The organism is Vibrio sp. 779(2023) (assembly GCF_033344285.1).
Lineage (GTDB): Bacteria > Pseudomonadota > Gammaproteobacteria > Enterobacterales > Vibrionaceae > Vibrio > Vibrio alginolyticus.
The window spans coordinates 57,672-99,888 of record NZ_JAWPOM010000016.1 but is presented as its reverse complement, the minus strand read 5'-3'; the positions used below and the strand labels follow the sequence as shown (position 1 = coordinate 99,888).

Annotated in this window: 45 protein-coding genes and 1 tRNA gene (1 of these 46 running past the window's edge); 25 read left to right on the top strand and 21 right to left on the bottom strand. The window is 44.5% G+C overall.

What is annotated here, in order from left to right:
- Positions 1 to 390: 390 nt before the first annotated feature.
- From R8O70_RS18345 to R8O70_RS18315, 7 genes are all read right to left on the bottom strand, one after another.
- Entirely contained in the window at positions 391 to 1,644 is a 1,254-nt protein-coding gene (locus R8O70_RS18345; protein WP_258625513.1) for an HD-GYP domain-containing protein, read from the bottom strand.
- A 130-nt stretch (positions 1,645 to 1,774) separates the two neighbouring features.
- Positions 1,775 to 2,773: a LacI family DNA-binding transcriptional regulator gene (locus R8O70_RS18340; protein WP_005381031.1), complete on the bottom strand. Its 999-nt coding sequence runs from the start codon at positions 2,771 to 2,773 to the stop codon at positions 1,775 to 1,777.
- 105 nt (positions 2,774 to 2,878) lie between these two features.
- Positions 2,879 to 3,634, bottom strand: a complete 756-nt coding sequence (gene chbG / locus R8O70_RS18335; protein ID WP_258625511.1) for a chitin disaccharide deacetylase — start codon at positions 3,632 to 3,634, stop codon at positions 2,879 to 2,881.
- A gap of 18 nt (positions 3,635 to 3,652) precedes the next feature.
- On the bottom strand, positions 3,653 to 4,975 hold the full coding sequence (locus tag R8O70_RS18330) for a 6-phospho-beta-glucosidase (protein WP_033906216.1): 1,323 nt from the start codon (positions 4,973 to 4,975) through the stop codon (positions 3,653 to 3,655).
- Between the two features lie 12 nt (positions 4,976 to 4,987).
- Positions 4,988 to 5,299, bottom strand: a complete 312-nt coding sequence (locus tag R8O70_RS18325; protein WP_031777269.1) for a PTS lactose/cellobiose transporter subunit IIA — start codon at positions 5,297 to 5,299, stop codon at positions 4,988 to 4,990.
- Positions 5,300 to 5,350: 51 nt separating this feature from the next.
- The gene (locus tag R8O70_RS18320; protein WP_005381064.1) at positions 5,351 to 6,685 is read right to left on the bottom strand and encodes a PTS sugar transporter subunit IIC; all 1,335 of its coding nucleotides are present in this window, start codon (positions 6,683 to 6,685) and stop codon (positions 5,351 to 5,353) included.
- Between the two features lie 87 nt (positions 6,686 to 6,772).
- Positions 6,773 to 7,078, bottom strand: a complete 306-nt coding sequence (locus tag R8O70_RS18315) for a PTS sugar transporter subunit IIB (protein WP_025767645.1) — start codon at positions 7,076 to 7,078, stop codon at positions 6,773 to 6,775.
- Positions 7,079 to 7,325: 247 nt separating this feature from the next.
- Here R8O70_RS18315 and R8O70_RS18310 point away from each other — a divergent pair, with 247 nt between their 5' ends.
- Positions 7,326 to 8,609: a carbohydrate-binding protein gene (locus tag R8O70_RS18310; RefSeq protein WP_226084033.1), complete on the top strand. Its 1,284-nt coding sequence runs from the start codon at positions 7,326 to 7,328 to the stop codon at positions 8,607 to 8,609.
- Between the two features lie 246 nt (positions 8,610 to 8,855).
- Here R8O70_RS18310 and R8O70_RS18305 read toward each other — a convergent pair.
- A tRNA-Leu gene (locus R8O70_RS18305) sits at positions 8,856 to 8,940 on the bottom strand.
- A 190-nt stretch (positions 8,941 to 9,130) separates the two neighbouring features.
- Entirely contained in the window at positions 9,131 to 9,796 is a 666-nt protein-coding gene (locus tag R8O70_RS18300) for an SDR family NAD(P)-dependent oxidoreductase (protein WP_318184295.1), read from the bottom strand.
- A 227-nt stretch (positions 9,797 to 10,023) separates the two neighbouring features.
- Here R8O70_RS18300 and R8O70_RS18295 point away from each other — a divergent pair, with 227 nt between their 5' ends.
- Together R8O70_RS18295 and R8O70_RS18290 are read left to right on the top strand one after the other, a co-directional pair.
- Positions 10,024 to 11,292: a DUF2254 domain-containing protein gene (locus R8O70_RS18295; RefSeq protein ID WP_318184294.1), complete on the top strand. Its 1,269-nt coding sequence runs from the start codon at positions 10,024 to 10,026 to the stop codon at positions 11,290 to 11,292.
- Between the two features lie 184 nt (positions 11,293 to 11,476).
- On the top strand, positions 11,477 to 11,956 hold the full coding sequence (locus tag R8O70_RS18290) for an RDD family protein (RefSeq protein ID WP_005381070.1): 480 nt from the start codon (positions 11,477 to 11,479) through the stop codon (positions 11,954 to 11,956).
- Positions 11,957 to 12,043: 87 nt separating this feature from the next.
- On the opposite strand, the gene lptG is transcribed toward R8O70_RS18290, so the two are convergent.
- Positions 12,044 to 13,114 (bottom strand): LPS export ABC transporter permease LptG, encoded by a 1,071-nt coding sequence (gene lptG / locus R8O70_RS18285; protein ID WP_005381071.1) that lies wholly within the window; start codon positions 13,112 to 13,114, stop codon positions 12,044 to 12,046.
- A 3-nt stretch (positions 13,115 to 13,117) separates the two neighbouring features.
- Positions 13,118 to 14,218, bottom strand: a complete 1,101-nt coding sequence (lptF, locus tag R8O70_RS18280) for an LPS export ABC transporter permease LptF (protein ID WP_005381072.1) — start codon at positions 14,216 to 14,218, stop codon at positions 13,118 to 13,120.
- 200 nt (positions 14,219 to 14,418) lie between these two features.
- Between lptF and pepA the strand changes: the two genes are divergently transcribed.
- The 5 genes from pepA to R8O70_RS18255 all read left to right on the top strand — a co-directional run bounded on the left by pepA (position 14,419) and on the right by R8O70_RS18255 (position 21,075).
- The gene (pepA, locus tag R8O70_RS18275) at positions 14,419 to 15,927 is read left to right on the top strand and encodes a leucyl aminopeptidase (RefSeq protein WP_005381073.1); all 1,509 of its coding nucleotides are present in this window, start codon (positions 14,419 to 14,421) and stop codon (positions 15,925 to 15,927) included.
- Between the two features lie 115 nt (positions 15,928 to 16,042).
- Complete coding sequence (locus tag R8O70_RS18270; protein WP_031777270.1) at positions 16,043 to 16,492, top strand: DNA polymerase III subunit chi; 450 nt, start codon at positions 16,043 to 16,045, stop codon at positions 16,490 to 16,492.
- Positions 16,493 to 16,588: 96 nt separating this feature from the next.
- On the top strand, positions 16,589 to 19,447 hold the full coding sequence (locus R8O70_RS18265) for a valine--tRNA ligase (protein WP_258625507.1): 2,859 nt from the start codon (positions 16,589 to 16,591) through the stop codon (positions 19,445 to 19,447).
- Positions 19,448 to 19,649: 202 nt separating this feature from the next.
- Complete coding sequence (locus R8O70_RS18260) at positions 19,650 to 20,054, top strand: DUF2061 domain-containing protein (protein WP_137282381.1); 405 nt, start codon at positions 19,650 to 19,652, stop codon at positions 20,052 to 20,054.
- Positions 20,055 to 20,169: 115 nt separating this feature from the next.
- Entirely contained in the window at positions 20,170 to 21,075 is a 906-nt protein-coding gene (locus R8O70_RS18255) for a bifunctional helix-turn-helix transcriptional regulator/GNAT family N-acetyltransferase (RefSeq protein ID WP_258625504.1), read from the top strand.
- 19 nt (positions 21,076 to 21,094) lie between these two features.
- Here the strand turns inward: R8O70_RS18255 and R8O70_RS18250 are convergent, their stop codons facing one another.
- Together R8O70_RS18250 and rraB are read right to left on the bottom strand one after the other, a co-directional pair.
- Positions 21,095 to 21,895 (bottom strand): glycosyl hydrolase 2 galactose-binding domain-containing protein, encoded by an 801-nt coding sequence (locus R8O70_RS18250; RefSeq protein WP_258625501.1) that lies wholly within the window; start codon positions 21,893 to 21,895, stop codon positions 21,095 to 21,097.
- Between the two features lie 154 nt (positions 21,896 to 22,049).
- Entirely contained in the window at positions 22,050 to 22,463 is a 414-nt protein-coding gene (gene rraB / locus R8O70_RS18245) for a ribonuclease E inhibitor RraB (RefSeq protein ID WP_005381081.1), read from the bottom strand.
- A 583-nt stretch (positions 22,464 to 23,046) separates the two neighbouring features.
- Here rraB and arcA point away from each other — a divergent pair.
- The 6 genes from arcA (at position 23,047) to R8O70_RS18215 (ending at position 27,636) form a co-directional block, all read left to right on the top strand.
- The gene (gene arcA / locus R8O70_RS18240; protein ID WP_005381082.1) at positions 23,047 to 24,267 is read left to right on the top strand and encodes an arginine deiminase; all 1,221 of its coding nucleotides are present in this window, start codon (positions 23,047 to 23,049) and stop codon (positions 24,265 to 24,267) included.
- 156 nt (positions 24,268 to 24,423) lie between these two features.
- Entirely contained in the window at positions 24,424 to 25,428 is a 1,005-nt protein-coding gene (locus tag R8O70_RS18235; protein ID WP_053303448.1) for an ornithine carbamoyltransferase, read from the top strand.
- 99 nt (positions 25,429 to 25,527) lie between these two features.
- On the top strand, positions 25,528 to 25,623 hold the full coding sequence (locus R8O70_RS18230) for a hypothetical protein (protein ID WP_005381084.1): 96 nt from the start codon (positions 25,528 to 25,530) through the stop codon (positions 25,621 to 25,623).
- An 86-nt stretch (positions 25,624 to 25,709) separates the two neighbouring features.
- Positions 25,710 to 26,639 (top strand): aspartate carbamoyltransferase, encoded by a 930-nt coding sequence (gene pyrB / locus R8O70_RS18225; RefSeq protein ID WP_005381085.1) that lies wholly within the window; start codon positions 25,710 to 25,712, stop codon positions 26,637 to 26,639.
- 15 nt (positions 26,640 to 26,654) lie between these two features.
- Positions 26,655 to 27,116 carry an aspartate carbamoyltransferase regulatory subunit gene (gene pyrI / locus R8O70_RS18220; RefSeq protein ID WP_005381086.1) on the top strand — a complete coding sequence of 154 codons (462 nt, stop codon included), beginning with the start codon at positions 26,655 to 26,657 and terminating at the stop codon, positions 27,114 to 27,116.
- Positions 27,117 to 27,246: 130 nt separating this feature from the next.
- The gene (locus R8O70_RS18215; protein WP_258625498.1) at positions 27,247 to 27,636 is read left to right on the top strand and encodes a RidA family protein; all 390 of its coding nucleotides are present in this window, start codon (positions 27,247 to 27,249) and stop codon (positions 27,634 to 27,636) included.
- A gap of 85 nt (positions 27,637 to 27,721) precedes the next feature.
- Here the strand turns inward: R8O70_RS18215 and R8O70_RS18210 are convergent, their stop codons facing one another.
- From R8O70_RS18210 to mlaF, 8 genes are all read right to left on the bottom strand, one after another.
- Positions 27,722 to 28,447 carry a 1-acylglycerol-3-phosphate O-acyltransferase gene (locus tag R8O70_RS18210; RefSeq protein ID WP_005381088.1) on the bottom strand — a complete coding sequence of 242 codons (726 nt, stop codon included), beginning with the start codon at positions 28,445 to 28,447 and terminating at the stop codon, positions 27,722 to 27,724.
- A gap of 155 nt (positions 28,448 to 28,602) precedes the next feature.
- Complete coding sequence (murA, locus tag R8O70_RS18205) at positions 28,603 to 29,859, bottom strand: UDP-N-acetylglucosamine 1-carboxyvinyltransferase (protein ID WP_005388419.1); 1,257 nt, start codon at positions 29,857 to 29,859, stop codon at positions 28,603 to 28,605.
- A gap of 9 nt (positions 29,860 to 29,868) precedes the next feature.
- Positions 29,869 to 30,123, bottom strand: coding sequence for a BolA family iron metabolism protein IbaG (gene ibaG, locus R8O70_RS18200; RefSeq protein ID WP_005381092.1), 255 nt, complete (start codon positions 30,121 to 30,123; stop codon positions 29,869 to 29,871).
- A gap of 3 nt (positions 30,124 to 30,126) precedes the next feature.
- Complete coding sequence (locus tag R8O70_RS18195; RefSeq protein ID WP_258625497.1) at positions 30,127 to 30,447, bottom strand: lipid asymmetry maintenance protein MlaB; 321 nt, start codon at positions 30,445 to 30,447, stop codon at positions 30,127 to 30,129.
- Positions 30,447 to 31,085 (bottom strand): phospholipid-binding protein MlaC, encoded by a 639-nt coding sequence (gene mlaC, locus R8O70_RS18190; RefSeq protein ID WP_005381098.1) that lies wholly within the window; start codon positions 31,083 to 31,085, stop codon positions 30,447 to 30,449. The genes R8O70_RS18195 and mlaC overlap by 1 nt, the downstream gene beginning before the upstream one ends.
- A gap of 2 nt (positions 31,086 to 31,087) precedes the next feature.
- The gene (gene mlaD / locus R8O70_RS18185) at positions 31,088 to 31,576 is read right to left on the bottom strand and encodes an outer membrane lipid asymmetry maintenance protein MlaD (RefSeq protein WP_258625495.1); all 489 of its coding nucleotides are present in this window, start codon (positions 31,574 to 31,576) and stop codon (positions 31,088 to 31,090) included.
- Between the two features lie 2 nt (positions 31,577 to 31,578).
- Positions 31,579 to 32,370, bottom strand: a complete 792-nt coding sequence (gene mlaE, locus R8O70_RS18180; RefSeq protein ID WP_005381100.1) for a lipid asymmetry maintenance ABC transporter permease subunit MlaE — start codon at positions 32,368 to 32,370, stop codon at positions 31,579 to 31,581.
- Complete coding sequence (gene mlaF, locus R8O70_RS18175; RefSeq protein WP_005388422.1) at positions 32,360 to 33,163, bottom strand: phospholipid ABC transporter ATP-binding protein MlaF; 804 nt, start codon at positions 33,161 to 33,163, stop codon at positions 32,360 to 32,362. Before mlaF ends, mlaE begins: the two co-directional genes overlap by 11 nt.
- Before the next feature lie 374 nt (positions 33,164 to 33,537).
- Here mlaF and R8O70_RS18170 point away from each other — a divergent pair, with 374 nt between their 5' ends.
- The 11 genes from R8O70_RS18170 to mgtE form a co-directional block, all read left to right on the top strand.
- A complete protein-coding gene (locus R8O70_RS18170) occupies positions 33,538 to 34,503 on the top strand; it encodes a calcium/sodium antiporter (protein ID WP_005381102.1) in 966 nt (321 codons plus the stop codon).
- Between the two features lie 29 nt (positions 34,504 to 34,532).
- Positions 34,533 to 35,504: an arabinose-5-phosphate isomerase KdsD gene (gene kdsD, locus R8O70_RS18165; protein ID WP_005381104.1), complete on the top strand. Its 972-nt coding sequence runs from the start codon at positions 34,533 to 34,535 to the stop codon at positions 35,502 to 35,504.
- 86 nt (positions 35,505 to 35,590) lie between these two features.
- Positions 35,591 to 36,154 carry an LPS export ABC transporter periplasmic protein LptC gene (lptC, locus tag R8O70_RS18160; RefSeq protein WP_005381106.1) on the top strand — a complete coding sequence of 188 codons (564 nt, stop codon included), beginning with the start codon at positions 35,591 to 35,593 and terminating at the stop codon, positions 36,152 to 36,154.
- A complete protein-coding gene (gene lptA, locus R8O70_RS18155) occupies positions 36,135 to 36,629 on the top strand; it encodes a lipopolysaccharide transport periplasmic protein LptA (protein WP_258625493.1) in 495 nt (164 codons plus the stop codon). Before lptC ends, lptA begins: the two co-directional genes overlap by 20 nt.
- Before the next feature lies 1 nt (position 36,630).
- Positions 36,631 to 37,356 carry an LPS export ABC transporter ATP-binding protein gene (lptB, locus tag R8O70_RS18150; RefSeq protein WP_005381111.1) on the top strand — a complete coding sequence of 242 codons (726 nt, stop codon included), beginning with the start codon at positions 36,631 to 36,633 and terminating at the stop codon, positions 37,354 to 37,356.
- A 50-nt stretch (positions 37,357 to 37,406) separates the two neighbouring features.
- A complete protein-coding gene (locus R8O70_RS18145) occupies positions 37,407 to 38,876 on the top strand; it encodes an RNA polymerase factor sigma-54 (RefSeq protein WP_005381112.1) in 1,470 nt (489 codons plus the stop codon).
- A 24-nt stretch (positions 38,877 to 38,900) separates the two neighbouring features.
- Positions 38,901 to 39,188: a ribosome hibernation promoting factor gene (gene hpf / locus R8O70_RS18140; protein ID WP_005381114.1), complete on the top strand. Its 288-nt coding sequence runs from the start codon at positions 38,901 to 38,903 to the stop codon at positions 39,186 to 39,188.
- 2 nt (positions 39,189 to 39,190) lie between these two features.
- The gene (gene ptsN / locus R8O70_RS18135) at positions 39,191 to 39,637 is read left to right on the top strand and encodes a PTS IIA-like nitrogen regulatory protein PtsN (protein ID WP_005381116.1); all 447 of its coding nucleotides are present in this window, start codon (positions 39,191 to 39,193) and stop codon (positions 39,635 to 39,637) included.
- Between the two features lie 14 nt (positions 39,638 to 39,651).
- On the top strand, positions 39,652 to 40,515 hold the full coding sequence (gene rapZ, locus R8O70_RS18130; protein WP_054577138.1) for an RNase adapter RapZ: 864 nt from the start codon (positions 39,652 to 39,654) through the stop codon (positions 40,513 to 40,515).
- A gap of 2 nt (positions 40,516 to 40,517) precedes the next feature.
- Entirely contained in the window at positions 40,518 to 40,793 is a 276-nt protein-coding gene (locus tag R8O70_RS18125) for an HPr family phosphocarrier protein (protein WP_005381120.1), read from the top strand.
- Positions 40,794 to 40,941: 148 nt separating this feature from the next.
- Positions 40,942 to 42,217, top strand: the 5' portion of a protein-coding gene (gene mgtE / locus R8O70_RS18120; RefSeq protein ID WP_005381121.1) for a magnesium transporter. The gene runs 83 nt beyond the window's last position; the window shows 1,276 of its 1,359 coding nt (coding positions 1–1,276); its start codon is at positions 40,942 to 40,944; its stop codon lies beyond the right edge, outside the window.

The window sequence follows — 42,217 nt, the reverse complement described above, 5'->3', positions numbered from 1 at the left end:
TGAAACCTAATTTGATACCGAGGTATCTAATTGGATTATCATCAACGAGTGCCCACACAGATTGATAGGTCTATATTGTTAAAGAGCTTGCTTTGCGAGAAGTTTTTCTCTCAAAGCGGAGGTGAATTCTAGCGATTTAGTTGTTAGTGTCAAACACTTTTTTAAACTAATTTTTTGTAGAAGCTTTTTACCTCTTCGACCCTGCTAAAGCCTTGTGGCGTCTGCCGTGTCGATGGATGCGCATTATAGGGAGAAGATTTTCTTTGGCAATACTAAAAGTGCATTTTTTCTAAAAAAACATGCCAAATGGATACTTTCCATCCAACCCTAAAATTACCCATAAATAACACTCAGGATTTATACAATTTACCCACAAAAAGCTGTGGATAACTACTCATCACTATCAAAGAAATAAGAAATACGCGAACGCGGATTTAGATACTCTTTTACTTTATCCGGTAATTTTGACGGATGAATCGCGTTAACTATCTTTATATCTTTTGAGGCAAGATCAATGATTGGCGCTTGCGTCCTTGGTACTGATGGATCGTAAACCAAGACATTCGGGAATAATAAATGCGATGCATTCACTGAGATAACCAGGCCGACCATATTATTGGAAAGCTGAACTACGGTACCCGGAGGAAACACGCCCATAAACTTAATTAGGATGTTCAGGTTCTCTTCTTTATATAGGTGTTTACAGTTCTTATATAAATGAGAGAGTGCGGTATAAGGAATCTTTTGGTCTGAGACTATCGGTGTATGACACAAGTTATCAAACGCATTGGCTACAGCAATAATTTGAGCAAACTCGTTGATCTCATCTCCTTTCAGGCCTTTAGGATAACCAGACCCATCTCTTAGCTCATGGTGCTGCGCGATCACAATTCTCGCGACTTCGGGAAAAGCCTCGATTTGACTCGCAAGATCGACGCCATATTTAGTGTGCAACTTTAAGTAGTTGGTTTCTGGCTCTGTTAGAGGTAGTTGCTTTCTTAATATTGCAGTCGGGATTTTTATTTTCCCGATATCATGGAATAGTGCGGAGAAGGAAAGCTCTTTCAACTGTGCTGCTGAGTACCCTTTAGCACGGCCAATCATCATAGAGATAACAGCCACGTTCAATGAGTGGAAATAAATATCTTCAAACTCATTTTTTCCGTTCATCAGATGTAACGTAACATTATCATCGCACATTAACTTCTCGACGATATCTTCAATAAGAAGCTTTGCTTCATCAACTGCTGCTGTCGGACGGTTACGGATTTTAGTCATGACTGAACGCATACGTGCCAGAGAGCGCTCAAACTCTTTTTCACACTGAATCACGCGTCGACGGTATGCACTTAACTTTTCTATGCGGTTCTGTTTTTCTTGCCACATTTTTTGAGTTTCATGATCTAACGACGCTTCATTTGTTACTCTGTCAGCTTGTCTTTGATAAACAGGGAGTGGAACGGCATCGCTTTGCTCTGGATTAAAGTAAACGAACTTTACGCCGAGGTGGCGGATCATCTCGACTTGCTCTTGGTCTTTAACCTTAAAGCTATTGAGTAGAAAGGGGTGATCGTTCCACTTTAGCGGAAGACGGATATGTAGTCCGGGTTGAATACGATCGACCGTTAGTTTAATGGCTGCCACTTATTCACTACTGATTTATATTTCTTAAGAGAGTTAGAATACTAGTAAATTTTGTGAATAAATTCATCAGTAACTATCAAAACATCAAACCGTTATTTCTAAGCGACTCACTTAATTAGATAGAAGTAAGCTACTTTAAGGAGCGATCTGCTTTGCGTATTTTAAGCTTAGCCTCGAACACTGGCTTGTCTATTACTTCTTGATCTTTGACTAGTCCCATTAACGTTTGTACCGCTACACGGGCCATGTCACTGATAGGAAAGTGCACTGCTGATACTGTAGGGTAAAGACTTTCACAAAGATCAACACTGTCAAAGCTAGTTAATGAGATTTGCTCTGGTACAGAAATACTGTGCTCGTGTAAGTACTGCATTGCGCCAACCGTCATTTCTTCACTGCACGAAAAGACAGCCGTCACATCAGGGTGTCGTTGTAAAATTGCAGCCATTGCATCATAACCACTTTGCCGACCATAATTCCCTTCTTCACACCAGCTTTCATCAATATCTATACCAGCATCCTTCATTGCATCAATATACCCAAGCTTTCTCAATACACTGTTATGACGTTGGGATGGACCGGCAATACAAGCAATCTTTCGATGACCACCAGCTAAAAGGTGCTCAACGGCAATACGGCTTGCATGATGATGGTTAAAGGTAACACAACGCTCTTCTATTCCTTCCACGTAGCGATCCAGGAGAACGAAAGGTGTTGGTTGTTTAGCTAATTCACGTAAGTCATCATCTGACAAATAACGACTATGAAGTACATAGCCGTCACAACGTAAATCATTAAAACGCTGAATTGCCTCTTTTTCACCTTGTGCAGAATGATGGCCTTGAGCTGTAATCAAAAACTTCTTATGAATATCCAGCTCGGTTTGAACCTGCTCCATCATCTCGCCAAAGAAGCCCCCCGTATAGTAAGTCACCAATAACCCAACCATATTACTGGATGAGGTTGCGAGTGAACGAGCAATTGCACTAGGACGATAATTCAATTGCGCCATAGCTTGCTCTACTTTTTTTCGAGTTTCTTCGCGAAACTTCCCCTCCCCATTAATGATTCGAGAAACGGTAGAGCGATTTACACCGGCGAGTTCGGCGACATCTTTAATCCTTGCCATAATGCTATTGGGTCCAACTGCAATTGTTATTAAATATCCGTTTGTGTAGAACGGCTGCCAGCAATTCGTAAGGTGCTTATAGGGGGCGAAGCTGGCAGCCTTTAATCATACACCGACCATTTGATTGGTAGAAACGAGCTCAGAGTAATCCGTGACAGCTATACCATGATGAGCTAACTGTTCTTTTAAAATGGGAGAGGTAAGAACTTGTAACTCTAGCTCTCGCTGAAGCGCATAGCCACTCTTTAAGATAAGCGCCTGATCGGCCTCTGCCGGGTGGCACATCACCTCAACCAAGTCATAGTCAGCTTTTAAGCTCAATAAATGTGTCATTAAACCATCCAAGCTCACTTTTTGGTCATAAAACTCATCAGTAAAGATATACCTGATTGTCATCGATTCTTGACACAAGCCAGTGCCCCGCAGTGGCACTCGGTATTCATTCGCTACTTCTTTAATAACGGGCAAAATTTGAGGGTGAGTATGCGCGTGATGATGGCTATCTAAGTGGCTTAGCTCTAACCCAAGCGATAAAAAATGTTCCACCTGAGCTTTTGCTTCATCATAAACGACCTGAGTTTCGAAGTCCTGCTTACTCCAAAGTTCGTCATAGTTGATAAAGTGCGATCGGCCGTTGGTCAAGTTAGGATGCTTCGTTATAGGCACACCTGCTGTAAACCTAAGATGAACGCCAATTTTCAAGTCTGGATTATGGCGAGCTAGTTCTAAGGCATGTTGCTCAGCATCCATACCCACCATCATGGTGGTTGAATGAACCACACCTTGCTGATGAGCTTTAACGATGCCGCTATTTACACCTCTCGTTAAACCAAAATCATCAGCATTAAAAATGACTTTCATCGGCGCCCTTCCTTAGTTTTACAACGTCGTTAGTTTAAATTGAGGTAAATACGGAGCGTTCACCGCCAGAATATCATCCAGGATTGACTTGGCGCGGCCAATGTCAGGCACCAATGGGTTATTGGTTAATGCCATAAGCGCCTTGTTATAATTACCTTCGACAGCAGCTTCTATTGTTAGCTGCTCATACGCTTTAACTTGATGGAGTAATCCTTTGATATTGTTTGACAACTCGCCAACCGCAAGAGGTTTCGCCCCCCAGCTACCAATCACGGCACTACATTCAATCACAGCATCGTCAGGTAGGCCGTTGATCGCTCCATTATTTAAAACGTTAACAACATGAATACTATTACGATTGTTATAAATTGAATCAACTAGGTTCAGTGATGCATCAGAATAATAAGCACCACCCCGCTCCTCTAACTCTTTCGGCTTATGATCGAGGGTAGGATCTTGATAGAGCTTAAATAGCGCATTTTCTGTTTCCATTACCTGCTCAGCACGAGTGCCTTTTTCATCGGCACTTTGTTTCTCTTCAGCAAGCATGGCATCAGTTTGGTAGAAGTAGCGATGATAAGGACATGGTATCGCCCCCAGTGCTTTTAGAAATGCAGGATCCCACGGCTCTTCCCAGATATTCTTCATACTGAAGTTGGCACCATCACCGACTTTCTCTAATACCGTTTGAGTAATATCTTCCCCATTGAGCCATGCTTTGTGTACCCACACGAGATGGTTTAACCCAGCAAACTCAAGTTGTAGCTCTTTTGGCTCACACTCCATCATTTCTGCAATCATCATTTCCATTGAAACGGGCACATTGCATAAACCAATACTCTTTACTTTGGTGTACTTACTGACCGCTTCGGAAACTAAACCCGCTGGGTTGGTGAAATTGAGCATCCATGCGTTTGGAGCCAACTCTTCAATGTCTTTACAGATATCAAGAATGACCGGAATGGTTCGCAGTGCTTTAGCAAAACCACCAGGGCCCGTTGTTTCTTGGCCGATGACGTCGTACTTGATTGGGATTCGCTCATCGTTAGCGCGTGCAGCAAGGCCACCAACACGAAACTGCGTCATCACAAAATCCGCATCTTTTATCGCAGCACGGCGATCGAAACCGGCTTTTATCTCAATTTTTGCTCCGGCTTTATCGACCATTCGCTGAGCCAATCCTTTGATGATCTCAAGCTTCTCAGCTCCTGACTCAATGTCCACAAAATGGATTTTCTTAACGGGTAAATATTCTAAGCGCTTAATAACCCCTTCAACCAATTCCGGGGTATAGCTACTACCACCGCCAATAATGGCAAGTTTGATCGCCTCTCTAGACATTTTCATCCCCCTTTACTTGTTCGAGATTTTTTTGTTCAGTGCGACGATTTCTACAGCCATCTCTTGAGCCAAAATCGTAGTCATCAGGTGATCTTGAGCATGCACCATCACTAACGTCATCGGGACTTTCCCTTCTCCCTGATCTTCTTCAATAAGCTGAGTCTGTATTAAGTGGGCTTTATTAATGCACTCTCTTGCTTGAGAGAGCTTCTCGTCAGCCGCTTCAAAATCTTGTTCTCGAGATAAACGCAATGCCTCGTAGCTTAAACTTCTGGCTTCACCAGCATTGCAAATGATCTCCATCACAACCAATTCTTGTTCCATCATTTTCTCTCCGAAAATCGGGCCGCGGTAATTGCGGCCCATTAAGCACAGTTAAGCAGTAACGCCTTCGCCTGACGGCTGCGTGTCACCTTTAGTTTCCTTCGTCGTTGGTAGTTCTTGCTCCAACATTTGCTTCTCAAACATTTTGAAGAATGGGAAGTAGATGATTAGATCAAGAATCAATAAACCAATGACGAGCAATACTGGCGCAAAGGTCCAACCGCTACCCCACGAAGCACCTATCAGTGCCGGTGTTGTCCAAGGTGTTGTAGCGACACCCATACCCACAAAGCCGACATGCACAGCAAAATACGCAATCGTAGCGTTGATGACTGGAGCGAAGACGAACGGGATAAACAAGGTCGGGTTCATCACAACTGGGCTACCGAAGATCACTGGTTCGTTGATTTGGAAAAAGCCAGGCACCGCACTCATTCGACCAATGCTCTTAAGGTGAACAGAACGGCTAAACGACATCAGCATAACAAGAGCAAGTGTTGCACCAGAGCCGCCAATAAAGATGTAAAAATCCCAGAACGGTTGAGTAAATACGTTTGGAATCGGTTCACCTGCAACAAAGGCTTCAATGTTGGCACCAATGTTGGTCAAAAAGATTGGAGAAAGCAGTCCAACAACAATTGCAGCACCATGAATACCCGCAAACCAAAGTAGCTGGCAAAGCAATAAAGCGCCAATAATGGCAGGCAATGAGTTAGACGCACTAATTAGCGGTTTAAAGATAGCCATAACAGCGTCTGGAATCAGCATGTCGTACTGGGTTTGTACGAAAAGGCTAAGTGGATATAAGGTAATGAATATCGCTAAGACTGGTAGCAATACTTCAAATGATCGCGCAATCGCCGGTGGCACCTGCTCTGGCATGCGAATCGTAATATTGTGCTTTTTCATAAAACGGTAGAGCTCCACCGAGAAAAATGCACACATCACTGCGGTGAAGATCCCGGTTCCGCCCATGTGAGACATAGACAACGCGCCATCTTTAGCTGGGGCCGCAATGAGTAAAAAAGACATTAGTGACAATACAGCACTCGTGATCCCATCCATCTTGTAAGCCTTCGCTAAACTATAAGCAACGCCCAGCGAAACAAAAATGGTCATGATCCCCATCGACATGTTGTAGGGCATCATTATGGTATCAAAATGTGTAGTGGCGAAATCGAGCCAAATTCGACCAAAAGTAAAGGTTGTATCTTCGGCAAATGGGGGGAATGCAAAAATCAAAATGAAACTACCGACAATAATAAACGGCATTGCGACAATAAAACCGTCTCTCATTGCGCGAACATGGGGCTGATTCCCCACTTTAGCTGCTATAGGGGCTATATGCTTTTCGACTGCGCCTATAATTGCGTCATAAAGCTTCATAGAGTCCATCCTTATTTTAGGCAAAAGAATCCCGCATCAAATATTTATATTTGATGTACAGTTATCTTTTTAATTTAAAACTATATTTTAGTTAATTAATTCTAATGCTTGCTCTAGTACTTCTTCTCCCTTCATCATTCCATAATGCTGAGGAGAAATCGCGTCAATGTTTTTACCATGCTCTTGCGCCGTTTTTCTTAGCTCTTCTAGCTGAAAACGTACTTGAGGCCCGAGAAGACAAACATCGTACTCTTTAATTGCATCTTCAAATGCATTCACTGACATCGCATCAATTTTGCATTCAATTCCTTTATTTTCAGCAGCTTGCTCCATTTTCTTAACAAGCATACTGGTTGACATCCCTGCGCTACAGCATAAAAGGATCTTTTTCATAGCCTTACTCCCGTTGTGTAAATTTCAACCTGCAAAAACTGTAGCAAAAATAACCAATACAAAAAAGCGCAACCGGTTGCATTATTCGTGGACACAATCCCAATTTAGAAAATACCACCTATTTTTTTGTAATTATTTAGGTCTAGGATAAAAGTCATAAAATAATTTAAGACATCACATTAAGTTTCAAATTATCAATATTTTACTACTGACAACGTCGTTATTAATTTCTTAAAAGGAATAGAGAATGAAATTTAATAAATTGGCTATTGCAACGCTTGTAAGTGCCGCACTATCACAACACTCATTTGCTCAAACCGACTCTAAAGGCACAATTTATCTAACGTTTGATGATGGACCAATCAATGCATCTATTGACGTTATTCAAGTACTTAACCAGGAAGATATCAAAGCGACGTTTTACTTTAATGCTTGGCATTTAGATGGAATTGGTGATGAGAATGAAGACCGTTCCCTAGAAGCCTTAAAGCTCGCATTAGACACTGGTCATATTGTTGCGAACCACAGTTACGATCACATGGTGCACAACTGCGTGGATGAGTTTGGACCGAACAGTGCTGCGGAGTGTAATGCGACCGGGGACCACCAGCTTAACTCGTATCAAGACCCTGTTTACGATGCCTCAATGTTTACGGAAAACTTATCTGTGTTAGCAAAGTATTTGCCGAACATTACAAGCTACCCGAACTACAAGGCAACAGAGTTTGCTAGACTGCCCTACACCAACGGTTGGCGCGTGACGAAAGACTTCAAAGCAGATGGGTTATGTGCCACGTCTGATGACCTGAAACCTTGGGAACCAGGATATGTATGCGATACATCCAACCCATCCAACAGTGTAAAAGCAGCTATCGAGGTTCAAAATATCCTAGCGAATAACGGCTATCAAACTCACGGTTGGGATGTGGACTGGGCACCCGAAAATTGGGGCATTGAAATGCCAGCAAACAGCCTTACAGAAGCAGAAGCATTTCTTGGATATGTGGATTCCGCGTTAAACACTTGTGCACCAACAACGATTAACCCGATCAACTCCAAAGCTCAAGAGTTCCCATGTGGTACACCTTTACACGCCGATAAAGTTATCGTATTAACTCACGAGTTCCTATTTGAAGATGGTAAGCGTGGCATGGGTGCAACGCAAAACCTACCTAAGCTCGCTAAGTTTATACAGTTAGCAAAACAAGCGGGTTATGACTTCGACACAATGGATAACTACACACCGAACTGGCAAGTTGGTCATAACTACGACGCTGGCGATTACATCTTACACCTAGGTACTGTATACCAGGCTGTAACAAACCATACTGCGCAACAAGATTGGGCACCGTCTCCAACCTCTAGCCTTTGGACAAATGCAGACCCAGCCACTAACTGGACTCAGAATGTTTCCTATAAACAAGGTGATGTGGTGACTTATCAAGGTTTGCGTTATCTAGTTGATGTACCGCACGTGTCCCAAGCTGACTGGACTCCGAACACTCAGAATACCTTGTTCACAGCTCTATAGGCTGTTCTTACTATCACCATGTAGTAGTTTGCGCGAGGCATACCCCTCGCGCTTTTTTGTTTTGAAGATCCAGATACAACAAAGCCCCGACTTTCATCGAGGCTCTGTCTTAAAATATGGTACCGGTGGATGGAGTTGATTGGACTGGCATTCCTGCCGCCACCGCGAAGGCAACGCTAACTTTCTTTTGATATTTACGAACACCTAAAACGACGAAAGGCCGCTATAAAAGCGACCTTTCTAATATGGTACCGGTGGGCGGACTTGAACCGCCACGCCCGAAGGCAACGGATTTTGAATCCGTCGTGTATACCAATTTCACCACACCGGCATCTTTGGGCTATTGCCCTTTGATGGTTGGCATTATACGTAAGCTTTTGACCTGCGCAAGCAGAAATACCTTAAATAACTATCGTTTGCTGATAATTTCGCCACAAAGTGTGACAAAGCTGTACTCATAAGAAACGTACGCTCCATTTTCTACTACTCTTCCAGATGAAAATGAGTATACGAAACTCTTTTTAAGTTCTATTCACTGTAATATCAGAAACATAACCATTCCCAATGCTCGACAACGCATTATGGAGCATCTCTGCGGCATCTTCTGCTTGCATGAAGTGACTCGTGTCCATCTTATTGCCGCTTGTTTTCCAGAATTCCGTATCCATTCCACCAGGATAAACCGCGATAATTTTCATAGGTTTTCCTTTTAGCTCCAAACGAACCGACTCAATTAATCCTTTGACAGCCCATTTCACTGCACAATACGTAGACTCTTGCGCTTTAGGTTGTTGCGCGGCTGTGGACATGATCATGACCACTTTTATTGGATGATCTTTGTAACGCTTTACTAACTCTCTTAACACATGAATCGCAGAATTCAGGTTGTTATCAATCAACTTTTGAATCTCTTCCGGCTCCTGCTCTTCCAGTAAGCCAAAATAACCACTTCCTGCACTATGAATGACCATTTCAGGCGGCTGTTTCATCCCATCAAAGAGCTGTTTCACACCTTGATGTAATGAGAGGTTGCAAGCTTGATAGCCGACGTTATGAGAGAGTTGTTTTGCTAGTGCGGATAGTTTTTCTGTGTTTCTTCCTATGATATACGTCTCTTTGTCTTCCGCATCATAACGCTTTGCCAACTCTGCCCCTAAACCGCTACTTGCACCTGTAATTACAATCATGCGCTACCTCTTTTCAATCACATACTTTTAATTCATCTATCAATTAAGGTAACAGAATCGTGGTAATTCACACCTCAAGAGCACCATTCTTTGAAGCAAGCGGCTTTCTTACTTTCGTGATGCATGAAATATCAAGCAGAACGACGGGCATTTAACCTATGCTTAAGCAAGAATAACTTTCTGAATTTTCTATCGACTTTCTAGTGAGAACTGAATAGGAGCAAAGAATGACTGGGTCAAAATGGCAGTGGTTACTGAAACAGATGACACGAAAACTGTGGGTCCGGACGTCACTCTACGCATTACTAGCTGTTGCTACCGCCTTAATGTCGATTGTTTTAAACCAGTTCATTACTCTGCCCCCTGCCATCAACGTCAGCAAGGATTTGTTGAACAACATATTAAATATCCTCGCAACCTCCATGCTTGCAGTGACTACATTCTCTCTCAATATTATGGTCTCAGCGTACAGTGCCGCTAGTGCAGGGGTAACGCCGCGAGCGACAAAACTGTTGATGGAAGACAGCACAACACAAAATGCCTTAGCAACCTTTCTTGGCTCTTTTCTATTTAGTTTGGTAGGAATTATCGCGCTAGGTATTGGGGCCTATCATCAACAAGCACAAATTTATCTGTTCATCGTGACTATCGCCGTAATCGTGATGATCATACTCACTCTGCTACGTTGGATTCAGCACCTTTCCGTACTAGGAAGGGTCAGTGAAACCACTTCATACGTGGAGCAAGCCTTGTTAGATGCGATAAGAAAACGGGGCAAAGAGCGTTGGCTAGGTGCTCACCCGTGGAGCCACCCAGAACATAAACCCAAAGGAAGTAAACCTATTTTGAGCCAAGAAATTGGCTACTTACAGCATGTTGATATGCATCATCTCGATAGTATTGCTGAAGCAAACCAATGCACCATCTACCTTGAGCGACAACCGGGAAGTTTTGTGTACGTAGGTCAACCATTGGCTTGGGTTTGTGGAGAATTGCCAGACGAAAGCGAAGTAACGGCAGCCTTCACGATTCGAACGGAGCGTTCATATGATCAGGACCCTCGCTTTGGTTTAGTCGTTATGGCGGAAATCGCCTCACGAGCACTATCTCCGGCTGTAAATGATAATGGCACCGCGATTGACGTTCTTGGGCGTTCTGTACGAGCACTTTCATTATGGGGAGACCTACTCAGTGAGCCACCTACCAAAACTCGATATCCTAGACTATTTGTGCCCGCATTGAGCTGCCAGGATTTGTTTGATGATGTCTTTTTGCCGATAGCACACGATGGTGCAGCGCAACTCCAAATACAGATTCGCCTACAAAAGGCCTTGCTAGCTCTCTCTAGTATGCACCCTAAGTTATTTTTGTCACCAGCAATCAAGCTGTCAGAAAAAGCTTTAGAGCTTTCATTAAGCCAACATTATACCGAAGATGAGAAACACCAACTCTCTCAGCTATCTAATCTGGTCACAGACCAAAAAGCCAATGGTTAAGAGAGTCGAATTCAGTTGAAACATATTGCTGCACGGCCTCGTGTATCATGACATGTGCTGATAACGTAGGGCAGAAAAGTCTCTTCGTTTATACACAATTAAAGACTCTGTGCGTTAGGTCTCTTTTCTCTTGGTGAGGGAATCTATATTCTGACGCACAATTTTTAAGGTAAGTGATGGAATAATGACAACGTCTACAACTCTTCCACCTGCTGGTCTCTTTCGTCGACTTGCAGCGTTGATTTACGACACATTGATTATTATCGCAATTGAAATGATGGCCGCAGGTATTGTTATGGCCGTTGTGTTTGCACTAAATGCAGCAGGATTGTTGAGCTATGGCGAGTACGCTGATGCCGCAGATATGCTCGGAAAACACCCTGTATTGAGCCCTCTATTTACACTTTATCTTGCGGGTGTGTGGATATATTTCTTTGTGTTCTTCTGGACGCGAGCAGGACAAACTCTTGGGATGCGCGCTTGGAAGCTTCGAGTTCGCAATGCCAAAGACGGTGCACCAATTACGGTAACTCAAGCTCTGATTCGTATTTCGACATCTGGCTTTGGCTTGGCAAATCTGACTGTACCGATTGATCCGAAGAAACGTGGTTTCCACGACATTTGGGCCAAAACAGAGGTAGTTGTATTACCCAAGGCAAACTAACTTGTCTAGGAACACAAAAAAGGAAGGCGTAATGCCTTCCTTTTACATTTGGTTCGGTAAAATTTGGTTTATTCGATGATGCTTCAGTTATAGCTTTCTTCGTAGCAATGCAATCGCAATAGCTAAGAACACCAAACTCGGGGCCAAAGCACCAAACACTGGGGATATGCCATACACCAAGCTTAATGGGCCAAAGAACTCACTGGATATGTAAAAAGTAAACCCGGCAACCACGCCCGACAATACCCTTGCCCCCATGGTCACGCTTCTGAGTGGGCCGAAAACAAAAGATAGCGCCATTAACATCATCACAGCAATTGAAAGCGGCTGAGTCAACTTACGCCAAAACGCCAACTCATAGCGAGATGCATCTTGTTCCGATGCTTTTAGGTAAGTCACATAATCATACAAACCGCTCAGTGACAGTTCTTCTGGCTTCACGGTCACCACAGCTAGCTTATCTGGTGCCAAAGAGGTGTGCCACTCCATCTGTTCGATGTCTTGCTTTGAAATTACGTTTTCATTTTCCATGTCCGTAATTTGTACGTAACGCATCAGCCAGTTGTTATCTTGTTGGTAGTCGACTTCTTCGGCGAAAATAACTTTTTGTAGATTCTTATCATCATCAAAACGCCACATATTTAAAGCATAAAGTTTGTCGTCTTCGACTTTACCGATAAAGATAAAGTCGTTTGCATCACGAGCCCACACACCTGAGCGCACAGACACAATGCTACCACCTGATATCGCAAACGCACGTAAGTCACGGGCCATCTTCTGGGCCTCAGGAGCGCCCCATTGACCTAACGCCATAACAACAATCATGAGCGGGACGGCCGTTTTGAGTACCGATAACCCGATATCCAGCTTAGAGAAACCAGCAGCTTGCATCACCACCAGCTCAGAGCTTGAAGCCAACATACCTAAGCCGATCAGGGCACCGAGTAATGCCGCCATTGGAAAGAACATTTCGATATCACGCGGCACACTGAGTAACACAAAGTACAACGCATGAGTGAGGTCGTACACACCTCGCCCTACTTTACGTAGCTGTTCTACATATTTGATGATGCCCGATAAGCCAACAAACGTCGCTAAAACCAAGGCAGTGGTAGAGATGATGGTTCTACCGATGTAAAGGTCTAAGATTTTGAACACAGCTTACGCGAGCCTCTTCTTGCGGAATTTGTCTTTTATTCGTCTAGCAGCAACGCTGTCCATCATATTCGCCATGATAGCAACAATCAGCAACATCGCATTGATTGGCCACATACCAATAGCAGCCGGGATGTCACCATCTTCTAATGCAGATTTGGTTGCACTGATCGCCAAGAAATACGCTAGATAGATCAGAATCGCAGGCCCCATTTTGGCAAACCGTCCCTGACGCGGATTCACCGCAGACAAAGGAATAACGAGCATTGTTAAGAGTGGAATACACACAAATAACGAAATTCGCCATTGTAGCTCCGCTTGCGCCTCTGGATCTGGGTGACCTATCAAGTCAACCGTTGGGTATGCTTCCCAGTCTCGCCCTTTCTTTTTGACCTCACGTTGGCCGATAACACCTTCGTATTCATCGAATTTCGTGATCATATATTCAACGCGAGTAGGCACACCTTCATAACGCGTACCTTCTTTCATAGTGATGATCTGACGACCGTCCGAAAGCTCTTTTACTTCACCAGAAGATGAGAACATCACACTCGGTAACACCGAATCTCGAGGGCGCATCTGCGCAACAAAAACGTTGCTCAAGGTATTGTCTTTAATGTCATCGATGAACACAACCGATGAACCGTCTGGTGTACCTTGGAACTGACCTTTTTTAAGTAGGTCAACGCTGTTTTCTGACGCTACCTGCTCATAAAGCTGCTCAACGCGGTCTTGAGACCACGGCGATAGCCACAACGCATTGAAAGCCGCCACCGCTGAAGTAATCAACGCTAGGTATAAGGCCGCTTGAACCAAGAATTTATTACCAATACCTGTCGCGTTCATTACGACAATTTCGCTCTCTGCATACAGACGACCAAATGTGATCAATATGCCGATATACAGACTTAAAGGCAGCATTAACAGACCCATTGCTGGCATATTCAAACCAACAATCGAGAAAATCAATCCAGCAGGAATATCCCCATCAGAAGCATCAGCAAGAACACTTATGAATTTCTGGCTTACAAACACCAAAAAAAGTACGAAAAAAATCGCAAATTGGCTCTTGAGTGTTTCGCGGATCAAATATCTAACAATAATCACGCTGAAATTACCTATACAAAACTTGTTTTTTTGGTCGAATCACTATAGTTTCCCGTTGAACCATTTATTTTTTTAAAAATTATAAACTAGATGTTAGTCGCTTAATCAGCTCTGCATGTAAGCCTGGAGCTAAAATTCAACAAGTAAGCGATCATTATCTAACATTTAGAGCAATTTGTCTTCAGGATGTAGGAGTACGCATGGAGTTCAGTGTAAAAAGTGGCAGTCCAGAGAAACAACGTAGCGCATGTATCGTTGTTGGTGTGTTTGAACCACGTCGCCTTTCTCCAGTAGCCGAACAACTTGATAAAATCAGTGACGGTTACATCAGTTCACTACTTCGCCGTGGTGATCTAGAGGGTAAACCTGGTCAGATGCTGCTACTGCATCAAGTACCAGGTGTTTTGTCAGAGCGCGTTTTACTTGTCGGTTGCGGCAAAGAGCGTGAACTTGGCGAGCGCCAGTACAAGGAAATCATTCAAAAGACGATCAGCACACTTAACGAGACAGGCTCAATGGAAGCGGTATGTTTCCTAACTGAACTGCATGTTAAGGGTCGTGATACATACTGGAAAGTGCGCCAGGCTGTAGAAGCGACTAAAGATGGTCTATACACATTTAATCAATTCAAGAGCGTGAAACCTGAGACTCGCCGCCCACTGCGCAAGCTTGTTTTCAACGTACCAACGCGTCGTGAATTGAACTTGGGTGAAAAAGCAATCACTCATGGTCTTGCTATCGCATCAGGTGTCAAAGCCTCAAAAGACCTTGGCAACATGCCACCAAACGTAGCAAACCCAGCTTACTTAGCCTCTCAAGCTCGTCGTCTTGCTGACGATTACGAAACCGTAACCACCAAGATCATTGGTGAGCAAGAGATGGAAAAACTGGGTATGACCTCTTACCTAGCAGTAGGCCGTGGTTCTAAAAACGAATCTATGATGTCTATCATCGAGTACAAAGGTAACCCTGACTCAGATGCAAAACCGATTGTGCTCGTAGGTAAAGGTCTAACCTTCGACTCAGGCGGTATCTCTCTAAAGCCGGGCGAAGGTATGGATGAGATGAAGTACGACATGTGTGGTGCGGCATCGGTATTCGGTACAATGAAAGCGCTAGCGAAGCTAAACCTACCAATCAACGTTATTGGTGTTCTAGCGGGCTGTGAAAACATGCCTGGCAGCAACGCTTACCGTCCAGGTGACATCCTAACGACCATGTCTGGTCAAACTGTAGAAGTTCTGAACACGGATGCGGAAGGTCGTCTTGTTCTTTGTGACGCACTGACTTACGTAGAGCGTTTCGAACCAGACTGCGTGGTTGACGTTGCAACGCTAACTGGGGCTTGTGTTATCGCACTAGGCCACCATATCAGCGGCGTAATCTCTAACCACAACCCTCTTTCTCATGAGCTAGTAAACGCTTCTGAGCAAGCGAGTGACCGTGCATGGCGTCTACCAATGGCAGACGAGTACCACGAACAGTTGAAAAGCCCGTTTGCGGATATGGCAAACATTGGTGGTCGCCCTGGTGGCACAATTACTGCGGGTTGCTTCTTATCTAAGTTCGCGAAGAAGTACAACTGGGCACACGTCGATATCGCAGGTACCGCGTGGAAATCAGGCGCAGCGAAAGGCTCAACGGGCCGTCCTGTCTCAATGCTTGTCCAATTCCTTTTGAACCGCAGCGGCCAAGAGACAGAAGAGTAATTTCTGAACAGAATCTAAAAGGGCCGCAAGGCCCTTTTTTATTATCCTAATTTTCTAAAATGAAAGTGGGACTTAAGATGGTCTTAGGAAGAGACCCAAGGCAAATGAGAGAATGATGCAAACTGCAACCTTCTACATCATTAACGAAGAGAGCCCGCAAGCAACGGTGGCTGGCTTTGAAGAATACATCGTGTTTTTGGCTCAGCACTTTGCTCGCCAAGGCGCTAAAGTGTATTTAAACTGCCAAGACAAACCACACGCCGAGCAGCTCGCTGAAGCCTTTTGGCAAGTTGATGCAGACAAGTTCATGGCACATAACCTCGTAGGCGAGGGACCGAAATACGCCACCAATATTGAAATCGGCCATGAAGGTGTAAAACCTAATTGGAACCGTCAGCTGGTAATTAATTTGGCGGAAAATGAGACAACCTTTGCGAACAAGTTTGCTCAAGTGGTAGACTTCGTGCCCTGCGAAGAAAAAGCTAAACAACTCGCAAGAGAAAGATATAAAATTTACCGTCAAGCAGGTTACCAGCTGCAAACGATCGAAATTCAATATCCTTAACGGTCAATCCTTATAGTTAAGGCGATCTTGTTAAGATCCCTCACTTATAAAGATTGACTAAGATTCAACCATCAACGTATCCATTAAAAGAGCGCTATGGAAAAGACATACAACCCAACTTCAATCGAACAAGCTCTGTATCAGACTTGGGAAGAGAAAGGCTACTTTAAGCCACACGGTGACACTACTAAAGAATCATACAGCATCATGATCCCGCCACCGAACGTCACTGGTAGCCTACACATGGGCCACGCGTTCCAAGATACGATCATGGATACGCTTATCCGTTGTGAACGTATGAAGGGTAAAAACACCCTTTGGCAAGTAGGTACTGACCACGCTGGTATCGCAACTCAGATGGTTGTTGAGCGTAAGATCGCTGCAGAAGAAGGCAAAACAAAACACGATTACGGTCGTGAAGCTTTCATCGACAAAATCTGGGAATGGAAAGGCGAATCTGGCGGCACTATCACTAAGCAGCTTCGTCGTCTTGGCGCATCTGTAGACTGGGATCGTGAACGCTTTACGATGGACGATGGTCTATCTAACGCCGTTCAAGAAGTCTTCGTACGTCTATACGAAGACGATCTAATCTACCGCGGTAAGCGTCTAGTTAACTGGGATCCAAAGCTACACACAGCGATTTCAGATCTAGAAGTAGAGAACAAAGACACTAAAGGCCACATGTGGCACTTCCGCTACCCACTAGCAGATGGCGCTAAAACAGCGGATGGCAAAGACTACATCGTTGTTGCAACGACTCGTCCAGAGACCGTGCTAGGCGATACGGGTGTTGCAGTTAACCCAGAAGATCCACGTTACAAAGATCTTATCGGTAAAGAAATCATCCTTCCTATCGTTGATCGTCGCATCCCAATCGTGGGCGATGAGCACGCAGATATGGAAAAAGGTACTGGCTGTGTGAAAATCACACCTGCGCACGACTTCAACGACTACGAAGTAGGTAAGCGCCACCAGCTACCAATGATCAACATTCTGACTTTCGACGCAAACATCCGTGATGCTTCTGAAGTATTCAACACCAACGGCGAAGCAAGCGACGCTTACAGCACTGAGCTACCAGCTAAATACCACGGTATGGAGCGTTTTGCCGCTCGTAAAGCTATCGTTGCTGAATTCGACGAGCTAGGCCTACTTGAAGAAGTGAAAGATCACGATCTACAAGTTCCTTACGGCGACCGTGGTGGCGTGGTTATCGAACCAATGCTAACTGACCAATGGTACGTACGTACTGCGCCTCTAGCGAAAACTGCAGTTGAAGCAGTAGAAAACGGCGACATCCAATTCGTTCCTAAGCAGTACGAAAACATGTACTTCTCTTGGATGCGTGACGTTCAAGACTGGTGTATCTCTCGTCAGCTATGGTGGGGTCACCGCATCCCAGCTTGGTACGACAACCAAGGTAATGTTTACGTAGGTCGCACTGAAGAAGAAGTTCGTAAGAACAACAACCTAGAGTCAGTCATTGAACTTCACCAAGACGAAGACGTACTGGATACGTGGTTCTCTTCTGCACTATGGACGTTCGGTACTCAAGGTTGGCCAGAGCAAACTGACGATCTGAAAGTATTCCACCCTTCAGACGTTCTAGTAACTGGTTTCGACATCATCTTCTTCTGGGTTGCGCGCATGATCATGATGACCATGCACTTCGTGAAAGACGAAAACGGCAAGCCACAAGTACCATTTAAAACGGTTTACGTTACTGGTCTAATCCGTGACGAAAACGGCGACAAGATGTCGAAGTCGAAAGGTAACGTACTTGACCCAATCGACATGATCGATGGTATCGACCTAGAGTCTCTCGTAGAGAAGCGTTGTGGCAACATGATGCAGCCTCAACTAGCGAAGAAGATCGAGAAGAACACTCGTAAGACGTTTGAAAACGGTATCGAAGCATACGGTACAGACGCACTGCGTTTCACTCTTGCAGCAATGGCATCAACAGGTCGTGATATCAACTGGGATATGAAGCGTCTTGAGGGTTACCGTAACTTCTGTAACAAACTATGGAACGCAAGCCGTTACGTAATGATGAACACAGAAGAGCAAGATTGTGGCTTCAACGGTGGTGAGATTGAATACTCACTAGCAGACAAATGGATCGAGTCTCAGTTTGAACTTGCAGCGAAAGCGTTCAACAACCATATCGACAACTTCCGTCTAGATATGGCTGCGAACACGCTTTACGAATTCATCTGGAACCAATTCTGTGACTGGTACCTAGAGCTAACTAAACCCGTTCTATGGAAAGGTACTGAAGCGCAACAGCGTGGTACTCGCCGTACACTAATCACGGTACTTGAGAAGACTCTACGTCTAGCTCACCCAGTGATTCCTTACATCACTGAAACTATCTGGCAAAGCATCAAGCCATTAGTTGAAGGTGTAGAAGGCGAGACAATCATGCTGCAAGCACTGCCTCAATTCGACGAAGCAAACTTCAACCAAGAAGCGCTAGACGACATTGAATGGGTGAAAGCGTTCATTACCAGCATCCGTAACCTACGTGCTGAATACGACATCAACCCTGGTAAGCCGCTTGACGTTATGCTGAAAGCAGCAAATGCAGAAGATGCCTCTCGTCTAGAAGCAAGCAAGCAAGTACTGATGTCACTAGCGAAGCTAGAAGCAGTACGCGTGCTTGAAACTGGCGAAAAAACTCCTGCATGTGCGACAGCACTGGTTGGTAAGTCTGAGTTGATGATCCCAATGGCAGGTCTGATCGACAAAGATGCTGAGCTTGCTCGTCTAGATGGCGAAATCAAGAAGACTCACGGCGAAATCAAGCGTATCGAAGGCAAACTAGGTAACGAAGGCTTCGTAGCGAAAGCACCTGAAGCAGTTGTTGCTAAAGAGCGTGAGAAGCTTGAAGGCTACAAAGAGACACTAGCTAAGCTAGAAGAGCAGAAGACAACGATCGCTGCGCTTTAAGCCTCAGTGAAAGAGAAGAATTAACACTTCTCACTTTTGGTTCAAAAGGTTGGTCATCATGGCCAACCTTTTTTGTATACATTTCACCAAAACCATCATCAATAGCTTCCCCCTATCACAACAATACTCATTACCCATTAGCATTAATGAGAATTATTATCGATAATGAACTCATCGAAACAAACACGATTGAGTAATTATCATGAAAAAGACACTAACTTTCGCAGCACTGCATTTTACTATCGCATTTAGTGTCGCTTACGTACTCACAGGCGACATTCTAATTGGTAGTTTAATTGCCATGATTGAGCCTTCAGTGAACACCGTAGCCTTCTACTTTCATGAAAAGGCATGGGCAAAAGTCCCAGCACTTAAAGCTCGTCAGTGGATGACCAAATTAAAAACCGCAAGCTTTGCGACCGTGCACTTCAGCGTCGCTTTTACCGTGGTTTACTTACTAACAGGTGATGCATTCGTCGGCGGCGTAATGGCGATGCTAGAGCCGAGTTTGAACACGGTGGTTTACTACTTCCACGAGAAAGTATGGATGCGTAAATCATCAGAAAAAGCTCCAGCACCGCAGTTTTGTTTACATCACCACGCTTAAACATGGAGGCTCACTACGTCTCCTAACGAGAAAAATGACATTTACCATTGACAAGGTTGCGCACCGCAATTAATTTAATTGCGGTGCGCAACTTTATTTTTAGAGGTAAGTGATAATGAACGCTCGTCAACTTCGACACTACTCCCGTCAAGCCGTCCGATTGCTTGGTATGCTTGATAAACAATGCGGCGATGTCGCTCTCACTCCAGTGCAAGCGCACGCATTGGGTGAAATCCAATTGCAGCCATTGACCATCAATCAGCTGGCACAGCAGCTTAATGTCGACAAGTCCAACGCGAGCCGAACCGTTACTGGTTTGATTAAATTAGGTTTGGTCGAGAGCATCGAAAACCCAAAAGACAAACGTAGTCAACTCGTAGCGATTACAGAGCAAGGCCAACAGGCGTTATCGCAATTGGACCAACAGCAAAACCACTTCTTTGAACAGCTGCTTACCCAACTCGATGAAAGCGAGCAAGAGCAACTCAAACTTGGTCTAGAGACTTACCTAAAAGGGCTAACAAAAGTGTGTCAGGCTGAGGAATACGTTCTTCGACCTCTTACTAAAGCAGACAACCCGCAAGTCGCAGATGTGATTCGTAAAGTCTCTGCAGAATACGGCTTAACCGCAGACAAAGGTTATGGTGTGGCTGATCCAACGCTTGATGATATGTATTCGGTTTACAATCAATGCGGGGCCGCCTACTGGGTCATTGAACATCGCGGAGAGATCGTTGGTGGCGGTGGCTTTGCCCCTTTAGCTGGCGAGCCAAATGTGTGTGAACTACAAAAGATGTACTTCTTACCTCAAACACGAGGGCACGGTTTAGCCAAACGCATCGTCGCATTGAGCTTACAATTGGCGAAACAATTTGGGTATCAGCAGTGCTATTTAGAGACAACTGAATGTCTGAGAGAAGCGGTAAGCTTGTATGAAAAGCTAGGCTTTGAGCATCTCGATACCCCGCTTGGACAAACAGGGCATGATGCATGTGAAGTAGTGATGCTTAAAACACTGTAATAAAGAGCATTACTAAGAGTTAAAGCACAACATGGGTAACACAAAGCTCCTGGCTCAAGACAACAGTGAAGTTTTGGTGCTGCCCATCCAACTCAACAGACAACTGGTAGAGATCACTTGGATCAGGATCAGTAAGATCGGCATACTTTGGCGCTTCGATCTGGAATAAAGCGCTCGCATGCTCCGCTCGGACATCAATAGGAATATGGTAAGTCATACCATTAAACTTAACCGATGCAGAGACCAGACCCGGCGCAAAAGTTTGGTAGTACAAGTCTACTTTAAACTCGCAACCACCACCGTGGTGCCAAATCTGCTCGGTTGCCACGCGGTCTAAACGTACATTGCGAATGAACTGCAGATACGGTTCTTGCCATACCCCTAAGCGCTCGTCACTCTTTTGGTATTCATGATCTGCAAGTGAACACAACTCCGGTTTATCCTCATCCAACAGAAGATCTTCTTCTTCCTCAAGGAATAGGATCTCAAAACGGTTGCGCCCCATCTGCATGAACGGGCGAATGTCTTTCTTGTAGACATTTTGAGAACCGTCACAGTCAAACAATGCTACTCCGTTCAAACGCACTTCTGCATGGTAATCCACACCACCCAACACCATTTCTACCGCTGGGAATGCCATCATGGATTCATCCACTTCAATGTCATGCATCAGGTGCCACTCTTGCTGACGAATTGCTTCTTCTGTCATTTCAACTGGCAATACCTGACTCAAAGGAGCAGGGAAAGTAATGTCATCCTGTGGGATAGAAAGGTCCGTCAGTGGAGAGACTTGCCATAAACCGGCGAGTGAGAGTTGCATATACACCTTGAGCTAGATCAATTTTCACGCATTATAGGGAGAAATCCCCTATAAACTCAATGTGAATTATTTATCGCCTCCACATTCGTCAGTTTTTCAAGGTATAAAAAAACCAGCGTTAAACGCTGGTTTTTCCAAAAGTAGTGAGCTTTGATTACTCGTCGTCTTCATCTTCTTCAGGGTAAAGCGCATCTTCGCCTTCGTAGTACGTACCCCAACCGTCATAGATGATGTCGTATTTTTCTGCCAAGTGAATCAATTTTTCAACTTGCGCATCAATCGCTTCTGCATCTAGTGCGGACTCCATAGTCGCATCACAGCAAAGCAACTTGTTACCATCTTCATCTTCAGTTTCTTCTGCTTCAAGAACTTCAAAGCCCATCTTGAATGCTTCAACTACCGCTTTTTCTAGCGTGTCAAAATCTTCTGCAAACAGGTGGTGCTCAATTTCGTATAGCGAATCTGGATCGCTGCCATCTTCTAGCAATGCTGCAATGATATCGCGAGTCTCTTCCTTTTGAATCTCAATTAATTCTTCTACTGATAGATATTCATCTTCGTGAGACATGTTTTGGCTCCAGATTAGTTACTTGATGGAAACACAATACCCGATACTGAGTATGCTGATCCGGTGAAATATGGCATGGATTGCGATGAAAAGCCACAAACAAACATCATACCACTGCGATTCTTATCGGTTATTTGAATCTAAATATTAAACCGACCACACAAAGAAACAAAAAATTAACAAAGAATGGCATTTTTTAATATTCAGAACATCCTAATTGACACTTAATGTGGTTATTTTCTCTTTCTATGCGTGTTTATGATGCTTTCTTGAATACACTCACGTGTAAAACGAAGAAGCATAACGAATAAATTCACTTTAATAATGCATAATTTAGAATAAAAATGCAGGTTTTATGCACTGTGCGTGTATTCTTTCTCAACGGGAAAATTAGAATAAAAACGCACGCACTCTAATTTTAGCAAAATAGCATTTATATCTAATAATAAATTTAATAAGAATCAAAATAAAAATAAAAAACTCACAAAACCAGAAATACCAGAATATAAACAAAGCTTGATAACTTGCATCTTTCTAGGAAGCTTGTCATAACTAATGGCTGGAAAATTTGTAAGGATACAAAATGAGCAAGCTGTACGTTGGATCAGAAGTTGGTCAACTTCGACGAGTTCTATTAAATCGCCCTGAACGCGCCCTAACCCACTTAACTCCGTCAAACTGTCATGAGTTGCTATTTGATGACGTTCTTGCTGTAGAAGCGGCAGGTGAAGAGCACGATGCATTCGCACGTACGCTGCGCGAGCAAGACGTTGAAGTGCTTCTCCTCCACGATTTACTGGTCGAAACCCTCGCTGTTCCAGAAGCAAAACAATGGCTGCTGAACACTCAGATTTCTGACTTTCGTTACGGGCCAACCTTTGCGCGAGACCTACGCCAATACTTTTCAGAAATGGATGATGAACACCTTGCCTGCATCTTTTTAGGTGGCTTAGCTTACTCAGAGCTACCGATCTCCTCATCTTCTATGCTGCCAAAAATGAAGCGTCCTCTCGACTTTGTTATTGAGCCACTGCCTAATCACCTCTTTACTCGTGATACCTCATGCTGGGTTTATGGCGGCGTTTCTCTTAACCCGATGATGATGCCTGCACGCCAACGTGAAACAAACCACTTACGTGCGATTTATCGTTGGCACCCAATTTTTGCTGGCCAAGATTTTATCAAATACTTCGGTGACGATGATCTGCATTATGATAATGCGAATGTCGAAGGCGGTGATGTGTTGGTTATTGGTAAAGGTGCAGTTCTTATCGGTATGTCTGAGCGTACGACTGCACAAGGTGTAGAGAACCTTGCAGCAAGCCTATTTAAAGCAGGCCAAGCGACCGAAGTGATTGCAATTGATCTGCCTAAACACCGCTCATGTATGCATTTAGACACCGTGATGACCCATATGGATGTAGATACTTTCTCTGTCTACCCTGAGATCATGCGCAAAGATCTCGACACATGGCGCTTAACACCAAAAGGCAACGGTGAAATGCATGTTGAAGCCTCACATAACTATCTGCACGCGATTGAGTCCGCTCTTGGCTTAGATCAGCTGAAAATCATCACCACTGGTGGCGACAGCTATGAAGCGGAACGCGAACAATGGAATGACGCCAATAACGTTCTAACTGTAAAACCGGGCGTAGTAATTGGTTACGAACGCAACGTATACACCAACGAAAAATACGATAAAGCTGGCATCAAAGTACTGACAGTACCTGGTAACGAGCTTGGTCGTGGTCGCGGTGGCGCTCGCTGTATGAGCTGTCCAATAGAACGAGACGATATATAACTTACTCGTCCCTTTACATTAGGTGAATCAAAACTAAGGTTGATGTGAATACATCAACCTTTTTTAGCTTTAATTAAAAATAATTATTCACAATAAAAGCATTTATATGTTTTAATGAATTCTATTAATCTAATCACATGTACTAAGGGACGAGCTATGGCTTTCAATTTACGTAACCGCAACTTTTTGAAGCTATTGGACTTCTCAACCAAAGAAATCCAGTTTTTGCTCGAACTGTCTGCAGAGCTGAAAAAAGCTAAATATGCAGGAACAGAGCAGAAGACACTTCAAGGTAAAAACATCGCACTAATCTTTGAGAAATCTTCGACTCGTACCCGATGTGCGTTTGAAGTCGCTGCCTTTGACCAAGGTGCTCAAGTCTCTTACATCGGCCCTTCTGGCTCGCAGATCGGTCATAAGGAATCGATGAAAGACACCGCTCGCGTCCTTGGTCGTATGTATGACGGGATTGAATACCGAGGCTTTGGCCAATCCATTGTTGAAGAGCTTGGTACTTATGCTGGTGTTCCAGTGTGGAATGGTTTAACGGATGAGTTCCACCCAACCCAGATCCTTGCTGACTTCCTGACCATGCAAGAGCACGGCCGTGGTAAACAGCTACATGAAGTAACCTTCGCTTACCTAGGTGATGCGCGCAACAACATGGGTAACTCACTTATGGTGGGCGCAGCGAAAATGGGCATGGATATTCGCCTTGTCGCGCCAAAAGCGTTCTGGCCTGAAGAAGATCTCGTGGCAACTTGTCAAACTATCGCGCAACAAACCGGTGCAAAAATCACGTTAACAGAAAGCGTTGAGGAAGGTGTGAAAGGTTGTGACTTCCTATACACCGACGTTTGGGTGTCTATGGGTGAGTCTGCCGAGGCATGGGATGAACGTGTAGCGTTAATGACACCTTATCAAATCAATATGGACGTGATTAAGCAAACGGGTAATCCACATGTGAAATTCATGCACTGCCTTCCAGCTTTCCACAATGATGAAACCACCGTCGGCAAAGAAGTCGCTGAAAAATACGGTATGAAAGGCCTTGAAGTAACAGAAGAGGTATTTGAATCGGAATACTCCATCGTATTCGACGAAGCTGAAAACCGTATGCATACCATCAAAGCCGTGATGGTTGCGACGCTAGGAAGCTAAACCAGCGCGCAAAAACAGCCGATAAAAACCATGATGTAATCGCTTGCGCTCACGAAAGTTAAGCGTATAATGCTCGGCAATTTGTCTGAGGATTAAGAAATGACCACGCTGATTGCTGACGTAAAAACGCGATTTGCTCTCGCTAAGCGACTACGCTTACGTGGTGTTATTTTCGTTAATTCTATTGAATTTTAAAACCTCCCCATTGGGGAGGTTTTTTTATGTCCAAAATTCCTTTCGGTTATTTGGATGTAGTCATCAATGTTATAGGGAAGAAGATCATGGCGAACTCGCTTTACCAGAAGCACATCATCTCTATTCCAGAGCTTTCACGCGAAGAACTGGAACTTATCGTAGAAACAGCAGGTAGCCTTAAAAAAGCACCTCGACCAGAACTGATTAAAAACAAAGTCGTTGCAAGTTGTTTCTTTGAACCATCAACACGTACACGTTTATCGTTTGAAACAGCGATTCAGCGCATTGGTGGTGACGTGATTGGCTTTGATAATGATGGTAATACCTCTCTGGCGAAAAAAGGCGAAACACTCGCAGATTCAGTACAAGTCATCTCTTCTTACGTCGATGCCTTTGTGATGCGTCATCCACAAGAAGGCGCCGCTCGCTTGGCCTCTGAATTTTCAAATGGCGTGCCAGTGATCAACGCGGGCGACGGTGCAAACCAACACCCAACTCAAACGCTACTCGACCTATACACCATCGCGGAAACACAAGGGCGTCTAGACAACCTGAACGTCGCATTCGTAGGTGACCTAAAATATGGCCGCACAGTGCACTCACTGACTCAAGCCTTAGCAAAGTTTAACAACATCCGCTTCTTCTTTGTTGCACCAGATGCGCTGGCAATGCCAGATTACATCTGCGAAGAACTAGACGAAGCTGGCATTCAATATAGCCTACACACAGACATGGAAAGTGTGATTCCTGAACTGGATATTCTGTACATGACACGCGTACAGAAAGAACGCTTTGACGAATCGGAATACGCTCATATTAAGTCGGCTTACATCCTAACGGCGGCACTACTAGAAGGCGCGCGTGAGAACTTGAAAGTACTGCACCCACTACCACGTGTGGATGAAATCACAACTGATGTTGATAAAACGCCTCATGCTTACTTCTTCCAGCAAGCTCAAAATGGCGTGTATGCTCGCCAAGCACTGCTGGCGCTTGTTCTAAACGAAACACTGTAATCGAGGGGAAAAATCATGGCTAAAGAAACTCAATTGCAGGTAGAAGCAATCAAAAATGGTACGGTCATCGACCACATCCCTGCGCAGATCGGCATCAAAGTATTAAGACTGTTCGATATGCACAATTCATCACAACGCGTAACGATTGGACTGAACTTGCCATCATCAGCACTCGGTCATAAAGATCTACTCAAAATCGAAAATGTGTTTATCAATGAAGAGCAAGCGAGCAAGCTAGCGTTGTATGCTCCTCACGCGACCGTGAATCAAATCGAGAATTATGAAGTGGTGAAAAAGCTCGCGTTAGAGCTTCCTGAGCGCATCAATGATGTATTTGAATGCCCGAATTCAAACTGTATTTCTCATAATGAACCAGTAGAAAGCAGCTTTAGCGTGTTCGAGAAAAAACAAGAAATCCGCCTAAAGTGTAAATACTGCGAGAAAGTGTTCTCACGCGAGATCGTAACCGAGCGATAAACACGCCGCACGACTAGGCTGTGATACGTTTAAAATACCCTGCAATGTCAGGGTATTTTGCTCTTTACCTACCGAGGGTTTAGAGGCAAACTGAGAATCTTTATTCCCTACAACTGATGGAAAAAATCAAATGACGAAAGTACTTCACACTGAGTCTGCACCAGCAGCAATCGGTCCTTACGTTCAAGGCGTAGATCTAGGTAACATGGTTCTTACTTCTGGCCAAATCTCAGTAAACCCAGCGACAGGTGAAGTGTCTGCTGATATCGCAGAACAAGCTCGTCAGTCTCTAGAAAACGTAAAGGCTGTAGTTGAATCTTCAGGTCTTAAAGTATCTGATATTGTAAAGCTAACGGTTTTTGTTAAAGACCTAAATGACTTTGGCACAGTGAACGAAGTTTACGGCAAGTTCTTTGATGAGCACGGCGTAGCAAACTACCCTGCACGCTCTTGTGTAGAAGTGGCTCGCCTACCAAAAGATGTTGGCATCGAGATTGAAGCAATTGCAGTTCGCAAATAATTGCACTTGCTGACAAACATAAAAAAACGGGTAGCTCAGGCTACCCGTTTTTTATTGTCTTTTCGTGATGATATCGCAGTAAAACTTAAGCAGCGTTGCGCTGTTTGACTTCTTCATCTAACGATTCAAGCTTCTCTTTCATCTGTTCACGACAGATATTCGCTAACTCGCGAATGCCCTCTTTACCATAGCCTTCAGTGCTGATTGGAGGTAGCATTTCAACAATCACATGACCATTGTTCCAACGGTTCAGCTTAATTTTATTCGTCGAGCTACATACGATAGGAATGATTGGCACACCTGCACCAATTGCCGCATGAAAAGCACCTGTTTTGAATGGAAGCAAACCACGCCCACGAGAACGCGTGCCTTCTGGGAACATCCACACAGAAACATCACTTTCTTTCATACTGCTCACGACCTGATCGATAGTACCTTTTGCTTTAGAACGATTCGCTCGGTCAATCAGAATGTTACCCGTAAGCCAGTAAAGCTGACCAAACAGTGGCATCCAAGCCAAGCTCTTTTTACCTACTGTCACAACTTTCGGAGTCACAGCCGCAGAAACAGTAAACATGTCCCAGTTGTTCTGGTGGTTAGCAATGTAAACATGTTGGCCGCGTGAATACGCATCTTCAGGGATACGTAACTCTAACTTAATCCCAAACACACGAGACATCTTGGCAAACAAACGGCCAAAAGTGAAAACGTGCTTAGGGTTTCTAGGGCTTAATAGGCAGTAACCACAACCACCAATAAACATAACAATCGCAAAGATAGCGACAGCAAATACACGTAACAGTGCAATCATTCTTGTTCTCCAGGAACCGGCTTTTGCCAGATACAGCTATTAATATCTCTCTTTCCATAAAGGGAAAATATGGTCATGAGAGTGATATAAAAAAGCCGAAACTCAGGTTTCGGCTCTCTTGATATCCAAGTTACCTGCGGTGCAGTTTAACTTGCCTAGCTCACTCGCTCAATATTTGCGCCAAGTGCAGCCAGTTTATTTTCGATTTTGTCGTAACCACGGTCGATATGGTAAATACGATCAACGACGGTTTCGCCTTTAGCAATGCAACCTGCAATAACCAAACTAGCCGAAGCTCGTAGATCGGTTGCCATCACTTGCGCACCGCTGAGTGACTCAACATCACCACAGATAACCGTATTGCCTTCGATCTCAGCTTTAGCGCCCATACGCATGAGTTCTGGTACGTGCATAAAGCGGTTTTCAAAGATAGTCTCTGTGATCACGCCGCCACCTTTCGCCATCATGTTCAGAAGCGTAAATTGAGCTTGCATATCCGTCGGGAAACCAGGATGTGGCGCAGTACGTACACTTACCGCTTTTAGCTCGCGGTCGGTCATATCAACGGAGATCCAATCTTCACCCGTTTCGACAAGCGCGCCAGCTTCTTCCAGCTTGGCGAGAACCGCTTCAAGCAAATGAGCATTAGTGTTGCGACATACCACTTTACCGCCAGATACTGCTGCTGCGACAAGGAATGTTCCCGTCTCAATACGGTCAGCAACCACGTTGTGTTTACAACCGCCTAAGCGCTCAACACCTTCAATCGTAATGGTATCTGTGCCAGCGCCAGAGATTTTTGCGCCAAGCTTATTTAGGAAATCAGCGGTATCGACGATTTCAGGCTCACGCGCAGCGTTATCTAGTGTTGTTGTGCCTTCCGCCAGCGCTGCGGCACACATGATGGTGATCGTCGCGCCTACGCTGACTTTATCCATCACGATGTGCGCGCCTTTTAGACGACCATCCACTTCTGCTTTCACATAACCATCTTCTAATGTAATGGTTGCGCCAAGCTGCTCTAAACCAGAAATATGCAGATCCACAGGACGGGCACCGATGGCACAACCGCCTGGTAAAGAAACCTGACCTTGACCAAAGCGCGCCACCAAAGGACCTAAAGCCCAAATAGAAGCACGCATGGTTTTCACTAAATCATAAGGCGCGCAGTATTCTGTAATACTGCTTGGATCAACATGAACAGAGCCATTGCGGCTTACTTTCGCGCCTAAACGCTTAAGCAATTCCATGGTTGTGTCGATATCACGAAGGTGTGGTACGTTTGCCACTTCTACTGGCTCTTCCGCCAAGATAGACGCAAATAAAATCGGCAGTGCTGCGTTTTTTGCACCTGAAATGGTCACTTCACCAACTAGTGGTTTATCTGACCCAATAACTCGAAACTTTTCCATCAATAAACCTTAAAGCGACATCAATTTCTTATCACGAGCCCACTCTTCTGGTGTGAACGCTTTGATTGATAATGCGTGAATGTCGTTACGCTGGATGTATTCCATCAGAGGAGCATAAATTAGCTGCTGCTTCTTAACGCGGCTCATTCCATCGAAACAAGCATCAACAGCAACCACTTCATAGTGGCTACCTTCACCTTTCACATGCACTTCTTGAAGGTTTAGTGCTTCTTCTAATAACTGTTGTACTTTTGCGCTATCCACAATTTACCCCTGATAATTCTGTATGTGTTTGGCCACTAAAGATTCAACATTGCTCAGTTGAAACAAAGTGCGCAGTTGCGCCGGCACGAAACTGAGCATTATATGACAGTTTTGCTTTTTTGCATGCTCTAATAAGTGGATTAACATCACCATTCCTGCAGAGTCGACGCGCTCTATCTCTTTTAGCGAGCATTCCAGATCCGATTGAGCAGGTTGCCATTGCTGTGCATACGCCCACAATGAAGGCACTGTATCTCTATCAAGTGCCCCTGTTAGCTTAAGAATGTTTTGATCCAATTGCCACTGAGCGGGAGTCTGGGCCATTATTTCTTCGCCTCGAAGCGGATCGGTTCTGCGGCCAATTTTTCTAGGTCTTTAGCAACAGATAGAATACCTTCTTGACGAATTTTACTGTTCCATTCAGATTGTTTACTAGAAAGCAAACTAATGCCCTCTGCAATCATATCGAATGCTTCCCACTCACCAGACTGGTTGTCTTTACGCAGTTTAAACTCAAGTTTGATGTTTGGACGCGGAGTATCGATGATATCAACTTTAATGCTTGTAATACGCTTAGAGTCATCAATGCTAGGCTCAGGACCAAACTCAATTTTTTGGTCAGAGTATTGCGTCAACACTTGTGCATAAGACGCAATCAGGTACGCACGAAATGCATCGATAAACTCAAGTACATCTTCACGCTTAGCACCTTTTAAGTTTGGACCAAGAAGTTTTAACCCTGCATAGCGGTAGTTGACGTAAGGCATTAGCTCTTCTTCAACGATCACTTTAAGTAAATTTGGATCTTGTTTGATTTTCGGCTGTTCGGCTTTCAATCTTTCGAACGTGACTTCAGCTACCTGCTTCATCATCTTATAAGGTTCAGTTTTATCCACCTCTGCTGCTGTTGCTCCAAAAACGCTAAACACAGCACAAACTGAAAGTAGTAATCTCGCTAACATAGTTATTCCTTACTTGAGTCGTCTGAACCACCTACGCTGTATAGTACTTGACCAATTAAGTCTTCAAGCACAAGCGCCGATTTGGTGTCTTCGATGGTATCACCATCCACCAGCATGACTTCATCATCAAAAACGAAGCCAGGTACTAAACCAATGTATTGCTCACCAATCAGGCCAGATGTCAAAATTTGTACGCTCGACGTTTCTGGGAACTGATTGTATTTGATATTGATAGATAGTGTTACAACTGGCAATAAGTTGTCTGGGTTAAGCGAAATACTACTTACTCGACCAATCACAACGCCCCCCACTTTTACGGGAGAACGAACTTTTAAACTGCCAATATTATCGAACTCGGCTTTGAGGGTATAAGTATCACCAGAGCCAATGCTTTTTACGTCAGCAACTTGAAAAATCATCACAAGAATCGCGCAAATTCCCGCTAATACAAAGCTGCCAACCCATAATTCAGTTTTACGTGTTTGTTGCATGATTAATTCCCAAACATCAATGCGGTCAGTACAAAGTCTAATCCTAGTACTGCTAAAGAAGAATGCACAACAGTGCGCGTAGTTGCTCGGCTGATCCCTTCCGATGTTGGAATAGCATCATAACCGTTAAATAGAGCGACCCAAGTAACCGTAATTGCAAACGCAAAACATTTGATCATACTGTTACCAATGTCTTGTCCTAGCTCAACAGAGGACTGCATCGCTGACCAAAAACTACCGTGATCAACGCCTTTCCAGTCAACACCAACAAGCTGAGCGCCCCAAATTCCCACAGCCATGAAAATCATAGCCAGTAAAGGCATTGAGATAACCCCAGCCCAAAACCGTGGTGCAATCACTCGTTTCAATGGGTCTACCGCCATCATTTCAAGGCTAGACAGTTGTTCCGTTGCTTTCATTAGACCTATCTCTGCGGTTAACGCAGAACCGGCACGACCAGCAAACAAAAGTGCAGTAACAACGGGTCCTAATTCACGGAGTAACGAAAGCGCTACCATTTGCCCCAAACTGCCTTCTGCGCCGTAATCCACCAACACAACATAGCCTTGTAGACTCAAAACCATTCCAATGAACAGACCAGATACGACGATGATCGCCAGCGACTGAACACCAACAGAATAAAGTTGCTTAACAAGCAGAGGAAAGCTTCTGATCGGTTGTGGCTTAGAAAATAGCGCCCCAATCAACATGAAAGTCGCACGACCAAATGCTCCGCAAATAGAAAGCGTGCGTCGACCCAGCGAGGCGACAAAGTGAATGAAGTTATCGACCATCAAATAAGTCCTTTTCGATACTTTGAGAAGGGAAACGAAACGGTACAGGACCGTCGGCATCACCTTGTAAGAACTGCTGGACACGAGGATCAGAGTTTTGAGTCAGCTCTTCTGGCGTACCATAGGCGATGATTTTTCCATCGGCCATCAGGTATACCCAGTCAGCAATACTCATGACTTCAGGTACGTCGTGAGAAACCACAATAGAGGTCAAACCTAACGCTTGGTTTAGATTGCTAATTAGCTCAACCAAAACGCCCATAGTGATTGGGTCTTGCCCCACAAACGGCTCATCGTACATGATCAGGTCAGGATCAAGTGCGATTGCACGAGCCAAAGCAGCGCGTCTTGCCATACCACCTGAAAGCTCACTCGGCATTAATTGCGCCGCGCCGCGTAGACCGACAGCTTCGAGCTTGAGTAACACCATGGTGCGAATCAAATCTTCCGATAAATCGGTATGCTCTCTCAATGGAAAGGCGACATTATCAAAAACATTCAAATCAGTGAATAAAGCCCCTGACTGGAACAACATGCTCATTTTCTTTCGAGCATGGTAGAGTTTTTTACGCGAGAGAGAGGGAATATTGTCGCCATCAAACCAGATCTCTCCTTGCTCGGGATACAACTGACCACCAATCAAACGCAGCAGTGTTGTTTTACCAATTCCCGATGGTCCCATAATGGCCGTCACTTTGCCCTCAGGAACATGCAGATCAATATCATCAAAGATCATGCGTTCTCCCCGTGAAAAAGTGAGGTTGTTCACGGTGACTAAATCGTTGTTCGACATATCATCTCTTCTACTGTAGGAGCGTTGCAACTCACGGAATCATCAAGCAGATACTAATCGGAGTTGAATTCTACGTTTAATAAAGTAACGTCGGTACATTTATTAGGCTGCAATCATAAGCACATTGGCGTTGAATTTAAAGCACTGTTCAATTAAATAAAGTCGACTATATCCCTGCAATTTCTCATGGTTTATGACCTAATTAGCACGAAGTGTTTAAATCCTAGACCAGAATTGCTCATTTAAATGAGTGAGATTTACATACATTTTCGTTACTAACCTTTAATTTATTCTTCGTTTATCTTCCATTTTAGGCCGCAAAAGGTCAAAATTAGCGGTTATTCATTTTACTTATTTAATACTTAGGAATTCTCATGCTCGAAGCCGTTGCGTTGCTTATAGTCGGTCTTGTTTTGCTTGTTTGGAGTGCAGATAAACTTGTTTTTGGCTCTGCAGCGATAGCCCGCAACGTCGGTATTTCCCCGCTTGTCATCGGCATGACAATCCTTGCGATGGGCTCATCCGCCCCTGAGATGATGGTATCTGCAACCGCTGCTTGGGATGGCAAAACAGATACAGCGGTGGGTAACGTATTAGGCTCCAACATAGCGAACATTGCGTTAATCCTAGGTATTACAGCGCTGATCAAGCCTTTGTCGATTAGCTCCGCCGTCATCCGCCGAGAACTTCCACTCATGATAGCCGTAACCGTACTCGCTGGTATTCTGCTTTGGAATAGCCATCTCGGTTTTTATGAGGGTGTCTTATTGTTTGTACTCTTTGGGGCATTTTTATTTGCTATGTTGCAAATCAGCCGCAAAGAGCAAAAATCAGGTGATGTTTTTCTTGATGACCAAGAGTCAGAGATCCCAGAAGGCGTCAGTAACCCTAAAGCAATCATGTGGGTGGTTATTGGCTTGATACTGCTTCCTTTGGCAGCCAGCATGCTGGTTGATAACGCGGTAATTATTGCTAAACACTTTGGTATGAGCGACCTTGTTATCGGTCTAACTATTATCGCCATTGGCACTAGCCTGCCAGAACTAGCCGCATCACTTGCGGGAGTTTTAAAGGGTGAAGACGACATGGCTGTCGGTAACATTATCGGTTCGAATGTGTTTAACATTCTGGCGGTAATGGGGATTCCTGGCATCATTAATCCATCGGTGCTCAGTGAGTACGCGATGGGACGTGACTTCTGGGTCATGTTAGGCGTTTCATTGTTACTTGTCGCGATGTGTTTGGGTAAATCACGCAGTATTAACCGTATTGAAGGTGCCATCTTGTTTGTGTGCTTCTTAGGTTACCAAGTGTACTTATTCGCAAACATGACCGCTTAATTACCACGATCAATAAGTAGAGATCTGATATGTCCAATCAATTTGATTTTCGCGCTGCTGCTAAACAAGTTCTTGATATCGAAGTTGCTGCTCTGCAAGAGCTAGATACCTACTTTGATGATCAATTTGAAAAAGCGTGTGAACTTATCCTTTCCAACAACGGCAAAGTTGTCGTTATGGGTATTGGCAAGTCAGGCCATATTGGTAACAAGATTGCCGCCACTCTGGCAAGCACTGGGACTTCGGCGTTTTTCGTTCATCCAGGCGAAGCCGCACATGGTGACTTGGGTATGATTAGCCCTGGTGACATTGTGCTGGCAATTTCTAACTCTGGTGAATCAAACGAAATTCTGTCTCTATTTCCAGTATTAAAGCGCCTGAATATTAAGATCATCAGCATGACAGGTAAGCCAGAATCAAATATGGCCAAGCTGTCTGACTTACACCTGCAAATTACGGTACCTCAAGAAGCTTGTCCGTTAGGCCTGGCGCCAACTAGCAGTACGACTGCCACATTAGTGATGGGAGATGCATTAGCCGTAGCTCTGCTTCAAGCTCGTGGTTTTTCTGCCGAAGATTTTGCCCTATCTCACCCAGGTGGTGCACTGGGGAGAAAACTGCTACTTAAGTTGTCTGATATTATGCACTTTGGAGAAGCGTTACCTAAAGTTTCTCCTGACGCATTAATTCGCGATGCCCTGCTTGAAATTTCAGAAAAGGGGTTAGGCATGACAGCCATCGTCGATGAGCACGATGCTATGCTTGGTATATTCACCGATGGTGATTTACGTCGTACCTTAGACAAGCGTATCGATATTCATACGACGGCAATTGGCGAGGTCATGACGACAAACCCAACCACAGCACACCCTGATATGCTGGCGGTTGAAGGTTTGAACTTGATGCAGAATAAAAACATTAACGCTCTGATTTTATGTAAAGACGAAAAAATTGTGGGTGCACTGAACATGCACGATTTACTAAAAGCTGGCGTGATGTAATATCAGCACAAACATTTAAATCATTTATTAGACGAATAAAGGCAATGGTCAGGGAAGTACTGAGCTAAACGATAGGCCTTCATTATATGAGTTTTACTCGCCTTATTTATTTGCTCTTGATCTTCGTTGTAGCGTGGTGCGGTTATTACCTACTAACCCCTAAAGGCAACGACGCAATTCAAGTAGCACCAGATTCTGAACTGCCCATGTTCAGTGGTTCTGGATTAGAAAACATCACCTACGGTGAAGATGGTGTCCGCAGTTACATCATTCGCTCCACTAACTTAGACCATTATGCTAAGAGTGGAGATACTATTTTTAATAACCCGACTTTGATGGTTTACCGTGAAGGTAGCGTCATTGAATGGAAGGTGACTGCCACAAGAGCAGTGTTAGATGAAGACCAAGTTTTGACTTTATATGACAAAGTCTTAATGCAAAATCTTCTGCCTGGTGCGAGTTTTGATACCATGGCAACAGACAAATTGGTCATTAATCTAACCAATCGTGATTTTAAAGCTGACCAACAAGTGATGTTGGTTGGACCACAATTTGAAACTACTGGAGGCGCAATGCAAGGCAACTTAAAACAGCATACTGCGACTCTGACAGATGAAGTTCAAGGTCGATATGAAACCGTTACACCTTAGCCTACTGGCACTGGTATTGGCGGCGCCTCAAGCGCTGGCACTCAAGTCGGATACTCAACAGCCGGTTTACATAAACTCTGACACCCAACAGGTGGACATGAAGAGTAACCAGGTTGTTTTTGAAGGCGATGTATCTCTTAAGCAAGGGAGCATCAATATCGATGCTGATAGAATCGTGGTAACTCGCGATCCTAAAACCGAAGCAATTAAACAGATTCAAGCATTTGGTAAACCTGCGAAGTTTTCTCAGCTGATGGACGATGGTAAAACACTTAGCGGTCAAGCTACGGAGTTGGATTACCGTATTCCTACAGACGAACTGACCATGAAAGGTCAAGCGCAGCTGGCGCAAGACAACAACACCATTAAAGGTTCTTCGATTCGTTACCAAATTGGTAAACAAAAGCTAGTCGCAGATAGCTCTAAGGAAGAGCGCGTTACGACCATTTTACAACCCAATCAGATAGAGAACTAATATGGCAGTACTGAGTGCGAAAAACTTGGCGAAAAGCTACAAAAAACGCAAAGTCGTCACTGATGTTAGCTTAGAAGTTGAATCTGGTCAGATTGTTGGGCTGCTCGGTCCAAACGGTGCGGGTAAAACCACCTCGTTTTACATGATTGTCGGCTTAGTACCTCGCGATGAAGGCACCATTACCATTGACGACAATGACATCAGTATTTTGCCGATGCATAGCCGTTCACGACTTGGCATTGGCTATCTTCCGCAAGAAGCGTCGATTTTCCGTAAGCTTTCAGTAGAAGATAACATCATGGCCGTACTTGAAACTCGTCAAGAAATGACGAGGGAAGAGCGCCAAGATAAACTGGAAGATTTGTTGGAAGAATTCCACATCCAGCACATCAGAACCAGTGCTGGTATGGCACTATCAGGGGGTGAGCGACGCAGGGTGGAAATCGCTCGAGCTTTAGCGGCCAACCCTCAGTTCATTTTATTGGATGAACCTTTCGCTGGTGTTGACCCAATTTCGGTTAATGACATCAAGAAAATCATTGAGCATCTGCGCGATCGTGGTCTCGGAGTGTTAATCACTGACCATAATGTACGTGAAACACTGGACGTATGTGAAAAAGCCTATATCGTGAGCCAAGGGCACCTAATTGCATCGGGAACTCCGGCAGAAGTTCTCAATAATGAACAGGTGAAACAAGTTTATCTCGGCGAACAATTCCGTCTATGATTATATTAGGAACGGTAAGATTCTGAGCATTACAAGGTAAGTAACACTGAATGAAACCTTCATTACAACTCAAGCTAGGTCAGCAGTTAGCCATGACGCCACAGTTGCAGCAAGCGATTCGCTTATTGCAATTGTCGACACTCGATCTTCAACAAGAAATCCAAGAAGCGTTGGACTCCAACCCATTATTGGAAGTTGAAGAAGGCCAAGACGAGCCTCTAGCAAACGGTGAAGATAAGTCAGCGGTCGAGGCTGCTGATAGCAACAGTGCTAGCGAACCAACAGAAATTGACGTTCCAGATAGCTCCGATGTGATAGAGAAATCAGAAATTAGCTCTGAACTTGAAATCGACACGACTTGGGATGACGTCTACAGCGCGAATACTGGTAGCACTGGCTTAGCTCTTGATGATGATATGCCCGTCTACCAGGGCGAAACCACTGAATCATTACATGATTACCTCATGTGGCAGCTTGACCTAACACCATTCAGTGAAACCGACCGCACGATTGCATTAGCGATTATTGACGCTGTTGACGACTACGGCTATTTAACTTTGTCACCTGAAGAGATTCATGAGAGCTTCGATAATGAAGAGATAGAGTTAGACGAAGTAGAAGCTGTTCGTAAACGCATTCAACAATTCGATCCTCTTGGCGTTGCATCGCGTAACTTACAAGAATGTTTGTTACTGCAACTGACGACCTTCCCAGAAGACACGCCGTGGCTTGCTGAAGCCAAAATGATACTTGCGGATCATATTGATCACCTAGGCAACCGAGACTACAAGCTCGTCATCAAAGAGACTAAGCTGAAAGAAGCCGATCTTCGTGAAGTCTTAAAGCTTATCCAACAGTTAGATCCTCGTCCAGGTAGTCGCATCACTCCTGATGATACCGAGTACGTAATTCCAGACGTATCCGTTTTTAAAGACAATGGCAAATGGACCGTTTCTATAAACCCGGATAGCGTGCCAAAATTAAAAGTAAATCAACAATATGCTCAATTAGGCAAAGGTAATAGCGCGGATAGCCAGTACATCCGCAGCAATTTGCAAGAGGCAAAATGGTTAATTAAGAGCTTAGAGAGTAGAAACGAGACGCTACTCAAAGTTGCAAGATGTATTGTTGAACATCAACAAGATTTCTTCGAGTATGGTGAGGAAGCCATGAAGCCAATGGTACTCAATGATGTCGCTTTGGCTGTGGACATGCATGAATCCACGATTTCTCGTGTAACAACGCAAAAGTTTATGCATACACCACGTGGTATTTTTGAATTGAAGTACTTCTTCTCTAGCCATGTTAGTACTGACAACGGCGGAGAATGTTCGTCAACAGCAATTCGTGCACTCATTAAAAAACTGGTCGCAGCAGAGAATACTGCCAAACCACTGAGTGATAGCAAGATTGCTGCTCTTCTGGCTGACCAAGGGATTCAGGTCGCAAGACGTACGATAGCCAAATATCGCGAATCCTTGGGAATTGCCCCTTCAAGTCAGCGTAAACGCCTATTATAAGGCACTAACTGAAAAGGAAAGTCTATGCAAATCAATATTCAAGGCCATCACGTTGATCTTACCGATTCAATGCAAGACTATGTAAATTCTAAGTTTCAGAAGCTCGAAAGGTTCTTCGACCATATCAATCAAGTGCATGTTGTACTAAAAGTTGAAAAAATTACTCAAATCGCGGAAGCTACGCTTCACATAAATCAAGGCGAAATCCACGCATCAGCCGATGACGAAAATATGTATGCCGCGATCGATTCGCTGGTAGATAAATTGGTTCGCCAACTTAATAAGCACAAAGAAAAACTAAACAGTCATTAATCATGCAACTGAGCGAAATACTGTCATTGGACTGCACCAAAAGTGCGGTCCACTGCACGAGTAAAAAACGCGCCCTTGAAATGATCAGCCGTATCGTGGCTGATCAAACGGGCCAAGATTCTACCGAGCTGTTCGAATGCATGCTCAATAGAGAAAAAATGGGCAGTACCGGTATCGGAAACGGTATTGCGATCCCTCACGCGAGAATGCAATCAAGCGACAAGGCCATTGCTGTCTTACTGCAATGTGATGAAGCAATCGAATTTGATGCGATTGACAATCGACCTGTCGATCTTCTTTTTGCGCTCCTTGTACCAGAAGAACAGTGCAAAGAGCACCTCAAGACTCTATCCTCTATGGCAGAACGTCTGAGCGATAAGCAAGTATTAAAACTACTGCGTAATGCTCAGAGTGATGAAGAACTTTACGACATCATGATTCACCAATAAGCAGGACTAACTCCATGCGACTAATCGTTGTTAGCGGGCACTCAGGTGCCGGTAAAAGTATTGCGCTTCGTGTACTGGAAGACTTAGGTTACTACTGTGTTGATAACCTGCCAGTTAACTTGCTGGACGCATTTGTTCATTCTGTTGCTGACAGCAAACAGAATGTTGCAGTCAGCATTGATATTCGTAATATTCCTAAAAAGCTAAAAGAACTGACGAGTACACTAGAACAGTTAAAAACTGAGCTTGATGTGACCGTGCTTTTCTTGGACGCTAATAAAGAAACGCTACTCAAACGCTACAGCGAAACACGCCGAATTCACCCGTTATCTTTAGGTGGCACCTCCCTCTCGCTCGATCAAGCCATCGAGCGTGAGAAGCAAATTTTGACGCCACTCAAAGCGCATGCAGATCTGGTCCTAAATAGTAGTGGGCAGTCTTTGCATGAATTGAGTGAAACCGTGCGTATGCGCGTTGAAGGCAGAGATCGCAAAGGGCTCGTTATGGTATTTGAGTCTTTTGGTTTTAAATACGGCCTGCCTTCCGATGCCGATTACGTATTTGACGTTCGCTTCTTACCTAACCCACATTGGGAACCAGCACTACGCCCGCTTACAGGTCTGGATGCTCCTATCGCCGCATTTTTAGAGCAACACCAATCGGTGTTAAGTTTGAAATATCAAATTGAAAGCTTTATAGAGAATTGGTTACCTCTGCTTGAGAAAAACAACCGCAGCTACCTGACCGTTGCAATCGGTTGTACTGGTGGTAAGCACCGCTCGGTGTACTTAACTCAGCAAATCGGTGAATACTTCTCCAACAAAGGACACCAAGTACAAATTCGCCATACCTCACTAGAGAAAAACGCTAAGGAGTAGCCGTGGAGTTAAGTCGTAAAGTATTGATTCAAAACCGCCTTGGCTTACATGCTCGTGCAGCAGTCAAACTGGTCGAACTGGCACAGAGCTTTGAAGCGGTCATCACCATCGACAATGAAGAAGACAAAACCGCCACAGCAGACAGCGTAATGGGCCTGTTAATGCTAGAGTCCGCTCAAGGACAATACGTCACGATCCACGCAACGGGTGGGCAAGCGGAAGAAGCACTGGATGCCGTTTGCCATTTGATCGAAGATAAATTTGATGAAGGCGAGTAGTTTACTCGCTTTTTTCTTACCTCCCATTATCTTTCTCTTCCCTGACCTAATAAATAAATTTGCTTAGTATCATAAGTTGTTATTAAAAGGCGCCTAGAATTAAGTTATTATTCAACGCATTGTAAATATCAGGAATTGGGAGGAATGAATGGCAGAGCAAATTGAATTCGACCAAGCTCACCAAGCCCTCCAAGAAGTCACAGAAGCGCTAGAAAATGGTCGCTTCGTCCATGTTCGTCGTCAATTACAGGACATGGAACCTGAGGATATCGCTCACCTTTTAGAAGCCTCCCCACGGAAGAGCCGTGAAGTTCTTTGGCAACTCACCGACCCTGAAGATTATGGTGAAATCCTTGACGAGCTGAACGAAGACGTCAAAGACAGCCTCGTATCCAAAATGGCACCAGAAGCGCTTGCAGAAGCGACAGAAGGCATGGATACCGATGACGTGGCTTACGTACTGCGTAGCTTGCCTGACAACCTGTCACGCGAAGTCCTGTCGCAAATGGACTCCTCTGACCGTCTACGGGTCGAAACCGCCCTATCCTACCCAGAAGACACTGCGGGTGGACTGATGAACACCGACGTCATCACAATTCGTGGTGACGTCGATGTGGACGTAGTTTTGCGTTATCTACGTATGAAAGGCGAGCTTCCAGAAGCTACGGATGCCCTGTATGTGATCGATGAAGAGAGTAAGCTCATCGGTGAACTGCCGATCACGACGCTTATTACCACTCAGCCAGACGTAAAAATCATTGATGTAATGGAAGACGCGGACGAGGCCATCACCGTCGATACTAGCGACTCAGATGTTGCGAGTCTGTTCGAACGCCGTAATTGGGTATCTGCACCTGTTGTTGATGAAAACTTGCATTTGGTCGGTCGTATCACCATCGATGACGTGGTTGACGTTATTCGTGAAGACGCGGAACACTCGATGATGAGTATGGCGGGTATGGACGATGACGAAGATACTTTCGCGCCTGTTGTAAAATCAGCTCGCAAACGCAGTATCTGGCTTGGCGCTAACGTATTAGCCGCCCTTGCTGCTGCTTCCGTTTCTAACATGTTTGAGGCCACATTAGACCAAATGGCCGCCATTGCGGTATTGATGACGATTGTTCCGTCCATGGGTGGTGTCGCTGGTAACCAAACCGTCGCACTAGTGATTCGTGGTCTTGCTCTTGGTCATATCGGTGACTCAAACAAACGCGAACTGTTAATGAAAGAAGCCTCGATCGGCTTACTTAACGGCATCATGTGGGCGCTAATTATTGGTGGTATTGTTGTTGCTTGGAAAGGTAACTGGATGCTCGGAGGAATCATTTCCGCCGCCATGCTGACCAACTTATTGGTCGCAGGTATTGCCGGAGTAACGATTCCAATCCTATTGAAAAAAATGAACATCGATCCCGCTTTAG

Bases quoted from the DNA above. Each gene is read 5' to 3' on its own strand.
- R8O70_RS18340 (WP_005381031.1), bottom strand. From the start codon at position 2,773: ATGGCAAGGATTAAAGATGTCGCCGAACTCGCCGGTGTAAATCGCTCT.
- chbG (WP_258625511.1), bottom strand. From the start codon at position 3,634: ATGAAAGTCATTTTTAATGCTGATGATTTTGGTTTAACGAGAGGTGTA.
- R8O70_RS18330 (WP_033906216.1), bottom strand. From the start codon at position 4,975: ATGTCTAGAGAGGCGATCAAACTTGCCATTATTGGCGGTGGTAGTAGC.
- R8O70_RS18325 (WP_031777269.1), bottom strand. From the start codon at position 5,299: ATGGAACAAGAATTGGTTGTGATGGAGATCATTTGCAATGCTGGTGAA.
- R8O70_RS18320 (WP_005381064.1), bottom strand. From the start codon at position 6,685: ATGAAGCTTTATGACGCAATTATAGGCGCAGTCGAAAAGCATATAGCC.
- R8O70_RS18315 (WP_025767645.1), bottom strand. From the start codon at position 7,078: ATGAAAAAGATCCTTTTATGCTGTAGCGCAGGGATGTCAACCAGTATG.
- R8O70_RS18310 (WP_226084033.1), top strand. From the start codon at position 7,326: ATGAAATTTAATAAATTGGCTATTGCAACGCTTGTAAGTGCCGCACTA.
- R8O70_RS18300 (WP_318184295.1), bottom strand. From the start codon at position 9,796: ATGATTGTAATTACAGGTGCAAGTAGCGGTTTAGGGGCAGAGTTGGCA.
- R8O70_RS18295 (WP_318184294.1), top strand. From the start codon at position 10,024: ATGACTGGGTCAAAATGGCAGTGGTTACTGAAACAGATGACACGAAAA.
- R8O70_RS18290 (WP_005381070.1), top strand. From the start codon at position 11,477: ATGACAACGTCTACAACTCTTCCACCTGCTGGTCTCTTTCGTCGACTT.
- pepA (WP_005381073.1), top strand. From the start codon at position 14,419: ATGGAGTTCAGTGTAAAAAGTGGCAGTCCAGAGAAACAACGTAGCGCA.
- R8O70_RS18270 (WP_031777270.1), top strand. From the start codon at position 16,043: ATGCAAACTGCAACCTTCTACATCATTAACGAAGAGAGCCCGCAAGCA.
- R8O70_RS18265 (WP_258625507.1), top strand. From the start codon at position 16,589: ATGGAAAAGACATACAACCCAACTTCAATCGAACAAGCTCTGTATCAG.
- R8O70_RS18260 (WP_137282381.1), top strand. From the start codon at position 19,650: ATGAAAAAGACACTAACTTTCGCAGCACTGCATTTTACTATCGCATTT.
- R8O70_RS18255 (WP_258625504.1), top strand. From the start codon at position 20,170: ATGAACGCTCGTCAACTTCGACACTACTCCCGTCAAGCCGTCCGATTG.
- R8O70_RS18250 (WP_258625501.1), bottom strand. From the start codon at position 21,895: ATGCAACTCTCACTCGCCGGTTTATGGCAAGTCTCTCCACTGACGGAC.
- rraB (WP_005381081.1), bottom strand. From the start codon at position 22,463: ATGTCTCACGAAGATGAATATCTATCAGTAGAAGAATTAATTGAGATT.
- arcA (WP_005381082.1), top strand. From the start codon at position 23,047: ATGAGCAAGCTGTACGTTGGATCAGAAGTTGGTCAACTTCGACGAGTT.
- R8O70_RS18235 (WP_053303448.1), top strand. From the start codon at position 24,424: ATGGCTTTCAATTTACGTAACCGCAACTTTTTGAAGCTATTGGACTTC.
- R8O70_RS18230 (WP_005381084.1), top strand. From the start codon at position 25,528: ATGACCACGCTGATTGCTGACGTAAAAACGCGATTTGCTCTCGCTAAG.
- pyrB (WP_005381085.1), top strand. From the start codon at position 25,710: ATGGCGAACTCGCTTTACCAGAAGCACATCATCTCTATTCCAGAGCTT.
- pyrI (WP_005381086.1), top strand. From the start codon at position 26,655: ATGGCTAAAGAAACTCAATTGCAGGTAGAAGCAATCAAAAATGGTACG.
- R8O70_RS18215 (WP_258625498.1), top strand. From the start codon at position 27,247: ATGACGAAAGTACTTCACACTGAGTCTGCACCAGCAGCAATCGGTCCT.
- R8O70_RS18210 (WP_005381088.1), bottom strand. From the start codon at position 28,447: ATGATTGCACTGTTACGTGTATTTGCTGTCGCTATCTTTGCGATTGTT.
- murA (WP_005388419.1), bottom strand. From the start codon at position 29,859: ATGGAAAAGTTTCGAGTTATTGGGTCAGATAAACCACTAGTTGGTGAA.
- R8O70_RS18195 (WP_258625497.1), bottom strand. From the start codon at position 30,447: ATGGCCCAGACTCCCGCTCAGTGGCAATTGGATCAAAACATTCTTAAG.
- mlaC (WP_005381098.1), bottom strand. From the start codon at position 31,085: ATGTTAGCGAGATTACTACTTTCAGTTTGTGCTGTGTTTAGCGTTTTT.
- mlaD (WP_258625495.1), bottom strand. From the start codon at position 31,576: ATGCAACAAACACGTAAAACTGAATTATGGGTTGGCAGCTTTGTATTA.
- mlaE (WP_005381100.1), bottom strand. From the start codon at position 32,370: ATGGTCGATAACTTCATTCACTTTGTCGCCTCGCTGGGTCGACGCACG.
- mlaF (WP_005388422.1), bottom strand. From the start codon at position 33,163: ATGTCGAACAACGATTTAGTCACCGTGAACAACCTCACTTTTTCACGG.
- R8O70_RS18170 (WP_005381102.1), top strand. From the start codon at position 33,538: ATGCTCGAAGCCGTTGCGTTGCTTATAGTCGGTCTTGTTTTGCTTGTT.
- kdsD (WP_005381104.1), top strand. From the start codon at position 34,533: ATGTCCAATCAATTTGATTTTCGCGCTGCTGCTAAACAAGTTCTTGAT.
- lptC (WP_005381106.1), top strand. From the start codon at position 35,591: ATGAGTTTTACTCGCCTTATTTATTTGCTCTTGATCTTCGTTGTAGCG.
- lptA (WP_258625493.1), top strand. From the start codon at position 36,135: ATGAAACCGTTACACCTTAGCCTACTGGCACTGGTATTGGCGGCGCCT.
- lptB (WP_005381111.1), top strand. From the start codon at position 36,631: ATGGCAGTACTGAGTGCGAAAAACTTGGCGAAAAGCTACAAAAAACGC.
- R8O70_RS18145 (WP_005381112.1), top strand. From the start codon at position 37,407: ATGAAACCTTCATTACAACTCAAGCTAGGTCAGCAGTTAGCCATGACG.
- hpf (WP_005381114.1), top strand. From the start codon at position 38,901: ATGCAAATCAATATTCAAGGCCATCACGTTGATCTTACCGATTCAATG.
- ptsN (WP_005381116.1), top strand. From the start codon at position 39,191: ATGCAACTGAGCGAAATACTGTCATTGGACTGCACCAAAAGTGCGGTC.
- rapZ (WP_054577138.1), top strand. From the start codon at position 39,652: ATGCGACTAATCGTTGTTAGCGGGCACTCAGGTGCCGGTAAAAGTATT.